Below are 57,671 nucleotides of genomic sequence, written 5' to 3'. Positions count from 1 at the left end.
AAGCAGGCGGTCATGGCCGGCATCGGCGTCGCCTTGCTGTCCCGCCACACCGTGGACCTGGAGTTGGCGCTGGGTATGCTGCGGGAATTGAAGGTGGAAGGGCTGCCCTTGATGCGGTCCTGGTACATCGCACACCGCCGCAGCCTGCCGCTGCTGCCGGTGCATGCGCAGTTGCGCAGCTATCTGCTGGAACGCGGGCAGGCGATCATCGACAGCATCCAAGCCAGCCATCGGGCACTTGCGCCCGGCATCTGAATTTGGACGTCAGGCCTGAACGATCCGCACGCCGGTGGCGGTCAGCCGCTCCGCCCGCGTGGAGTCGAGATCACGGTCGCAGCACAGGACGTCGAAGCCGTCGAGCTTGGCGAAGAAGGCCGGCTTGACCTGATCGAACTTGCTGCTGTCGATCACCAGCGCCTTGGTCACGGCATTGGCGATGGCGGTCTGCTTGATCTCGACCTCGTGGAAGTTGGAACAGCTGATCCCCAGCGACTCGTGCACGCCGCCGGCCGATATGAAAGCGGTGTTGATGCCGATGCCGCGCAGCATCTCCAGCGACTCAGGACTGGAAAAGGACGCCGAGGAGGCGTGATAGAGCCCGCCCAGCATGACCACGCGCACGCCCGGCTTCTTGCAGACGATCTCCGCGATGTTCATGGCGTAGCAGACCACGGTGATCTGGCTGTCGGCCGGGATGCGGCTGGCCAGATGGGTTGTGGTGGTCCCGCAGTCGATGAACACCGTCTCACCCGGCTTCAGCAGGCTCGCCGCCGCCTCGCAGGCCGCCCGCTTCATCTCGATGTGGGCGTCCCGCTCGCGGTCGAGGATGTAGCCCATGCCGCCGACGCTCTCCAGGCCTCCGGCGATGTAGCCGCCGAGATAGGCGAACCGCCCGCCGCACGACGCGATGTCGCGCCGCACCGTCATTTCGGAAACGCCCAGCAACTGGGCCGCATCCTTCAGCCGGAGATAGCCGCCGGCATCCAGCGCGGACTGCAACCGGTTCAGACGCTCGGCCCTTCTCATCGACATGTCCGCATCCCGCACCGTTTCCGCCCATCCTGCGCACGGCCGCACCATACAATCCAGACGGGTTAATCCCAATGGCGCAAACCAATAAGCGGGATCGCCGTGGCCCGGATCACAAAGGCATGCATTGATCTTGACACAGAGCGCGACTGCATGAAACTATCCTTTCAGAAAATGTTAGGATGTTAACATCGCGGCGATCTTCGAAGCGGTGTCGGCATTCCGGCGACAAGGACGAGAGGCCCCAAGCGACAAGGGGCTCCCCGGGAGGACCAAGATGCCCATGCCCAGCGTTCCGACCGAGCCGGCCGGTCTGGCTCCGTTCATCGACCACACCATTTTGCGCCCGGACGCGCAGCCGGCAGATGTCGAGCGGCTTTGCGACGAGGCGCGCGCGCACGCCTTCAAGGCGGTCTGCGTAAACCCCGTCTTCATTCCGCTGGTGAGCGAACGGCTTGCCGGATCGCCGGTGGCGCCCTGCGCCGTGATCTGCTTCCCGTTCGGCGCCGACCCCACGGCGATCAAGGCGGAGGAGGCGGAATGGGTGGTCCGCCACGGCGCCCGCGAGGTCGATATGGTGATCCCCATCGGCCTGCTGAAAGCCGGACGGACGGCCGAGGTTCGCGACGACATCGCCGCAGTCAAGCGGGCCTGCGGCGACGCGCTGCTGAAAGTCATCATCGAGACCTGCCTCCTCACCGACGGGGAGAAGGTTCTGGCCTGCCGCCTGTCGCAGGAGGCCGGGGCCGATTTCGTCAAGACCTCCACCGGCTTCGCCGGCGGCGGCGCCACCGTCGAGGATGTGGCGCTGATGCGCCGGACCGTCGGCGACGGCATGGGCGTCAAGGCGTCTGGCGGTGTGCGGACAACCGAGGATGCCCGACGCATGATCGCGGCCGGTGCCTCGCGCATCGGCGCCAGCGCCAGCGTGACCATCGTCGGCGGCTGACCCCGCAGGCGGCGCGCACGCCGTACAGCGTGCCGGTCGGGCGGGAGTTCCGTCCGCCGCATCCGGCACGGCATCACAAAAAACGGAACGCGGACGGGGTGGCAAACACCCCGGCGCCGACGGTGGGTTGCGGGTTCCCGTCTCCGCCGTGCTGCGCGAATCGCCTCTCATGGGAGTCACGCCAACATGAAGAAGTTGCTGTCTTCGCTCATCGTCGCCGCATCGCTGGTCGCCGGACCGGCAATGGCCGCCGATCCGGTCCCGACCCCGGATGCCGTCAAGACTCTGAAGTCCGACGCCACCAAGAAGAAATACACCATCGCCACCGTGGTGAAGGTCGACGGCATCGCCTGGTTCGACCGCATGCGCGACGGCGTGAAGCAGTTCGCCGCCGACACCGGGCACGACACCTGGATGGTCGGGCCGAGCCAGGCCGACGCCGCGGCGCAGGTCCAGTTGGTGGAGAACCTGATCGCCCAGGGTGTCGACGCCATCGCCATCGTCCCCTTCTCCGTCGAGGCGGTGGAGCCGGTGCTGAAGAAGGCGCGCGACCGCGGCATCGTGGTGATCGCCCACGAGGCGTCGAACATCCAGAACGCCGACTATGTGCTGGAGGCTTTCGACAACTTCGCCTATGGCGCCAAGCTAATGGAAGTGCTGGGCAAGGCGATGGGCGGCGAGGGCAAATATGTCTGCACCGTCGGCAGCCTGACGTCGAAGTCGCAGAACGAGTGGATCGACGGCGCCATCGCCTATCAGAAGGAACATTTCCCGAAGATGCAGATGGCGACCAACCGTCTGGAGACCTATGACGACGCCAACACCGACTACAACAAGCTGAAGGAAGTCCTGACCACCTATCCGGACCTGAAGGGCATCATCGGCGGTCCGATGCCGACCTCGGCCGGCGCCGGCCGTCTGGTGGCGGAGCGCGGGCTTAAGAACAAGCTGTTCTTCTCCGGCACCGGTCTGGTGTCGGTGGCCGGCCAGTATCTGGCCCAGGGCGACATCCAGTACATCCAGTTCTGGGATCCGGCGGTCGCCGGCTATGCCATGAACATGCTGGCGGTGATGGCGCTGGACGGCAAGAAGGACCAGATCAAGGCCGGCCTGAACCTTGGCCTGCCGGGCTACACCAACCTGACCACGCCGCAGGGGGCCAAGGCCAACCTGCTGTACGGCCAGGGCTGGGTCGGTGTCACCAAGGAGAACATGGGTTCCTACGACTTCTGACGACCTGGGGGCTGGCGCCGCCGGCCGGGAACGGCCGCCGGCGCCAGCGTCTTCATCCTTTCCTCGAACCGCCGGGCGGAAGACATGTCGGACGGTTTCATCGAACTCCGGAACATCCGGAAGGTGTTTTCCGGCGTCGTGGCGCTGGACGCCATGTCGCTGGTCATCAGGCCCGGCGAGATCCATTGCCTGGCCGGAGAGAACGGATCGGGCAAGTCCACCGTCATCAAGATCATGTCCGGCGTCTATCAGCCGGACGGTGGCGAGTTCCTGATCGACGGCAAGCCGGTGGCGGCCATGACGCCGATCGAGGCCATCGCCCGCGGCGTCCAGGTCATCTACCAGGACTTCTCCCTGTTCGGGAACCTGACCGTCGCCGAGAATCTGGCGATGAACGTCCATCTGGGCGAAAAGCGGCGCCTGATGAACTGGCGGCGCACCCGTGCCATCGCCCGCGAGGCGGTCGACCGGCTGGGCGTCGAGCTGGACCTGGATGCGGAGGTCGCGTCGCTGCCGACCGCCGGCAAGCAGCTGGTCGCCATCGCCCGCGCGCTGATGTCCGACGCCCGCCTGATCATCATGGACGAGCCGACCACCGCCCTGACCCGCAAGGAGGTCGAGACGCTGTTCCGCATCGTCCGCGACATCCAGGCGCGCGGCATCGCCATCCTGTTCGTCAGCCACAAGATGCGCGAGATGCTGGAGATCAGCGAGCGCATCACCGTCATCCGCAACGGCCGCAAGGTGGCGGAGGGACCGACCGGCGACTTCGACGAGGCGCTGATCACCCGCCACATGACCGGCGGCGACATCCTCAACGAACCCTATGTCTGGACCCCGCCGCCCGGCGCGCCGGTTCCACCGAGGCTGGAGATCCGCGGCCTGAACGTGCCCGGCAAATGCGAGGGGCTGGATCTGGCCATCCGGCCGGGCGAGATCGTCGGGTTGTCGGGCCTGCTGGGGTCCGGCCGCACCGATCTGGCGCTGGCGCTGTTCGGCATGGTCCCGCGTTATGAGGGGGAAATCCTGATCGACGGCGCGCCGGTGCGGCTGCGCACGACCCAGGAGGCCATCGCCGCCGGCATCGCCTATGTGCCGGAGGACCGGCTGACCGAAGGGCTGTTCCTTCCGCAGAGCATCAAGCGCAACATGCTCGCCACCTCCTATGAACGCCTGGCGCCGCGGCTGGTGATCGACCGCGACCGCGCGGAGGAGATGACGCAGGGCATGGTCCGTGCCATGCAGATCGCCACCCCGACCGCCGAGAAGCCGGTGATGCAGCTGTCGGGCGGCAACCAGCAGCGCGTGGTCCTGGCCCGCTGGCTGCTGACCGACGCCCGGGTGCTGATCCTGAACGGCCCGACCGTCGGCGTCGATGTCGGGTCGAAGGCGGAAATCCACGCCAAGATCCGGGAACTGGCGCAGCATCACGGCCTCGCCGTCCTGATGATCTCCGACGACGTGCTGGAACTGGTGCAGAACTGCAACCGCATCGTGCTGATGCACCGCGGGCGCTTCATCGACGATCTGCCCGCCGCCGACGTCACCGAAGAGACGGTCAGCGACCGGCTCAAGACCTTTACCTGAGGGGAGGAACCGATGGCCCTGCTCCGCCGGTCGGAAACGGTCATCGCGGGCATCCTGCTGCTCGCCATGGTCCTCATCGGCACGATCAACCCTGCCTTCTGGCAGCTCGACAACCTGTTCAGCCTGATGCGCAGCAACGTCATCATCGGCATCATGGCGATGGGCGTGCTGCTGGTGCTGATTTCCGGCGGCATCGACGTGTCGTTCCCGGCCTTCGCCGTCGCCGCCATGTATCTGACGATCAAGGGCATGCTGGCGCTGGGATACAACGGCGTCGTCCTGCCTCTGCTGGCGGCCACCATCATGGGGCTGCTGTTCGGCGCGGTGAACGGCTTCTTCGTCTATAAATTCCGCATGATCCCGCTGATCGTGACGCTGGGCACCAGCGCCATGGTGCGCGGCTTCCTGCTGGGCGTCGTCGGCACCAGCATGATCAACATCAACAAGATGCCGACGGCCCTGATCGATTTCGCCCGCACCGACGTGGTCAGCGTCACCAAGGCCGACGGCACCACCTATGGCCTGACGGCGATGGTGCTGATCTATCTGGGGCTGGCGGTCGCCATGCATCTGGTGCTGCGCTACACCATGATCGGCCGCAGCGCCTACGCGCTGGGCGGCGATCCGGAAGCGGCGCGGCGCGCCGGCTTCGACCTGCGCAAGACCATCTTCTTCATCTACTGCGTCGCCGGCGCCCTTGCCGGCTTCGCCGGCCTCCTGCACAGCGGCATGATCTGGCTGGCCAACCCGCGCGACTTCGTCGGGCTGGAACTGGACGTGATCGCCGCGGTGGTGCTGGGCGGGGCGTCGATCTTCGGCGGCCGGGGCAGCGTTCTCGGCACCATGCTCGGCGTCTTCATGCTGGTGATGGTCAAGAACAGCCTGATCATCATGAGAGTGGACACCACCTGGCAGCTCGTCGTCGTGGGTCTGATCGTCATCGTCGCGACCGCCCTGTCGGCTTGGCGCGACCGTCGCCGGACGGCGTGAGGAGGCGGGAGCATGAAGGCACAAATGAACATCCGCAGCCTGGTCAACCGCGACAACAACATCGTCCAGCTGCTGGTGATGACGGTGCTGATCTTCGTCGTGATGACGGCGCTCAGCCCCGACAAGTTCCTGCGCTATTACAACTTCGAATCCCTCACCTACATCTTCCCCGAGCTTGGCCTGCTCTCCATCGCGATGATGATCGCCATGCTTACCGGCGGCATCGACCTGTCGGTGGTGGGGGTCGCCAATTTGTCGGGAATCCTGGCGGGCGTGCTGTTCCACAAGATGGCGGGGGCCGCCGGCATCGCCGACACCGGCATCCTGACCGTTCTGCTGGGCGGGGTCATCGCGCTCGGCACCGGACTGGTGGCGGGGACGGTGAACGGGCTGCTGATCACCCGGCTGGGCATCACGCCGATCCTGGCGACGCTGGGCACGGGGCAGGTCTTCACCGGGCTTGCCATCGTGCTGACCGGCGGGCCGGCCATCGTCGGCTTTCCCGCCGCCTGGGCCTTCCTCGGCAACGGCAAGATCCTGGGGCTGGCGACGCCCTTCGTGCTGTTCGCGGTCATCGCCGCGCTGATCGCCTTCCTGCTGAGCCGCACCGCGCTGGGCATCAACCTGATGCTGATCGGCACCAACCCGAAGGCGGCACTGTTCGCAGGGCTGAAGCGGGAACGGATGGTGCTGTATAGCTACATGCTGACCGGCGTTCTGGCCTCGGTCGCCGGGATCATCCTGTCGGGACGGACCAACGCGGCGAAGTCGGACTATGGCAACTCCTACCTGTTGCAGGCGGTGCTGATCGCCGTGCTGGGCGGCACCAACCCGGCCGGTGGGCGTGGCACGGTGCTGGGCATCACAATCGCGGTGGTGGCGCTGATGCTGCTGTCGAGCGGTTTCCAGATCCTGCGCTTCTCCAACCACCTGATCGACTTCATCTGGGGCGCGTTCCTGCTGCTGGTCATCGCCATCAACGCCTACAAGAACCGCACCCGCTAGCCGGCCTTCCAGGTCAGCTCCCGATAGGGAGGAAATCCCATGAGCGTCCGAACCGCAATCCATTTCCGCAAAAGCTTCTTCGGCGAGGCCGAACGCCCGGTCGCCGAGGCGCACGGCATGACCGCCAGCCTGTTCCGCTATGACAGCGGGATCGAGGCGGTGCGGCTGTCCAATCGGCGCGGGCATCTGGTGGTGCTGCCCTATTACGGCCAGATGGTCTGGGACGCCGTGTTCGACGGCGTCGACCTGACCATGGCGAACATGTTCGACATGCCGCGGCCGGCGACCGAGATCGTCGGCACATACGGTTGCTTCGCCTTCCATTCCGGGCTGCTGCGCAACGGCTGCCCCGGCCCGCAGGACAGCCATCTTCTGCATGGCGAGATGCCCTGCGCCCCGATGGATGCCGCCGGGCTGGAGGTGGGGGAGGATGACGAGGGCCCCTATATGGCGGTCACCGGCCGGCGGGAGTATGTGATGGGCTTTGGTGCGCATTATGTCGCCCGCCCGCGCGTGGTCCTGCGCCCCGGTTCCGCCCTGTTCGACATCCGGATGGAGGTGGAGAACCTGTCGGGCGCGGCGATGGACCTGATGTACATGTGCCACGTCAATTTTGCCTTCGCCGAGGGCGCACGCATCGTCCAGCCGGCACCCTTCACGCCGGAGGCGACGGCGGTGCGCACGGTGGTGCCGGCCCATGTGCCGCGCAGCCCGGCCTATGACGCGCTGCTGGCCGACCTCGCCCGCGATCCGGCGGTGATGGAGGTGCTGGACGAGCCGCATCGCTACGACCCGGAACAGGTCTTCTACATCCGCGGCCTGCGCACCGACGAGGATGGCGGCACCGCGGTGATGATGCGGCGGCGCGAGGGCGACGCCTTCCACATCGCCTACAGCACGCGGGAGTTCCCCAAGACGGTGCGTTGGGTGCTGGCCAACAGCGACCAGAAGGTCTGCGCCTTCGCCCTGCCCTCCACCTGCGAGCCGGAGGGCTATGCTGCGGAGGCGATGAAGGGCAATGTCCAGAAACTGGCGGGCGGCGAGACGCGACGCTTTTCCGTGCGGCTGGGCTATCTGACCGCCGACGAGGCCGAAGCCGAGGAATGCGCCATTCGGGCGCTGTGATTTAGGGCGTTGTGACAAGGAGATACCAGGATGGGCAAGATCGCCGTGGTCGGCAGCAACATGGTCGACCTCATCACCTACACCGCCCGCATGCCCGGCCCCGGCGAGACCATCGAAGCGCCGCGCTTCGAGATGGGCTGCGGCGGCAAGGGCGCCAACCAGGCCATCGCCGCCGCCCGGCTGGGCGCCGAGGTGATGATGGTCACCAAGGTCGGCGACGACATCTTCGCCGACAACACCATCCGCAACTTCGAGGCATCGGGCATCGACACCCGCCATGTCGAGCGGGTGCCCGGCACCTCCAGCGGCGTCGCGCCGATCTTCGTCGAGCCGTCGGGCGAGAACAGCATACTGATCATCAAGGGCGCCAACGCCCTGCTGTCGCCGGCCGACGTCGACCGCGCGGCCGACGATCTGAAGGGCTGCGACCTGATCGTCATGCAGCTGGAAGTCCCGCTGGAGACGATCTACCACACCATCGAGTTCGGCGCCCGGCACGGCATCGAGACCCTGCTGAACCCGGCGCCCGCGCCCGCCGACCTCGACCCGAAGCGGATCGAGCAGGTGACCTTCCTGGTGCCGAACCAGACGGAGCTGGCGACCATCTCCGGGCTGCCGGTGACGTCGGAGGCGGAGGCCGAGACGGCGGCGCGCAGCCTGATCGACCGCGGAATCCGCACGGTGATCGTCACGCTGGGCGCCCGCGGCGCGCTGCTGGTGACCAAAGGCGAGGCGACGCGGCGGATCGAGCCGGTGCGGGTGACACCGGTCGACACCACCGGGGCCGGCGACGCCTTCATCGGCAGCTTCGCGCGGTACTATGTGGAGAACCGCGATTTGGATGCGGCGCTGCACATGGCGGTGCGCTATGCCGCCGATAGCATCACCCGGCCGGGCACCCAGAAATCCTACGCCAGCCGTGAGGCGTTCGAAGCCTTCTGCGCCAGCCTGTAAGGGTCGGAAAGGGGACACGCCATGACACGCGCCGTGATCGGGGTGGATGTGGGGACCGGCAGCGCCCGCGCCGGGATCTTCGACCTTGCCGGGCGCCGGCTGGCCGCCGCCTCCCGCCCGATCCGGATGTGGAAGCCCGATCCGGAATGGGCGGAGCAATCCTCCGACGACATCTGGACCGCCGTCTGCGAAGCGGTTCAAGAGGCGTTGGCGGCATGCGGCGAAAAGCCGGAGGTGATCGGCGTCGGTTTCGACGCCACCTGTTCTCTGGTGGTGCTGGACGCCGCCGGGCGGCCGGTGACGGTCGATCCGGAGGGCGACGATTCCCGCAACGTCATCGTCTGGATGGACCACCGCGCCATCGGGCAGACCGACCGCATCAACGCCGGCGGTCATGAGGTTCTGCGCTATGTCGGCGGACGGCTGTCGCCGGAGATGCAGACGCCCAAGCTGCTGTGGTTGAAGGAAAACCTCCCGGCCAGCTGGAGCCGGGCGGCGCATTTCTTCGACCTGCCGGACTTCCTGACCTGGCGGGCGACCGGGGCGACGCGGCGGTCGTTGTGCTCGCTGGTGTGCAAATGGACCTATCTGGGGCATGAGGGGCGGTGGGACGACGGCTATCTCCGCGCCATCGGGTTGGGCGATCTGGTGGATGAGGGGCACGCCCGCATCGGCACCGATGTCGGCGAGGTCGGCAGCGCCATCGCCGGTGGGCTGACCGCCGAGGCGGCGCGCGAGCTTGGTCTGACGCCGGGCATCGCGGTCGGCACCTCGCTGATCGACGCCCATGCCGGCGGGATCGGGGTGATCGGGGTGCCGCTGGAGGCGTCGGACGGTGTCGATTTCGACCGGCGGCTGGCGCTGATCGGCGGCACGTCGAGCTGCCATATGGTGATGAGCCCCGGTGCGCCGCGCTTCATTCCCGGCGTCTGGGGTCCCTATCATTCGGCCATGCTGCCGGGGCTTTGGCTGAACGAGGGCGGGCAGTCGGCGACCGGGGCGCTGATCGACCATGTGGTCCAGGGCCATCCCCGTTATGCCGACCTCGCCGCCGAGGCCCGGCGGCGCGGCACCACGGTCTATCAGCTGCTGAACGAGGAGCTGGCGGATCTTGCGGAGCGCAGCGGCGGGCCGGTGGCGATGCTGACCCGCGACCTGCATGTGCTGCCCGATTTCCATGGCAACCGCTCGCCGCGGGCGGACGCCAGTCTGCGGGGCGCCATCAGCGGGCTTCGCCTGTCGGACGGGCTGGAGGATCTGGCGCTGCTCTATCTGGCGACGGTGCAGGCGGTGGCCTATGGCACCCGGCACATCGTTGCGGCGATGAACGAGCGGGGCTATGCCATCGACACCATTCTCGCCTGCGGCGGCGGCACCAAGAATCCGGTGTTCCTGGAGGCGCATGCCGACGCCACCGGCTGCACCCTGGTCCTGCCGGAGGAGCCGGAGGCCGTGCTGCTGGGGGCCGCCGTGCTGGGGGCGGTGGCGGCGGGCGCCTTCACGGACATCGCCGCCGGCATGGCCGGGATGGGCCGCGCCGGCCGCAGCCTCCGGCCGGCGGAGGGGCGGCTGCGGGACTATCACGACGCCAAATACGCCGTGTTCCTGCGGATGCACGAGGACCAGATGACTTACAGGGCGCTGATGGAGTGCGCCCGGTAGACCTCACATCACGCACTCGCAGGCGCCTTCCCGTTCCATCACCGGCGCCTTGTGCTCCTCGCACAGGTCGCCCGGCAGCTCCTCGCCCTGGAGCAGGGGGCAGCGTTCGAACAGCTCGGCCAGCCAGTCGACGAAGACCCGCACCTTCGGCGACAGGTGCCGGTTGTGCGGGTAGACGGCGGAGATCGGAATCCGGGGCGGCCGCCAGTCGCGCAGGATCTCGCGCAGGGCACCGCTGCGCAGGTGCGGCAGCACCATGAAACGGGCGGGCTGCAGGATGCCCTGCCCTTCCAGGCCGCAGGTGACATAGGCGTCGGCATCGTTGACGGAGACGACGCCCTTCATGGCGACCTCCTCCACCCTGCCATCGCGCTGGAAGCAGAGGTCCATGTTCCGCCCGGTGCGGTTGCTGAAATAATTCACCGCGATGTGGCGGTCGAGATCCTCGATCGTCTTCGGCTCGCCATGCTCGGCGAGATAGGCCGGGGTGGCGCAGGTGATCTGCTGCATGGCGCCGATGCGCCGCGCCAGCAGGGTGGAATCCGCCAGTTCGCCGATGCGGACCACGCAGTCCACCCCCTCCTGCACCAGATCGATGGGACGGTCGCCCAGACCCAGCATCAGCTCGATGTCGGGATATTTGGCGTGGAATTCGTGGATCGAGGGGATGATGACCAGCCGGCCGATGGAGCCCGGCATGTCCACCCGCAGCCGGCCGCGCGGCGTCTTGCGCGCGCTGGTGAAGGTGGATTCGATCTCGTCGATCTCCGACAGGATGCGGGTCGCGCCCTCCAGATAGGCGGCGCCGTCCATCGTCAGGCTGAGTTTGCGTGTGGTGCGCTGGAGCAGGCGCACGCCCAGCGCCGCCTCCAGATTCTGGACCGTCGTCGTCACCGAGGCGCGCGGCAGCCCCAGCGTTTCCGCCGCCTTGGTGAAGCTGTTCGCTTCGACCACCCGGATGAAGACGCGCATCGCATGCAGCTTGTCCATACGGATCCCGTCCTTTCCAACCACGGCCACTGCCGAGCGCGGCCCCCGTCAAGCGCAGGGAGTGTCCGCCGAAGAACGGCGAATAGCAATCGGCAGAGTCCCCTCTCCCCCCCCGGGGGGGGGGGTGGGGGGGGGGGGGGGGGGGGGGGGGGTTTGGGGGGGGGCAAGGCCCCCCCCCCCCCCCCCCCCCCCCCCCCCCCGGGGGGGGGGGGGGGGGGGGGGGGGGTTCGCGTGGCGGGACCTTCGGGAAAGCCACGCGGTGCATCCCCCTCACCCCGACCCTCTCCCCGGGGGGGAGAGGGAGATGGGCGCGGTTCAAGGGGGCGGCGGGATGGAACGGCGTGGAACGCTTTCCGGCGGATGTTCCATCTACCGGCGCCCGGAGAAGGCGCCGGCACCGCGGCGGGGCACCGGGCCGGGGTTGAGGTTGGGGTATTCCTCGTACTGGTTGAGGGTCCAGGGGAAGACGCCCTTCGGTCCCTCCGCCTCCGGCTGGGCCAGGACGGCGGCGACCATGGCCGGGCTGGGCGGCATGCGCTCGCGAATGGCGCCGGGGATGTCGTCGTCGTCCAGTTCGGGGACGGTGACGGCGGGCGGGTCTTCCGGTTTGGGAGCGGGTTTGGAGGCGGGCGGCTGATCGGGTTTGGAGTCTTGCCGCCTGGCAGCCGGGCTGTCGAGACCGGCGAACAGGCCGAGCCGCTCGGCCAGCCAGCGCACGGTGGCGGGATCGCCGGAGGTGACCAGCCGCTCGATCTGTTCGGCCACCAGAATGCGCAGGGAGGACAGGCGCAGTTCGGCCTCGCGGTTCAGGGCCTGACGCTCCCACCATACCCTGTGACGAAAATCCTTGGATCCGTAATAGGCCCGCCACAGGGTGGTGCGGCTGCAGCCCATGGCGCGGGAGACCTGAAGGAAACTGTTGCCGCGGGCCAGCATGCCGGCGGCCATGATCCACTGCTCTTCATGGAACTGCGATCCGGGGACCAGCGAGCCTTCGGAGGGGGTCGGCGGCTCTTCGGCCCAGCGGGGGAAATGGTCGTTGGTGAAGCTGCGGGGATCGAGAGGCATGGCAGGGCTCCGCAAAATGATGGGACAGTTGCGGAGAGGGTATGGGACTTTAGTCCTTCATTGGAGAGTTTTTGTGAAAAGCCGGAGGCAGCGTCGGGGGACGGGCGCGCCGCCGCCGTCACCGGCACTGCCGGGAAGGCGGCGGCGCAGGATGATCGCCGTCAGTGGAGCGTGGTGGCCGCCGGCTGGGACGCGGTGCGGGCGGTCTCGCGCGCACGGCCGATGCCGAGCAGCTGGTAGAGGCCGATCGCCGCGATGGTCGCGGTGCCGATGCCGCCGATGGAGAAGCCGCCGGTGGAAATGGTGAAGTTGCCGGCGCCGAGCACCAGCGTCACGCCGACGGTGATGAGGTTGCGCGGATCGGAGAAATCGACGCGGTTGTCGACCCACAGCCGCACCATCGCCGCGGCGATCAGGCCGAAGACGACGGTTGCCAGCCCGCCCAGCACCGGCGCCGGGATCGTCCGCAGCAGGGCGCCGAACTTCGGCGAGAAGCCCAGCAGGATGGCGGCGATGGCGGCGACGACGAAGATCAGGGTGGAGAAGACGCGGGTGACCGCCATCACGCCCATGTTCTCGACATAGGTGGTGACGCCGGTGCCGCCGCCGCTGCCCGAGACGATGGTGGCGATGCCGTCACCGATGAAGCCGCGGCCGATGAAGCGGTCGAGGTTGCGCCCGGTCATGGCGCCGATGGCCTTGATGTGGCCGAGATTCTCGGCGACCAGGATGAAGGCGATGGGGGCGACCAGCGCCATGGCGCCGGCATCGAAGGTCGGCGTGCGGAACTCCGGCATGCCGAACCAGGGGGCGGCGGCCAGCTCGGCGAAGCTGACCGGCGGCAGCAGGCCGAAGCCGTTGGCGAGGACCAGATAGAAGACATAGCCGGCGGCGATGCCGGCGAGGATCGAGAGCCGCCGGATGGCGAGCGGCGCATAGACCGCGATGACGGCGGTGGCGACCAGCGTGAACAGGGCGACCAGGGTGTGGGGACCGCTGCCCTCGATGCCCTTGACGGCGACCGGCGACAGGTTGAGGCCGATGGCCGCGCCGACGGCGCCGGTCACCGCCGGCGGCATCAGCCGCTCGATCCAGCCGGTGCTGGTGTAGCTGACCAGCAGGCCGATGAGGACATAGAGCACGCCGGCCGCGATGATGCCACCCAGCGCCGGCCCGATGTTCGGGTTGGGACCCTGGCCGGTGTAGCCGGTGACGGCGATCACCACGGCAATGAAGGAGAAGGAGGACCCGAGATAGCTCGGCACCCGCCCGGCGGTGAGCACGAGGAACAGCAGCGTGCCGATGCCGGAAAACAGCACCGCGAGGTTCGGATCGAACCCCATCAGCAGCGGCCCGAGGATGGTCGAGCCGGACATGGCGACAAGATGCTGGATGCCGAGCGTCAGCGTCGAGCCCCAGGGAAGGCGCTCGTCCGGCTGGACAACGGGGCCGGCCGCGAGCGGCCAACGCGGGAAGTAATCTGCCATGAAGGTTTGGTCCGAAGAGGGGTGGAACGGCGCTGTTGCCGGGGGTGAACGTCGCCCGCTTTTTGGCGTTTGCGGAGGCGTTGCGCCACATTTTTGTGCGGGAACGGTAGGAACGTCAGCAACAAGACCGGACGGGACATTCAACGTCACATTCATGCTTCAAGTGCTGACATCGTGCGCGCTGCGCTCTGAGCTTCGCATTCACTTCCGCCACCTCCTGGCCCGCCCTCTACAAAGGGAATCCGAAGCATACATTAGAGTTTATCTAGCAAGGTGAAGAAAAATAAATTTTGACACATGCGTATTAAAATTATGGACGTAACATTTACGGTTGATTTGAAGTCACTTTATATTTACTACATTGCAGGGGAAAAATTGGGCGATCCATTTCCTATTGTGATAATTTATACGCTCCTATAGACAGAATTAGCAGCAACTCATTGGCAATTTCTATCTATATTCGCCATTTGAATCTAATACAAAATACAACATCCTGTTCAACGACAAAGCTGGTGCAAACTGAGGAGAGCACGATAGATGTTTGCTAAACGATCCTAAGGCAGAACGAAGCCCGCTTAACCAGGGAGGGCAATTATTGGACATGCTCGACTTCCCAGCCGTCGAAATCCTTATTGAAGTGAACGCGCCAAACTGGCGAATTCTGTTGGTCTAGCAACGTAACATTGTAAATATACCGACCGTCTACTACACGGTGGAGACCGACAACCCAGGCCTCATCGAAAAGCAACGGATCAGGAAGTTGGCGAGCAATCCTGTTCGGATACCATTCACCGGCGCCTTGGAAAAGAAAGACAACAAGTATCTTGCCGGCTGCGTAGGCAGTGCCCCCTTTCTCCACCTTTAGCTTGACCGCCTCTAAGATTAGCTCGCCGGCATCCCGACCGATATTCTTTGAAATTGCTGGCACCATAACGTGCTCAGTCGGGATACCGACGCCATCAACGCTGTCGAGAATAATCCCGTCGCCTCCTACGTAATCCGGAGCGGAGGTAAACGTCAGACGTTCCGGTGACGTGACGGAATTGACGGCAATGCATAGCAACAAGTTCGCGAGAATCTCACGCGAGCGCATGTCATTCATGCGCTCGAATCCTTTCCCAGTCTGGAGATGAATCCCATTCAATATGAAGGGTTGTAGCTCCTTAAGAGCTAGAGCGAGGCTCTTAAAACGGGTGACTTTATGTTTCATGGAGAGTCCTGTATAATATTAATATAGAACTGAATTTGTATTATGGCATATGCCATTCTGTTCGTCATCTCGACCCTTGGCGGCTGGCCCGGAAACTGTCTGGAAACGTCCGCTTTCAACGAGTTCCGGACATTTTGATTGCCGGACGGGATGACAGACTGGATGCCCAGTGCCGATGTTCCAGTCTGCTCCACCTTAGTGATGCTTGCCTAACACCTAACGCGCTCTCGTCATTCTGCAGCCACAAGCCAGGAAAAACTTGGCCTTCGGGCCTCCTTCGGCGTGATCGGGTACCAGCAGATAATGGGTGATCTTCTTGAGGTCCGGCGTCGCCTTGTCGGCGTCAGGCACGTGCATTGCGGATGGCGTCCGGCATAACGGTGGCGACGGTGTGGAAGGGCTTCGCGAACTCGACCTCGTAGGCCGCGCCGGACCGGTACACGCCGACGACGGTCCCCATCGACCCGGCCGGCAGCACGCCGTCCTCGGTCTCCACCGGCTTGGACAGCGCCACCCGCGTCAGTTCCTCGATCGGTTCGTGCGTTCCGGTGTCGGTCGAGCGCTTGTGCGGAGTCCATATGAAGCGCCCCATGGGCTCGGACATCACAACCTCCCCTGCCAGTGGCGGCAGTCCCGGATATCATCTCACATCGCCCCCCTGAACAACAACGGCGGGCATCACGGGGTTCGGGGCAATCGCATTTCCTTCCCTCTCCCGCCCCGGGAGAGGGAAGGGGCCCATGCGGAGCATGGGAAGGGTGAGGGGTAGCGCAAGAAACCATGCGGTTCGGGATTCTCGATATCCCCCTCACCCTCCCCGCCTGCGGCGGGTCCCCTCCCTCTCCCGGGACGGGAGTGGGCAATCATCGTCAAATGCGTGAGGGGAACGGCGCGCTTTGCGCGCCGCCAAGGGGCATGCTGCCCCTTGGCAATCCCCTGACGCGGGCGGGACGCCCGCGCTCCCCCCTCACCCAACCCTCTCCCCGGGGGGGAGAGGGCTTTTAGGCGCACTGTTGCGGGGGGCCCTTCGCGTCGGAATGGCGCCAGCACGAATAGCCCCTCCCCCACAAACAGCCACCCCCACCCCTCCCCGATTGTTCGTCCCGGCTGAATTCTGTTCCCAGCCGCAGCGGCTTTATCCCACCCGGACGGTTGCACATTATCCCTCTTGCCGCATTGCAGGAGGGGCGCCAGGGCGCCGGATCGGGATGGAACGTTCACGCACGTCGCTGAAGGTGGAGGGCCGCGAGGTCCCGCTTTGCCTGTATCGGCCGGCGGTTTCCGGACCGCTGCCGGGCGTGCTGTATTTTCACGGCGGCGGCTTCACCTCCGGGTCGGTCGAGGATGTCGAGGTGCCGGCGATGGCACTGGCGGAGAGCATTCCGGCGCTGGTGGTGGCGGTCGGCTATGCGCTGGCCCCCGCCCATCCCTTCCCCGCCGCCATCGAGGATGCCCATGCCGCAGCCCTCTGGCTGGCGGAGCGGGCCGGGCCGCTGGGCGTCGCCGGGCATGATGCCGGCGGGCATGTCGCGGTGTCACTCACCCTGCTCGCCCGCGACCGCGGCGGGCCGGAGTTCGCGGCGCAGGCGCTGCTCGGGCCGATGCTCGATCCGAGTTTGACACGCGTCGCCCATGGTGAAAAGGGCGGCGAGGGCAGCGTGACGGAGTGCGCGCGCTATTACCGCGCCTATCTGCCGGAGGCGGCGCTGCGGCTGCATCCCTATGCGGCGCCGCTGGAATCGCGCCGGCTCGGCCGGCTGCCGCCGATCATGATCGCCACGGCGCAGAACGACGTGCTGCGGCCGGAGGCGGAAAGCTATGCCGCCCGGCTGATCGACGCCGGTGTGCCGACCGAGGTCACGCGCTTTGCCGGCGTCAGCCATGCCGGCCTCGCCCAACACGCGCCGGCGCTGGCCGCCGCCGCCGATTTCTTCCGGCGCCGCCTGACCGGCGCCCATCCCCATACTTCGAGCCACAGGTAAAGCCCCATGTCCCGTAACACGTCACGCAAGACCCTTTCCCTTATCATCGCGGCCGGCGTCTCCGTGGCGGCGCTGACCGGCGCCATCACCCTGCGCAGCCCGGCCGAGGCACAAACAGCCTCCGAAGCTCCCGCCCCGCCGCCGGCCGAGGTGGATGTCGCCACCGTACTGGCCCGGCCGGTGACGGACTGGCAGTCCTATTCCGGCCGGCTGGAGGCGGTGGACCGCGTCGATATCCGGCCGCAGGTTCCCGGCACCGTCGTCGCCGTGCATTTCCGCAACGGCGCGCTGGTGAAGAAGGGCGACGTGCTGTTCACCATCGACCCCCGCCCCTATGAGGCGGAGGTGGCGCGGGCCGAGGCGCAGGTCGCGGCGGCACAGGCGCGGGTGAAGCTGACCGCGGCCGACCTCGACCGCGCGCAGAAGCTGGTGCGCGACGACACCATCTCGCGCAGCACCATGGACCAGAAGGACAATGCCGCCCGCGAGGCGACCGCCAACCTGAAGGCGGCGCAGGCGGCGCTGGAGATCGCGCGCCTCAATCTCGGCTACACGCGGGTGACGGCGCCGGTGTCGGGCCGGGTGTCGCGAGCGGAACAGACGGTCGGCAATGTGGTGGCCGCCGGTGCCGCCGCGGAGCCGCTGACGACTCTGGTTTCGGAATCGCCGATCTACGCCTCCTTCGACGTCGATGAGCAGACCTATCTGCGCCACATCGCGCCGATGCGGGATTCCGGGACGATCCCGGTCCGGCTCGGCCTCGCCAATGAGGAGGATTACTCGCGCGACGGCATGGTGGAGTATGTCGACAACCGGCTGGACAGCGTGTCCGGCACTATCCGCGTGCGCGCCCGCTTCGACAATGCCGACGGCGTGCTGGTGCCGGGGCTCTATGCACGGGTGAAGGTGGGGGGCACCAAGCCCTATGACGCGCTGCTGGTGGATGACCGCGCCATCGGCACCGACCAGGACAAGAAGTTCGTCCTGGTGGTGACGCCGGAGAACAAGGTGGAGTACCGGCCGGTGAAGCTCGGCGCGCTGCAGAACGGGCTGCGCGTGGTGACCGACGGACTGTCGGCCGGCGAGCGCGTGGTCGTCAACGGCACCCAGCACGCCCGGCCGGGCATGGCGGTCACGCCGAAGATGGTCGCCATGGGCGACGGCAAGACCCAGACGGCCCAGCGATGACATGTAGCAGCGTGCCCCCTCCCTAACCCTCCCCCGCTGGCGCGGGAGAGGGAACTGCCGCCGCTCCTTTGCATGAAGTCTGCAAGCGTCCTGCCCCCTCTCCCACCGAAGGTGGGGGAGGGATGGGGAGGGGGCATCCCTCGGAGACACCAGATGAACATCTCGAAATTCTTCATCGACCGGCCGATCTTTGCCGGCGTGCTGTCGGTGGCACTGTTCCTGGCGGGGGCCATCGCGCTGTTCCGCCTGCCGATTTCCGAATATCCGGAGGTGGTGCCGCCGTCCGTCGTGGTGCGCGCGCAGTTCCCCGGCGCCAACCCCAAGGTCATCGCCGAGACCGTCGCCTCCCCGCTGGAGGAGCAGATCAACGGCGTCGAAGGCATGCTCTACATGCAGTCGCAGGCGAACAGCGACGGCAACATGGCGCTGACCGTGACCTTCAGGCTGGGTACCGACCCGGACAAGGCGCAGCAGCTGGTGCAGAACCGCGTGGCCCAGGCGATGCCGCGGCTGCCGGCCGACGTGCAGCGGCTGGGCGTCACCACGGTGAAAAGCTCGCCGACGCTGACCATGGTCGTGCATCTGCTGTCGCCCAACGACCGCTATGACATGACGTACCTGCGCAACTACGCGGTGCTGAACGTCAAGGACCGGCTGACCCGCATCCAGGGCGTCGGCGAGGTGCAGGTGTGGGGCGCCGGCGACTATGCCATGCGGGTGTGGCTCGACCCCGGCAAGGTGGCGCAGCGCGGGCTGACCGCCACCGACGTGGTCAACGCCATCCGCGAGCAGAATGTCCAGGTGGCGGCCGGCGTGATCGGCGCCTCGCCCTCGCTGCCCGACGTGCCGATGCAGCTGTCGATCAACGCGCGCGGCCGGCTGAAGACCGCCGACGAGTTCGGCGACATCGTGCTGAAGACCGGCGGGGACGGCGGCGTCACCCGGCTGCGCGACGTGGCGCGGGTGGAGCTGGCGGCGGCGCAGTATGGCCTGCGCTCCCTGCTCGACAACAAGCCGGCGGTGGCGATGGCCATCACCCAGACGCCGGACGCCAACGCGCTCGCCATCTCCGACGAGGTGCGCAAGGTGATGGCGGAGCTGAAGGGCGACATGCCGGAGGGGGTGGATTACTCCATCGTCTACGACCCGACGCAGTTCGTCCGCTCCTCCATCGAGGCGGTGGTCCATACGCTGCTGGAGGCGGTGGCGCTGGTCGTGTTGGTGGTGATCGTCTTCCTGCAGACCTGGCGGGCGTCGATCATTCCGCTGCTGGCGGTGCCGATCTCCATCGTCGGCACCTTCTCGCTGCTACTGGCCTTCGGCTTCTCGATCAACGCGCTGTCGCTGTTCGGCATGGTGCTGGCCATCGGCATCGTCGTCGACGACGCCATCGTCGTGGTCGAGAATGTGGAGCGCAACATCGCGTCCGGCCTGTCCGCCCGCGACGCCACCATCCGCGCCATGCAGGAGGTCAGCGGGCCGATCATCGCGATTGCGCTGACGCTGGTCGCCGTCTTCGTGCCGCTGGCGGCGATGACCGGCCTCAGCGGCGAGTTCTACAAGCAGTTCGCGATGACCATCGCGATCTCCACCGTGATCTCCGCCTTCAACTCGCTGACGCTGTCGCCAGCGCTGTCGGCGGTGCTGCTGCGCGGCCACGACCAGCCGCAGGACTGGCTGACCCGCGCGATGAACCGGGTGTTCGGCGGCTTCTTCCGGCTGTTCAACCGGGTGTTCCACAAGGCGTCGGACGGTTATGGCCGCGGCGTCGGCGGGGTGGTGCGGCGCAAGGGCGTCATGCTGGCGGTCTATGCGCTGCTGATCGGCGCCACGGTGCTGCTGGGCCGCACGGTGCCGTCGGGCTTTGTGCCGATGCAGGACAAGGAGTATCTGATCAGCTTCGCGCAGCTTCCCAACGGCGCGTCGCTCGACCGGACGGAGGCGGTGATCCGCGAGATGACCGACATCGCGCTGAAACGCCCCGGCGTGCAGAGCGCCGTGGCCTTTCCGGGGCTGTCGGTCAACGGCTTCACCAACAGCTCCAGCGCCGGCATCGTCTTCGTAACGCTGAAGCCCTTCGCCGAACGCAAGGACCCGTCGCTGTCGGCCGGCGCCATCGCCATGGACTTGCAAAAGCGCTATGCCGGTTTGAAGGAAGCCTTCGTCGCCATCTTCCCGCCGCCGCCGGTGATGGGGCTGGGGCAGCTGGGCGGCTTCAAGATGCAGCTGGAGGATCGTGGGAACCTGGGGTACGAGGCGCTGAGCAATGCGGTGAATGCCTTCGTCAAGCGCGCCGCGCAGACGCCGGAGCTGGGGCCGACCTTCTCCGCCTATCAGATCAACGTGCCGCAGCTGGACGTCGATCTTGACCGGGTGAAGGCCAAGCAATTGGGCGTCAACGTCGCCGACGTGTTCGACACCATGCAGATCTATCTGGGCTCGCTCTACGTCAACGACTTCAACGCCTTCGGCCGCGTCTATCAGGTGCGGGTGCAGGCCGACGCGCCGTTCCGCGACACCGCCGACGACATCGGGTTGCTGAAGACCCGCAACGCCGCCGGCACGATGGTGCCGCTGTCCTCGCTGGTCACGGTGCAGCCGGGCTACGGGCCGGAGATGGTGGTGCGCTACAACGGCTTCACCGCCGCCGACGTCAATGGCGGACCGGCGCCGGGCTATTCGTCGGGACAGGCGGAAGCGGCGGCGGAGCGGATCGCGGCGGAGGTGCTGCCGCGCGGCGTCAAGCTGGAATGGACCGACCTGACCTATCAGAAGATCCTGGTCGGCAATGCGGGCCTCTGGGTCTTCCCGATCAGCGTGCTTCTGGTCTTCCTGGTGCTGGCGGCGCAGTACGAGAGCCTGACGCTGCCGCTGGCCATCCTGCTGATCGTGCCGATGAGCGTGCTGTCGGCGCTGTTCGGGGTGTGGCTGACGGGGGGCGACAACAACATCTTCACGCAGATCGGCTTCATGGTGCTGGTCGGGCTGTCGGCGAAGAACGCCATCCTGATCGTCGAGTTCGCCCGCGAACTGGAGCATGAGGGGCGCAGCGTGGTGCAGGCGGCAATCGAGGCGAGCCGGCTGCGGCTGCGGCCGATCCTGATGACCTCCATCGCCTTCATCATGGGCGTGGTGCCGCTGGTCACCTCCACCGGCGCCGGTGCCGAGATGCGGCACGCCATGGGTGTCGCGGTGTTCGCCGGCATGATCGGCGTGACGCTGTTCGGTCTGGTGCTGACCCCGGTGTTCTACGTGCTGCTGCGCAAGCTGGCCGGAGCGGAGCGTCGGGTGGAAGCGCCGGCGCATGGCGGAGTGCAGCCGGCGGAGTGATTGCTGATGCTCCCTCTCCCGCCCCGGGAGAGGGAAGGGGCCCATGGCATCGCCATGGGAAGGGTGAGGGGTGATCCAAAGATCAAGATCCATGTTCGGATAGCCCCTCACCCTCCCCGCCTTCGGCGGGTCCCCTCCCTCTCCCGGGGCGGGAGAGGGTATTTATCGGCTTCCCTCATTCATCCGGCAGCATGTTCTTCGGCAGGTTTTCGCGGAAGATCACTTCCGCCCTTGGTGTTTCCACCCCCTGCATCGCCGGCCGGCCGGCGCGCAGGTTGGTGAAAATGCCGACGCAGGCCGACAGGGTGTTGCGCGGATCCTGGGTGATCACCGCGTCCAGCGCCCCGTCGATCAGCAGGCCGCGCGTCTCGGTGGTCAGGCCGTGGCCGATGAAGACCATCTCGCGTTCCCGCCGCGTCTCCTTCAGCGCGCGGGCCACCCCCTCCGCCCCGCCGCCGATGTTGTAGACCCCGGCAAGGTCGGGATGCAGGCCCAGCAGCATGCGGGTCTGGCGGTAGCTTTTCCCCTCGTCGTCATGGCCCTCGCGCAGGCCGACCACCTCGATGTCGGGGGCGATCTCCTTCAGGACATGGAGGAAGCCCATCTCGCGGTCCTCGTGGGCGCGGTAGCTGAGGCTGCCGGCGATCATCGCCACCTTGGCCGGGCGGTGCCGGAGGAAACGCGCGATCAGATAACCGGCGGTGCGGCCGGCCGCGCGGTTGTCCAGCCCGACATAGCCGGCGCGCCGACAGTTCAGAATGTCGGAGATCAGCGTCACGCTCGGCACGTTGCGGTCGGCCAGCGCGTCCACCGCCTCGCGCACCGCCGGATGCTCCAGCGCCATGAAGGCGACGCCGTCGGCGCGGCGGCCATGCTGGAACAGGCTGCGCGCCAGCAGTTCCGGATTGAAGCTCTTGATGAATTCCACCTGCGCCTTGACGCCGTGCGGGGCGAGCATGGACTCCGCGCGGCGGATCATCTCCCCCAAGCCGGTCAGGAAGCGGTTGTTGCCGGCGGGCAGCAGGAAGGACAGCCGCATCGGCTTCTGCCCGGCCGCAGCATAGAGATCGCTGTCCGGCAGATAGTCGAGTTCGGCCGCCGCCTTCAACACCCGCTGCACGGTGGCGGCGCGCACCCCCGGCCGGTGGTTCAGCACGCGGTCGACCGTGGCGGTGGACACCCCCGCGGCCTGGGCAATGTCGGCCACCCGCGGCAGGCCGCGGGGTCCGGCGGCAATTTCCGGATCGTCCTTCAGTGAAACCATCAAAAACCATCAATTTCGGCGTTTGACACTTGTCGGTGCTGGACATACCGTCCATCCAACAATCATCAATTGACATCAGATCACATCAGAAACGCAAGGCCGGAAACAGCAACGTCGGCCGGTAATCCATGGGAGGTTTGAAATGACCAGTCTGACCCGCCGCACGATGCTGAAGGCCATCGCCACCGCGCCCGCAATCGGCGCGGCCGGTACCGTCATCGGCATGCCGCACATCGCCCGTGCCGCCGAGTATGAGCTGAAATACGGCAACAACCTGCCGCTGACCCACCCGCTGAACATCCGCGCCCAGCAGGCGGCGGAGCGCATCGCCAAGGAGTCCAACGGCAAGGTCGAAATCAAGATCTTCCCGAACAACCAGCTTGGCGGCGACACCGACATGCTGTCCCAGGTGCGCAGCGGCGGCCTGACCTTCTTCACGCCCTCGGCGCTGGTGATCGCCACGCTGGTTCCGGTCGCCGCCATCAACGCGGTCGGCTTCGCCTTTTCCGACTACGATCAGGTGTGGAAGGCGATGGACGGCAAGCTGGGCGCCCATGTCCGCGAGGCGATCTCCAAGGTCGGGCTCTATGCGTTCGACAAGATGTGGGACAACGGCTTCCGCCAGATGACCAGCGGCGACAAGGCCATCGGCTCGGCCGCCGACATGAACGGGCTGAAGATCCGCGTGCCGGTCAGCCCGCTCAGCATCGCCATGTTCAAGGGGTTGGGCGCCTCCCCCACCAGCCTGCAGTTCAGCGAGGTCTATTCGTCGCTGCAGACCCGGATCGTCGATGCGCAGGAGAACCCGCTGCCGATCATCCAGGTCGCCAAGCTGTACGAGGTGCAGAAATACTGCTCGCTGTCGAACCACATCTGGGACGGCTTCTGGTTCATCGCCAACGGCCGCGCCTGGAAGGGCCTGCCGGCGGAGATGCAGACCATCGTCGCCAACGCCATCAACGACGCCGGCATGGCGCAGCGCGGCGACATCAAGGCGCTGAACGCATCGGTTCGCACCGATCTGGAGGCGAAGGGGCTGGCCTTCAACCAGCCCTCGCCCGACAGCTTCCGCGCCAAGCTGCGCGACAGCGGCTTCTACGGTGAATGGAAGGGCCGTTTCGGCGACGAGGCCTGGGGCCTGCTGGAAGAGGCGGTCGGCAAGCTCGCCTGAGCGCCGGCCCACTCAAAAGCTGTGAGTTTTTAGAGGCTGTTATCGGCCGTCATCCCCGCTTTTGCGCATAGGCGCCAACTTACAGGTTTCTGCCCATTCCCCAATGGGCCGGCACCTCTCTCAGCGTCATCCCCGCGAAGGCGGGGATCCAGGCTTACTCATTGGTTTTACTTGGGAAACACTGGATCTCCGCCTTCGCGGGGATGACGGTCGATAAGGGACGGGCTTGGCTTCGGCAGCAATCAAATCCGTAAGTTAGCCTTTGCGCCTTCGCGGGAATGACGCCCGAAAGAGGCAAAACTCACAAACGCTCAGGTATTCTTCCATGAAGGAACATCCCGCCATGTCCCACCTGTCCGAACCGGTTCACGGCTTTGCGGAGGCTCCCGGCAGTCTCGGCACCGGCGGCGGCGCTTCGCTGCTGCGCCGGATCGACCGCGGCCTGTCCGTCGGGGTCGAGACCGTGGCGGGCCTTCTGGTTCTGGTCGAGATCGTCGTCCTGCTGGCCGGCGTCACCGCCCGCTACCTGTTCCACACGCCGCTGGTGTGGTCGGACGAGCTGGCCTCGATCCTGTTCCTGTGGCTGTCGATGCTGGGTGCCGTGGTGGCGCTGCGCCGGGGCGAGCATATGCGGATGACCGGGCTGGTCAGCCGCGTCGGCCCGCAGGCACGCAGCCTGCTGGAATGCATCGCCATCACCGCCCCCATCGCCTTCCTGGCGCTGGTGCTCTACCACGCCGTCGATTACGCGATGGAGGAGCAGTTCATCACCACCCCGGCGATGGAGGTCTCCAACGCATGGCGGGCGGCGGCGCTGCCGGTCGGGCTGGGGCTGATGCTGGTGGCGGCGCTGTTCCGGCTGCTGCGCGTCGCCCGGCCGCTGACCGTGCTGGCGGCGGCGCTGGTGACCGGCGCCATCGTCGCCGGCTTCTGGGTCGCCGGACCGGTGCTGAAGCCGCTGGGGCAGTTGAACCTCGTCATCTTCTTCGTCGGGCTGGTCGCGGCCAACGTCTTCGCCGGCGTGCCCATCGCCTTCTCCTTCGCGCTCGCCACCTTCGCCTATCTGGCGCTGACCACCTCCACCCCGCTGCTGGTGATGGTCGGCCGGCTGGACGAGGGGATGAGCCACCTGATCCTGCTGGCGGTGCCGCTGTTCGTCTTCCTCGGCCTCTTGATCGAGATGACCGGCATGGCCCGCGCCATGATCCAGTTCCTCGCCAGCCTGCTCGGCCATGTGCGCGGCGGCCTGTCCTATGTGCTGATCGGGGCGATGTATCTGGTGTCGGGGATCTCGGGCTCGAAGATCGCCGACATGGCGGCCATCGCCCCGGTTCTGTTCCCGGAGATGAAGAAGCGCGGCGCCCCTCCGGGCGATCTGGTGGCGCTGTTGTCGGCGACCGGTGCGCAGACCGAGACCATCCCGCCCAGCATCGTGCTGATCACCATCGGGTCCGTCACCGGCGTGTCGATCGCGGCACTGTTCACCGGCGGCATGCTGCCGGGCGTGGTTCTGGGCGCCTGCCTGTGCTTCGTCGTCTGGCGGCGCTACCGCCGTGAGGATCTGAGCCATGTCGAGCGCACCCCCGGCCGCGAGATCGCCCGGCTCGCCATGGTGGCGCTGCCAGCCATCCTGCTGCCCTTCGTCATCCGCGCCGCGGTGGTCGAGGGCATCGCGACGGCGACCGAAGTGTCGACCATCGGCATCGCCTATTCCACCGTGGTCGGGCTGCTGATCTACCGCCAGTTCGACTGGCGCCGGCTGAAGCCGATGCTGATCGAAACGGCGTCGCTGACCGGGGCCATCATCTTCATCGTCGGCTGCGCCACCTCGATGGCCTGGGGCCTGACCCAGTCCGGCTTCTCGTCCGATCTGGCGCGCTTCATGGCCGGCATCCCCGGCGGCGCCTATGGCTTCCTCGCCATCTCCATCGTCGCCTTCATCATCCTGGGCAGCGTTCTGGAGGGCATCCCGGCCATCGTGCTGTTCGGCCCGCTGCTGTTCCCCATCGCCCGCGCCGTCGGCGTGCACGAGGTGCATTACGCGATGGTCGTCATCTTCGCCATGGGCATCGGCCTGTTCGCCCCGCCCTTCGGCGTCGGTTACTACGGCGCCTGCGCCATCAGCAAGGTCAATCCCGACGACGGCCTGAAGCACATCTGGGGCTATGTCGGCGCCCTGCTGGTCGGGCTGGTGATCGTCGCCGCCATTCCCTGGATTTCGACCGGGTTCCTGGCTCGTTAAAGCCAACCATTTTCCCTCTTATCCGGAGTTCCTTCAATGAGCCGATTCTTCGGCCAGATCCGTCAGGCTGGCTACGTCGTGCGCGACATCGAGGCCGCCATGGACTATTGGAGCCGCACGCTCGGCATCGGTCCCTGGTTCTACAACGAGCGGGTTCCGATCCGGAACTACAGCTACCGCGGCGAATCCTACGAGGTTCACAATTCGGTGGCGCTGGCCAACTCCGGCCCGCTGCAGATGGAGCTGATCCAGACCCGCAACGACGCGCCGTCGATGTACCGCGACTTTCTGCAGGCGGGGAACACCGGGCTGCAGCATGTCGCCTACTGGACCGAGGATTACGACGCCGACCTCGAACGGCTGCTGGGCCAGGGCTTCAAGCCGGTGATGAGCGGCGAGGTCGGCGAGAAGGGGCGCTTCATCTATTTCGACACGGAATACCATCCGGGCACGGTGATCGAGCTGTCGGAGGTCGCCGGGCCGAAGGGCAAGATGTTCGATTTGATCCGAGAGGCGTCGATGGGGTGGGACGGATCCGATCCGGTGCGGCCGTTTCCGGATTTGAGCAAGCTGTAAGGGGCGATTTGTGGGGGCGTTTTGCCCCCTCCCTAACCCTCCCCCGCTTCGCGGGAGAGGGAACTCCGCTGCGCTCCCGCAAAGCTCCTACCCCCTCTCCCTCGAAGAGGGGGAGGGATGGGGAGGGGGCAACCCGCGCCAGCACTTCACGCCATCACAAGGCCATCCCATGCACCCCGACCGCATCGAAGCCACATACCTGATCGAAACCCCCCTCGCCCCGGCCAAGGTGGCGGAGGTGATGGCGGGGGAGCAGTCCTGCGGCACCTTCACCCGTGTCCATGGCGAGACCGACGACCTGCGCGCCCGCGCCCGCGCCATCGTCGAATCCGTCGAGAAGCTGGACGTCGCCGAGACCCCTGCCCTGCCCAACACCTGGCTGGAACGGCAGCGCAACCCCGGCCCGTGGCAGCGGGCGCGCGTCACCATTTCCTTCCCCACCGCCAACATCGGCGCCAACCTGCCGACGCTGGCGGCGACGGTCGCCGGCAACCTGTATGACCTGGGCGAGGTGACGGGGCTGCGGCTGGAGTCCTTGCGCATCCCGCAGGCCTACCGCGCGCAGTTCGACCTGCCGCGCCACGGCGTCGCCGGCACCCGGCGGCTGACCGGGGTGGCGGACGGGCCGCTGGTCGGCTCGATCATCAAGCCGAATGTCGGGCTATCGGCCGAGGAGACCGGCGAGCTGGTCGGCACGCTGTGCGCCGCCGGGCTGGACTTCATCAAGGACGACGAGATCTGCGCCGATCCTGCCCATGCGCCGCTGGCCCGGCGCATCCCGGCGGTGATGGACCGGGTGCGCCGGCACCAGGACCGCACCGGCAAGCATGTGATGGTGGCCTTCAACATCACCGACGAGACCGACGCCATGCGCCGCCACGCCGATCTGGTGGAGCGCGAGGGTGGGTCCTGCATCATGGTCAGCCTGAACTGGTGCGGCTATTCGGCGGTTCAGACGCTGCGCCGGCACAGCGGGCTGGTGCTGCACGGCCACCGCAACGGCTTCGGCGCCCTGTCGCGCCATCCGCTGCTGGGCATCGGCTTCGACGCCTATCAGGCGCTGTGGCGGCTGGCCGGGGTGGATCACATGCATGTCCACGGCCTGAACGGCAAGTTCGCCCAGCCCGACGAGGAGGTCATCGACGGGGCACGGGCCTGTCTGGCGCCGCTAGGATGCGACCTTCCCCCTCTCCCCCCCGCTCTCGCGCAAACTTCGTTTGCGCTGACGCGACAGGCGGACCAAAGGTCCGCCGAAAGCGGGGAGAGGGTCGGGGTGAGGGGGATGCATGGCGTGGGATCGGGGGAACCGGAAACGTCCACGCCTGCCGACACCTCCACGCAACGCGACCCCCTCACCCTAACCCTCTCCCCGGGGGGGAGAGGGAACGTCAGCGACGCCGTGATGCCGGCCTTCTCCTCCGGGCAATGGGCCGGCACGGTGCCGGTCACCTGGGAAGCGGTGGGGACGGCGGACCTGCTGTTCATGTCCGGCGGCGGCATCATGGCCCATCCCGACGGGCCGGCGGCCGGCGTGCTGAGCATCCGGCAGGCCTGGGACGCCGTGCGGGCCGGGCGCACGCTCGACGAGGCGGCTTTGGAGCAGCCGGAGCTGCGGCGGTCGCTGGACTTCTTCGGCAAGAAGGGCTGAAAGCGATGGCGGCGGGACCGAGGCTCGGCTGGTACGGCGACGACTTCACCGGGGCGACCGACACGCTGGCCGCCCTGGCGAAGGCCGGGCAGCGGGCGCTGCTGTTCCTCGACGTGCCGGATGCCGCCCGGTTGGGAGAAGCCGGGCCGTTCGACGCCGTCGGCATCGCGGGCGCCGCGCGCAGCATGGCGCCGGACGCGATGCGGGCGGAGCTGGAGCCGGTCGGGCGCTTCTTCGCCGGGCTGGGCGTGCCGGTGATGCATTACAAATGCTGTTCCACCTTCGACAGCGCGCCCGGTGTCGGCAGCATCGGCGAGGCGGTGCGGAGTCTGGCCCCGCATTTCCCCAACCGCTTCCGGCCGGTGGTGGGCGGGCAGCCGAACATCGGACGCTATTGCCTGTTCAGCACCCTGTTCGCGGCGGCTGGGACCGGCGGGACGGTCCATCGCATCGACCGTCACCCGACGATGAGCGTCCATCCCGTCACCCCGATGGCGGAGGCCGACCTGCGCCGGCATCTCGCGGCGCAGGGGCTGGAGGAGATGGCGGCGCTGAATTTCCCGGATTACGGGTTGGACGGCGACGCGCTGAACGGGCTGTTGGAACGGCGGCTGGCGGAAGGAGCGCCGGCGGTGCTGCTGGACGTGTCGCGCGGTGAGGATCTGGCGGCCGTCGGGCGGCTGATCTGGGAGCGGGCCGAGCGCGAGGCGTTATTGGCGGTCGGGCCGAGCAGCGTGGCGCAGGCGCTGGTGGCGCATTGGAACGCCGGCTCGGGTGCTCGGACGGAAGAAGCGCCGTTGGCGGCGGCGGACTCGCCGGTGTTCCTGATGGCGGGCAGCCTGTCTCCGGTGACGCGGCGGCAGATCGAGGCGGCGGGGTCCTACACGCGCATCCGGGCCGATGCGGCGGCGCTGTGTGCGGATGCCGGCTATGCGGAGGCGTTGTCGGGGGAGGTGGCGGCTTCGCTGCGCGCCGGGCGCCACACGCTGGTCTGGACCGCGCCGGCGGAAGCCGGGACGGCGGACACCGCCCAGGCCGGGCGGGTGGCGGCGGCGACGGCGGAGTTCGTCGCGGCGGTGCTGCGGAGCGTGCCGTTGCGCCGGGTCGGGATCGCGGGCGGGGATACGTCCAGCCTCGCGGTGCGGGCGCTGGGGTGCTGGGGGTTGTCCTATCGCTGCACGCTGGCGCCGGGGGTCACCGTCAGCCGCACCCATGCCGACGACCCTTCGGTCGATGGGCTGGAGCTGATGCTGAAGGGCGGACAGATGGGCGGCGAGGATTTGTTCGAGCGGTTGCTGGGGTAGGCCCTCTCCCGCCCCATTCTCCCCCTCTCCCCGGGGGGGGAGAGGGGATCGGTCCGGGATTGCGTGCCGCTCAGACCGCGGCAGTCACCACCACTTCGATCTTGATCTCCGGCTTGCCGAGATCGGCGACGCCGATGGTCGCGCGGGACGGCAGGTCGTTGCCGTCCAGCCAGGACAGCCATGCGTCGTTCATCTCGTTCTTCAGGCTCATGTCGGTGATGAACAGCTGGGCGGACAGCAGCTTGGTCTTGTCGCTGCCGGCCATCGCCAGCACCTGGTCGAGCTTGCCGCAGATCTGCGTGACCTGGCCGCCCATGCCGACGCTGACGTCGTCGGCGATGATGCCGCCGAGATAGGCCGTGCCGTTGTTGACGACGACGCGGTGCATGATCTTGGTCTTCTCGATGCGCTTGATCACGGGGAACTGCTCCTTGGTTTTTTGAAAGAACTCACGGGGTGATGGAGAAATCGACGTAGCGGGCGGCGATGCGCGCCAGCGTGCCGTCCTGCACGACGGCGCGGATCGCCTCGTCGAAGGACTGCTTCAGCGCGGTGTCCTCCTTGCGCAGGCCGACGCCGATGCCGGGGCCGAACACCTCGGCGTCGATCACCGGCTGGCCGACCAGCTTGACCGACTTGCCGCCGTCGCCCTTGACCCAGTCGGACGCGGTGGCGCCGGTGGTGATGGCGGCGTCGAGCCGCCCGGCCTTCAGGTCGGCCAGCAGGTTGGAGGCGGTATCATAGGTCTTCAGCGTCGCGTCGCTGCCGAGATGCTTCTCGACATAGCGGGAATGGGTGGTGGAGACCTGGGCGCCGATGGTCTTGCCGCGCAGGCTGGCCGGCGAGCCGTCGATGGTCGACTTGGCCGGCGCCACGAAATAGGCCGGCACCACCATGTAGGGGGTGGAGAAGCCGATGGCCTTCGCCCGTTCCGGCGTGATGTTCATCGTCGCCATGATGGCGTCGTACTTCTTCGCCAACAGGCCCGGAATGATGCCGTCCCATTCCTGCGCCACGACGGTGCAGGGACGCTTCATCCGCTCGCACAGCGCATGCGCGAGGTCGACCTCCAGCCCCGCCACCTTGCCGTCGGGCTGGGTGAAGTTGAAGGGCGGGTAGGCACCCTCGGTGGCGATGCGGATCTCCTGCGCCGCGGCGATGCCGCCGGACGCAAGCAACAGAAGGGCGGCAACGCCCAAGGTGAGGCGCTTCATGGCGGGCTCCGGCAGGTGAGTTGGTTCAGCGCGCGGCGACGACGACGATCTCGACGAGGATCGACGGGTCGGCCAGACGGGCCTCCACCGTCGCGCGGGCCGGCGGGTTGGCCTTGTCGACCCAGGCGTCCCAGGTGGCGTTCATCTCGGGGAAGGTCGCGATGTCGGCGAGATAGACGGTGGCGGTCAGGATGCTGCTCTTCGACGTACCGGCCTCGGCCAGCAGGGCGTCGATCTGGCGCAGCACGTCGCGGGTCTGCGCCTCGACGGTGGTGGAGCCGTCGTCGACGATCTGGCCGGCGAGATAGACGGTGTCCTTGTGGATGACCATGTCGCAGAGCCGCGGGGTCGGGTGGAAGCGCTGGATCGTCACTGTGGGATTCTCCAAAGGTCAGGCGGCGAAGCGGCCGATGCGGAAGGGGGCGATGGGCAGGTCGGTGGACCCGGCTGTGATCAGGTCGGCGGTGATCCGCCCGACAATGGGGCCGAGCTGGAAGCCGTGCGCCGAGAAGCCGAAGGAATGGTAGAGGCCCGGCTCGGTGCCGCTGGGGCCGATCACCGGGATCTGGTCCGACATCCGCGCCTCGATCCCCGCCCAGGAGCGGACGATGGTGGCGCCGCGCATGCACGGGAACAGGTCCCACACCGTGCGGGCGTTCACCGACACCTGGGAGAAGTCCAGCTCCGTCCGGTTCTCGTCGCGCACCGCCCGGCCCAGCAGGCCGCCGCCGATCAGCACGGTGCCGTTGGGGAACTGCTTGAAGGACAGGGTGCGGCCGGTCGCGCCGACCACTGGCTTGATGAAGGGGGCGACGCGGGCGGTGATCATCAGCATGGGTGCGATGACCTCCAAGGGCACCGGCTCCCCCACCTGCGCGGCGATGCGGTCGGCCCAGGCACCGGCGGCATTCACCACCACCGGGGCCTCAAACTTGGCGCCGTCCGCCGTTTCGACGGTCCATAGGCCGTTCTTGCGGGCCAGCCGGGTCACGGCGCCGCCCTCCTGGAAGCGGGCGCCGAGCGCGATGGCCTTGCGACGGAAGGCGAAGGTGGTGCGGAAGGGGATCGCCGCACCGTCGCCGCGCGACACCAGGGCGCCGACGCAATGGCCGGCGATGGACGGCACCAGCGAGCGCAGCTCCTCCTGTCCGATCTCCTCCTCGTGGGTGAAGCCCAGCGCGTTCAGTTCGGCGACGCGGGCGCGCACCGTCTCAAGCTCGGCCTCGGTCTCCGCCACCTTGATCTGGCCGTGGCTTTCGAAGCCGCAATCGTCGTCCACCAGATCGCGGATGCCGTGCCACAGCGCCATCGAGGCGACGGACAGCGGCACTTCGGCGACATGGCGGCCGAGCTGGCGCACGCCGCCCGCATTGACGCCGGAGGCGTGGCGGGCGACATGGTCCTTCTCCAGAACCAGAACGCGGACGCCGCGCATCGACAGGTGCAGCGCGGCGGAGCAGCCGTGCAGGCCGCCGCCGATGACGATGACGTCCGGAGAGAGTGCGGTCATCGGGCGGCTCCGCGTCAGTGCTTGAAGACGGCGTCGATGTCGGCGTCGGTCTTCGGCAATGCTGCCAGTTCGGCCAGCGTGATCGGCTTCACCGGCGGGCGCAGCCGGTAATAGCCGACCTCCGCCGGGGAGACGCCGCGTTCGGCCGCGATGACCTCCGTCACCGTCGGACCGCAGAGCCGGCCCTGGCACGGTCCCATGCCGCAGCGCAGGAAGCTCTTGGCCTGATTGGGGCCGGAACAGCCGAGCCGCACCGCCTCGCGCACCGCGCCGGCGGTGGTCTCCTCGCAACGGCAGACGATGGTGTCGTCGGCCGGCACGCGGAAGGCCTCCGCCGGGGTGTAGAGCGTGTCGAGGAAGGCGCGGCCGGTCAGCGCGCGGTCCAGTGCGGCGCGGAAGGGCGCGGCGGACTGGTCGCGCTGCTCCCGGCCGATGCGGCCCAGCCGGTACAGGGCGTCGAGCGCCGTCAGCCGTCCGGCCTCCTCGGCCGCGCGGGCGCCGCCGATGCCGGCGCCGTCGCCGGCCAGCGACACGCCCTCGACCGAAGTGGCGCCCCACGCGTCGGTGGTCGGGCGCCAGCAGCGCTGCTGCTCGTCCCAGCGCTGGGCGCAGCCGGTGGCATTGGCGAGGTTCAGGTTGGGGATGACGCCCTGGTGCAGCAGGAGCGTGTCGGCGGGCAGCCGGTGTTCGGTGCCGTTGCGGGTGTAGACGACGCTCTTCAGGACACCGTCACCGCCGATGCCGCTTTCGGCGCGCAGGGCCGTGACGTTGCCGATGACGGTCAGCTTGCGCCGCACCTCCAGCATCAGCTTCATGCCCTTGCCGAGATAGGGCGAACGCAGGAAGCCGGGCAGCAGCGGCAGGGCGGCGCGCCAGTTTTCCTTCGGCGTCGTGTCGAGGATGGCGTCGATGCGGGCGCCGGCCTGCAGATACTGCCAGGCCAGCAGCCAGAGCAGCGGGCCGCTGCCCGCCATCACCGTGGCGCCCGACGGCACAAGGCCGGAGGTCTTCAGCAGAACCTGTGCCGCACCGGCGCCCAGCACGCCGGGCAGGGTCCAGCCGGGGATCGGGAAGGGCCGTTCGAGCGCGCCGGTCGCCAGGATGACGTGGCGGACGGTCAGCATCGCCGCCGCGCCGTTGCGCGACAGGCCGATCTGGATGGAACGGGACCCGTCGGCAGCGTCCTCGCGCGGGCGGGCGACGCTCCACACCGTGGTTCCCGGCCAGTGGGCGGCACCGCTGTCGCGCAGCGGCCCCAGCAGCTCGGCGCCGTGCCAATAGTCGGGACCAAGCACCTTGCGGTCGCGCACCGGAGTTTCGGTGACGGCGCGGTAGATCTGGCCGCCCGGCTCCGCCTGCTCGTCGAGCAGGACGACCGACGCGCCCTTGGAGGCGGCCAGTGCCGCAGCGGCGAGGCCGGCCGGACCGGAGCCGACGACGGCGATGTCGAAATCGAACCTGTTCCCCTGGGCGCTCATCGCTCCACCTCGCGCTTGCCGTTCTGGGTTTCCACCGCCATGCCGGGGGCGACCCGCACCTGACAGCCCTGGCGGTTGCCGGTGCCGTCGATGGTGACGAGGCAGTCGAAGCAGACGCCCATCATGCAGTAGGGACCGCGCGCCGCGCCGCTCACGGGTGTGGTGCGGCAGGCGGTGACGCCGTTCGCCAGCAGGGCGGCGGCGACGCTGTCGCCGGCCCGTGCGCTGGCCGGACGGCCGTCGATCGTGAAAGCGACCGTCTGGCCAGCGGACTGGGAAGCGGTCTCGATCTCAGGCAGCCTGCGGAACATGGAACCTCCGGGCGCTGAAGGGCTTGAAGCGGTCGCCGAGGCCGCCGGCCGCGATCAGCGGCGCCAGCGTCAGCGCATGGTTGGCGGCAAGGGTGACGCCGCTGTGGCAGGTGGCGACGAAGGCGCCGGGCGCCGTCTGCGACTCCTCGTAGATCGGGAAGCCGTCCGGGGTCAGCACGCGCAGCGCCGCCCAGCTGCGCACCACGTTCAGCTTGCCCAACAGCGGGAAGAAGCGGATGGCGCGCTCTGCGATCGCCGACGACACGCCGGGCTGCAGCGTGGTGTCGAAGCCGGCCTCCTCGAAGCTGTCGCCGATCATCACCCCGCCCTCGTCGGTCTGGCGGACATAGACGGTGGGATGGTGCAGGAAGGGCGCGGTCTTCTCGGTGACGATGACATGGCCGCGCTGGGGACGGACGGGGGCCGACAGCCCGACCATCGGCGCCAAGCGCGCGCTGTCGTGGCCGGCGGCCAGCACGATCTTGCCGGCGCGGACTTCGCCGCCGGCAGTCGTCATGCGGAAGCCGCCGTCGCGATGCCCGATGCTCTCCACCCGGTGGTTGGGCCGGTAATCGACGCCCAGCAGGCCGATGCCCTTGTGCAGGGTGCGCAGCAGCCGCAGCGAGTTGCAGTGACCGTCCAGCGGGCAATAGGTGCCGCCGACCACGTCGGGGCCGATGAAGGGCAACTCCTTGCGCAGGGTCTCGCGGTCCATCACCTCGTAGGGGTATGGGATCATGTCGGGCTGGTTGTGCAGCCGCATCATGGTGTTGGCGCGGGCCTGCAGATCCTCTTCCGATAGCATCGGCATGAAGCCGCCGGGGCGCCGGTAGGCGACGTCGAGACCGGTCTGCTCGCGCAGCAGGTCGGCGAAGCCGCCCCACTCGTCGGAGGACTGCTTGGTCCAGCCGGCATAGTCCGCCATGCCGAGACCCTTGCCCTGCACCCAGACCAGGGCGAAGTTGCCGCGCGACGGACGGACGGCGATGTCGCCCTCGTCCAGCATCGCAACCTTCTGGCCCGACCGGGCGAGGCCCCAGGCCAGCGCCGATCCGACCAGCCCGCCGCCGATCACGGCGACGTCGTATTCTCCGCCCCGACTGGGCTGCGTCATCGTCTCCACTCCCGCCGCCGGCGCCGCACCATTTTCCGTGCGCACCGGCCGCCGCCGTTATCGTGTGGCGCGCATCGCAGGTCTCGACACCCGTATACGGTGCCTATTACTTGTCGATGCCGTGCATATCCTTGTGGGCACGCCGGATCTGCCGGCGTTACACATGGATGGATTGCGAACTGCAGGGTTTTCTTTGGCGGAGCGCCGCGGGATGCTGCCCGGCGGCGCACCGCCGCTCCTCGATCCTTGCGACAGCATCGGCAGCCAACCTATAACTGTCAAATCAGATCGAAGGGGTGTTTCATGACCGAATGTTATGGTGTGGTGAGGGGCGGTCTCCCTCTCCCCCCCGGGGAGAGGGTCGGGGTGGGGGGGATGCGTGGCGTGGCGCTCCCGAGAATCCTCGCCGTGCGTCCCCCCCCCCCCTAACCCTCTCCCCGGGGGGGAGAGGGGATTGGTCCTGCCTTGCGAACTGGGACGGGCACCATGATCAATCCGCGCCAGATCGAGGCTTTCCGCGCGGTGATGGTGACCGGCGGCATCACCGCGGCGGCGGAATTGCTGAACATTTCCCAGCCCGCGGTCAGCCGGCTGATCGGCGACCTGCAATATGCGCTGAAGCTGACGCTGTTCGAACGGCGGGGCCCTCGCATCGCGCCGACCAGCGAGGCGATCTCGCTGTATCAGGTGGTGGATCGCGCCTTCGTCGGGCTGGAACTGATCGAGCAGACGGCGCGCGACCTGACCGCCCGGCGCAGCGGGGCATTGCGGGTGGCGGCGATGCCAGCGCTGGGCGTGGGGTTCCTGCCGCGCTATGTCGCGCGCTTCCTCGCCGAGCGGCCGCGGGTGGACATTGCGCTGCGCGGCAGCACCTCGCCGATCATCCTGGACTGGGTGGCGACCGGACAATGCGAGTTGGGCTTCGCCCACACCCCCATCGACCACGCGGCGGTGGTGACCGAGAAGATCCACGGGATTCCGGCCGTCGCCATCCTGCCGCCCGGCCACCCGCTGGCCGCCAAGGATGTCCTGGTGCCGAAGGACTTCGAGGGGGAGAGCTTCATTTCCACCACCCCGCCAGCCCTGTTGCGCTCCCGCATCGACACCGCCTTCGCCGACCATGACGTGGCGCGGGTGATGCGGGTGGAAGCCCAGTTGACCATGAACGCCTGCGCCATGGTGGCGGCCGGCTATGGCGTGTCCATCGTCGATCCCTTCACCGCCCAGGATTACGTCCCGCACGGGCTGATCGTCCGCGCCTTCGAACCGCGCATCGGCTTCGACATCGCCATCCTGCGCTCCGCCCAGGTGCCGCTGTCGATGATCGCCGAGGACTTCCTGGCCGGCTTCATGGAGGAGGCGACGCGCTTCCGCGACGATTTTCTCGGCACCGGCGGCACCGGAAACGACCACCAACTCGTTCGCAGCACGGAATTATAACATTAGCGGATGAATGATGGCGGGAATTCGATTTGACGGTTATGTGACCGCGCCATCACCCTTGGCCCAAGTCCTGGCCGCGACCGTCCCGCAGAGCAGCCTGAAAAACATCCGGCAGAAATGCGGACGGCAAGACGAGGGACGGTAAAAGCGGCGATCCGGACCGGCAGTGCGACCGGCCTTGAAGATCAGGCCCGGATGCCCCCCAGGATCATGAACAGGACCGCAAACAGGGAAACAGGCTCTAGAGGAGAATGACGATGCGCTCCGTGATGTGCGGGTTGATGGCGACGGCGGCCCTGTGGTGCGGCATGGCCGCGGTCCAGACGGCCCAGGCCCAAACGGCGGCCCAGGACAAGACGCTCTATGTCGCCGCCTATGGCGGTTCCTTCGAGCAGACCATGCGCAAGGACATCATCCCGGCCTTCGAGAAGGCGACGGGGGTGAAGGTCGAGTATGTCGCCGGCAACTCCACCGACAACCTTGCCAAGCTGCAGGCCCAGAAGGGCAACCAGCAGATCGACGTCGTCATCCTGGACGACGGCCCGATGTATCAGGCGGTGGCGCTGAATTTCTGCGCCGATCTGGCGAAGGCGCCGGTCTACGACCAGCTCTATGATCTGGCGAAGATGCCGTCGGGCAAGGCGATCAACTTCGGCGCGGTCGGCACCGGCATCGTCTACAACAAGGCCTGGTTCGACGAGAACAAGATCCCGGCCCCGACCTCGTGGAAGGACATCGAGGACCCGCGCTTCAAGAAGAAGCTGGTGGTTCCGCCGATCAACAACAGCTATGGCCTGCACGCACTGGTGATGATGGCCCGCCTGGACGGCGGCGGGGAGACCAACATCGAACCGGGGTTCAAGGAGTTCAAGGACAAGATCAACCCGAACGTGCTCGCCTATGAGCCGTCGCCGGGCAAGATGACCGAGCTGTTCCAGAGCAACCAGGCGGTCATCGCCGTGTGGGGATCGGGCCGGGCCAAGGCGCTGGCCGACACCGGCTTCCCCGCCGCCTTCACCTATCCGAAGGAAGGCGGCATCGTGCTGGGATCCGCCGCCTGTCAGGTCGCCGGCAGCAAGAACGCGGCCGAGGCGCAGAAGTTCATCCAGCACATGCTGGGGGTCGAGGCGCAGACCGCGCTGGCGGTCAATGCCGGTTTCGGCCCGGTCAACAAGACGGTGGAACTGCCCGCCGACAAGCAGGTCGGCATCCCCTATGGCCCGGAGCAGGTCGGCAAGCTGCTGGTGGTGGACTGGGACACCATCAACAAGAACCGCGAGGTCTGGAACAAGCGCTGGACCCGCGAGATCGAGCGCTGAGCTAGTCCCCTCTCCCCCCCGGGGAGAGGGTTAGGGTGAGGGGGAGCACGGCGAGGATTCTCGAGAATCCACCCCTGCGCATCCCCCTCACCCCGACCCCCTCCCCGGGGGGAGAGGGGGATATGGGGAAGAGGGAGACGACGGCATGGCTTATCTGGTTCTCGACCAACTGACCAAGCGCTTCGGAAACTGGACGGCGGTCGACAACGTCTCGCTGACGGTGGAGAAGGGCGAACTGATTTCGCTGCTGGGGCCGTCGGGCTGCGGCAAGACCACCACCTTGCAGATGATCGCCGGCTTCCTCGACGCCGACGGCGGGCGGGTGACGCTGGACGGCCAGGACCTGCTGGCGAAGAAGCCGAACGAGCGCGGGCTGGGCATCGTCTTCCAGAGCTATGCCCTGTTCCCGCACATGACCGCGGCGGAGAATGTCGCCTTCGGGCTGGAAATGCGCAAGATCGCACGCGCCGACCGCGAGCGCATGGTGGCCGACGCGCTGAAGCTGGTCGGGCTGGAGCAGTATGGCGACCGCCACCCCCGCCGCATGTCGGGCGGCCAGCAGCAGCGCGTGGCGCTGGCGCGGGCCCTGGTCATCAAGCCGAGCCTGCTGCTGCTGGACGAGCCGCTGTCGAACCTGGACGCCAAGATGCGCGAGGAGATGCAGATCGAGCTGCGCCGCATCCAGCGCACCGTCGGCACCACCATGATCCTCGTCACCCACGACCAGTCGGAAGCGATGGCGCTGTCCGACCGCGTGGTGGTGATGAACAAGGGCCGCATCCAGCAGGTCGCCACCCCGCAGGAGGCCTACGACCGGCCGGCCAACGCCTTCGTCGCCAATTTCCTCGGCCGCACCAACCTGCTGCCGGGGATGGTCGGCAGCGGCGCGGGGGGAAATACGGTCATCACCGTGGCGGACAGCGTATGGCCGGTGACGCAGCCGGTGCCCGTGGGTCCGGGGGCGCTGGCGGTGCGGCCGGAGAAGATCGGTTTCGTCGATGCGGGCGGCCTGAGCGGCACCGTGCTGGCCCGCGTTTTCCAGGGCACGCAATGGCTGTTCGAGATCGAGACCGCCGCCGGGCGCGTGACGGTGATCCGCCAGCATGACGGCTCGCCCCTGCCGGCCGAGCGCGAGCGGGTGATGGTAGGCTGGCGGGCGCAGGACATGGCGGTGATGCCCGCCGATCCGGACTCGGCGACTTCCGTCCGGGAGGCGGCATGAGCATGGCGGCCTCCACCGATACCCAAATGCAGGCGACCGGCGCGCGCCCGGATACGCATGCGCCCCCTCCCCGCCGGCCGCGCCGCTGGCCGCTGGCGCCCTATCTGCTGAGCGCGCCGGGGCTGGCGCTGTTCGCGGTGCTGCTGCTGGTGCCGCTGGTGATGACCTTCCTCTTGTCGCTGAACAGCTTCAGCTTCTATGGCGGCATCCAGAATGTCTGGCAGCTCGGCAACTATGCCGACATCATCGCCGACAGCTATTTCCACGAGGTGTTCCTGCGCACCTTCCGCATCGCCGCGGTGGTGACGCTGCTGTGCGCGGTGTTCGGCGCGCCGGAGGCCTATATCCTGCGCCGGATGAAGTCGCCGTGGCGCGGGCTTTGCCTGCTGATCGTGCTGGGGCCGCTGCTGATCTCGGTGGTGTCGCGCACGCTGGGCTGGGCCTTGCTGTTCGGCTCCACCGGGCTGGTCAACCAGGGGCTGATGGGGCTGGGGCTGATCGCGACGCCGATCGAGTTCATGTACACGGAAACCGGCGTCGTCATCGCGCTGACCCATGTGCTGGTGCCCTTCATGGTGCTGTCGGTGTGGGCCTCGCTGCAGCGGCTCGACCCGCAGGTGGAGAATGCGGCGCTGTCGCTGGGCGCCGGGCCGCTGACGGTGATGCGCCGGGTGGTGCTGCCGCAGATCGTGCCGGGCATCCTGTCGGGGTCGATCATCGTCTTCGCGCTGGCGGCCAGCGCCTTCGCCACCCCGGCGATCATCGGCGGGCGGCGGCTGAAGGTGGCGGCGACACTGGCCTATGACGAGTTCCTGAACACGCTGAACTGGCCGTTGGGCGCCACGGTGGCCGTGCTGCTGCTGATCGCCAACATCGTCATCATCGTCGGCTGCAACCGGCTGGTCGAGCGTCGCTACAAACAGGTGTTCGAATGAACCGCAACGGCCCGATCGCCCTGATCTTCCACGTCCTGTTCCTGGGCTTCCTGCTGGCGCCGATCCTGATCGTCTGCGCGGTGGCCTTCACCTCGCAGGGCTATCTGTCGTTGCCGACCGAGGGGCTGTCGCTGCGCTGGTTCCGCGCCATCGGCGACAATCCGGAATTCATCCGCGCCTTCAAGGACAGCCTGCTGCTGGGGGCGGTGTCCTCCACGCTGGCGATCCTGGTGGCGGTGCCGGCGGCACTGGCCATCGCCCGCCACCAGTTCTTCGGGCGCGAGGCGATCCAGGCGCTGTTCCTGTCGCCGCTGATGGTGCCGCACATCGTTCTCGGCATCGCCTTCCTGCGCTTCTTCACCATGATCGGGCTGGGCGGCACCTTCACCGGGCTGGTGCTGAGCCATGTCATCATCATCCTGCCCTTCGCGCTGCGGCTGATCCTGGCGGCGTCGACCGGAATGGACCGGGCGGTGGAGAACGCGGCGTCGTCGCTGGGCGCATCGTCCTGGACCTGCTTCCGCCGGGTGACCTTGCCGCTGATCCTGCCGGGGGTGGCGAGCGGCTGGGTGCTGGCCTTCATCAACAGCTTTGACGAGGTGACGATGACCGTCTTCATCGCCTCGCCGGAGACCACCACCCTGCCCGTCCGCCTGTTCCTCTACATCCAGGACAACATCGACCCGTTGGTCGCGGCGGTGTCGGCGGTGCTGATCTTCCTGACCGTGGCCGCCATGCTGGTGCTCGACCGCGTCTATGGGCTGGAACGTCTGCTGGTCGGCAAGGGCCGCGACTGAGACTGGCTTTCTCCCCCCTGAGTTTCCTCCCCAGACTGAGCGCCCCGCACGTCCGCGTGCGGGGCGTTTTCTTCTCGGCGAGTGATTCCGTCGTTTCTGAAAGACTTTGTGACAGATGAGGTCGTGGAACCGCGTCTTGTCCGAGCAATGGACGGGATTCTGGAGAGTTACCCCTACACCAATCGTAGGGCCTGACCCCGCCTATGCTGGGTAACCAGTTCCAGATATTGCCCAGTGATCGCAGGAAAGTAACAGGATTTACCCCTTATTCGCCGAATCCCGGAAAAATGCCTCACCAATGCCCCAACCGTCTGTCCATGGTGGCGCCGCATCACAACCGCCTAAGGATACGGACCAATGGCCACGACCTCCGGGAACTCGACCATCACCGTGAACGCGAAGGGGACCCTCGACGCGCATTTCAACCTGCTGGTCGACGGCAAGCAGATCGGTGAGGGCACCACGGGTGCCACGGCCAAGGACTTCGTCTTCAAGACGGACATCGCCGAGAACCAGGGCCACAAGGTCCAGGTCCAATACGACAATGACGGGATCTTCAACGGCACCGACCGCAACCTGATCGTCAACGGGATCACCATCAACGGCAAGTCGGTCCTGCCGACCGCCGACCATGTCACCTACGACAAGGGCGCCCTGGACGGCCATGACGTCGCCGACGGCCAGGCCGGCATGTGGTGGAACGGTACGCTGGTCGTCGATGCCGACAAGAGCTATTTCACCGCGGACGGCGTGACGACACCCACCACGCCGGCCCCCACCACGCCGACGCCCGTCCCGCCGGTCAGCGAGGCGCCCGCCCCCACGCCGAGCGCCCCCACCCCGAGCGTGCCGCAGCCGACCGGCCCCGGTTTCTACGTCGCCACCAACGGCAAGGACAGCTGGTCGGGCAAGCTGGCCGCTCCCAATGCCGACGGCACCGACGGTCCCTTCGCTTCGCTGCAGAAGGCCCAGACGGCCATGCGGTCGAGCGACATTGACACCACCTATGTCCGCGGCGGCGATTACCACCCGAACAGCCCGGTCTGGCTGACCGGCCAGGATTCCGGCGTCACCTTCACCGGCTACGGCAACGAGAAGGCGGTGATCCACGGCGGCTCGCAGGCCTCGGTGTCCTTCGGTCTCAGCGGCGCCCAGCATGTCACCATCGAAGGGCTGACCTTCACCGACGGCGTCACGAACGGACACTATGTCTTCGCCGACAAGGCGGATGGCCTGACCTTCGCCAACAATGAGGTGAAGGGCGGCGGCTACGGCATCACCGTGCAGGACAGCGCCAACAGCAAGGTGGTGGGCAACCAGTTCGAGAGCACCGGCGCCGAGTCGATCTTCGTCAAGGCCGGTTCGAACTCGACGGTCGTATCCGACAACCACATCACGCATCCGAACGCCGCCGACCGCGGCGACGCCGGCATCTGGGTCAACGGCAGCTCCGACGTCCAGGTCACGCACAATCTGGTCGAGGACTCGCCGGAGAAGGCCATCGCCGTCGGCTCGGTCCAGACCGACGGCAGCGACGCCTCCCACCGGGTGACAGTTGCCTTCAACAAGGTGGTCGACGCCAATCTGGAATCGAACGACGGCGGCGGCATCTACCTGATCAACCGCCAGCAGGACCTGACCGGCCATACCGTCGTCAACAACGAGGTGACCGGCACCACCGCGACCAACCCGACGGGTCAGGTGGCGAGCTGGGGCATCTATCTGGATGACTGGACCAGCGGCGCCACGGTGAAGGGCAACCTCGTCCACGGCAACATCGGCGGCGTGTTCCTGCATGGCGGCTGGGATAACAAGGTCACCGAGAATGTGATCGCCGACAACAGCGGCGCCCAGATCGGCCTGCAGCAGCCGGTGGCCTGGAGCGGCTGGAAGGGCCACGCCATGAGCGGCAACGACGTCTCCGGCAACGTGGTCGACGTCAGCGACGGCACCGCCGTCCATATCTACGGCCCGGCCAACGTCGGCAACATCCACGACAACTTCTACAGCCACCTGAACACGTCGCAGGACATGTTCGACGTCTGGCCGCAGGTGATGGCCGGCGGCGGCAAGGGCAACCTGGCGGAATGGCAGGCCGCCGGCTACGACAAGGGCTCGACCATGGTCGATCCGGGCTTCGTCAATCCGGCGGCGCACGACTACAGCCTGTCGTCGGATTCGTCGGTCTATGCCCATGGCTTCGACCACATCCCGACCCACGACATCGGGCTGATTGGCTGATCGGCCTCGACCCGGCCAAACGAGTGTCTTGACTGCGGGCCGCCCGGCGACGGGCGGCCCGTTCGCATTGGAGGACCGCGCGATCGGCGGCTACAACCGTGACCGCAGCTTTGCCTCCAGCGCCGCGAGCTGGCGCGTGAGAGCATATATTTTCTTCAACTACATACAATTATGAGCCAAAAGGTCATATTGTATGGAAATGAGGGTGAGGCGTGTCGCGCTCCGCCGACGATCTGGCTGCCGACGATCTGGCTTGGGTGCCGACAATCGATCGCGGGGCAGGCCGGCTGTACCGCTCCATCACCGCGAGGCATTGCGGCCAGTGTCCGACCTTCTGGCCGGGGCACCCGCCATGTCTTCCATGGTTGCATGAATGGCGACGGCGTATTGCATGCATTTAGGTTGACATTGTAGGCCTATGCGGAGCATACGGTTACGCATTGCATGCATACAATACTTCCGGAAGGACCATGCGATGTCATCCGAACAGGAGTGGCCGCCTCTTCCCCCGCTCGGCACCGGCGTGCGTGGCCGTTGCCCACGTTGCGGCCAGGGGCATATGTTCAGCGGCTTCCTGACGCTGCGCTCCCACTGCGAGGTCTGTGGCCTGGACTATTCCTACGCCGATCCGGCTGACGGCCCCGCCTTCTTCGTCATATGCTTCGCCTGCATTCCCACGGTCATCCTGGCTCTCTGGATCGAGGTGAAGTTTGAGCCCCCTTACTGGGTACACCTCGTCACGACCCTGCCCTTCCTGTTGCTGACCTGTATTCCGCCCTTGCGGCCGTTGAAGGGTTGGCTGGTGGCCAGCCAGTACTTCTACAAGGCCGAGGAAGCCCGATTCAGCTCTTCTGACGATAGATAGCGTCATAGCCTGGAGATTTTCAAAATGTACGACTGGTTCCCTTTGGTCTTCTTCCCGTTCAAGATCATCGTGCTGGGCACGGGCATGTTCTTCGCCATCAAGTGGCATCACGATAAGGCGAAGGCGGAGCGAGCGAAGAAGAATAACGAAACCAGCGGACGGTAAGCGCCCGCCGAACACAGCCTTGAGCCACGGTCGAGACCTCGGATAACGAAGTCTTGTCGCCATCACTTGTTGCCATGAATGGACCGGGTCTTGGCGAGGCCCGATGCGGGCCGGTGCCGCGAGTTCAGGAAGGCAAGAGGCCCCCGGAAAACACCTATCGCGATACCCTGCATTGGCAGGCTGCATCGTCGTCACCACAAACGATCCGTTACCACCATTTTCTGTGTTGACCGCGAGGTTCCGTCAGCCGTACTTTTAACCAGCCGGTTAAAACATCGCGGCCGCCCCGCCGCCCGAGCCCGCCGGCCGGAGGAGACGCATGGAACCCCGCTCTCGCTCGGGCGCAGCATTGCGCCTGCTCAATTCCGACTGGGTCCGCCCCATCCTGCTGATCGTGATCCTGCTGGTTCTGTGGGACCTGGCGGTCCGGCTGTTCGGGGTGCCCGCCTATCTGGTGCCGAAGCCCGGCGACGTCGTGCTGGCGATGATCGACGAGTGGCCGCGCCTGCTGTCCGAATCCGTTCCCACATTCACGGCGACGCTGGGCGGCTTCGCGCTGTCGGTGCTGTTCGGCATTCCCATCGCGATGCTGATCGCCGGATCGCGCACGGTGGAAGCCTATGTCTATCCGCTGCTGGTCTTCTCGCAGTCGATCCCCAAGGTCGCCATCGCGCCGCTGTTCGTGGTGTGGTTCGGCTTCGGTTTGATGCCGAAGGTGATCGCCGCCTTCCTGCTGGGCTTCTTCCCGGTCGTCGTCTCGGCGGTCCAGGGCTTCAAGTCGGTGGACGGCGAGATGATGGATCTGGCCCGATCGATGAAGGCGTCGCGGTTGCAGACCTTTCAGATGGTCAGCCTGCCGCATGCGCTGCCGGCGATCTTCGCCGGGCTGAAGGTGTCCATCACGCTGGCGGTGGTGGGGGCGGTGGTCGGCGAATTCGTCGGCTCCAACTCCGGCATCGGCTTTGTCCTGCAGCGCTCCATCGGCAATTTCGAACTGCCCTTGATGTTCGCGGCGTTGACCGTGCTGGCGCTGATGGGCGTCGTGCTGTTCTGGGTCATCGACGTGGTCGAACGCTTCGCCATCCCCTGGCACGCCAGCCAGCGCAACAAGTTCGGCCCGACTGCGTAAGAGGCAGTGAGTTCTTAGGATCATTTTCGGCCGTCATCCCCGCGGAGGCGGGGATCCAGGCTACCGACCCAAGCGCTTGAAAGGGCTGGATTCCCGCCTTCGCGGGAATGACGGTCGAGAGACGCGAATGACGGTCGAGAGACGCGCTTGATGTGATCCGACGCCGCAATTTTGAAGATGTAGACCCGAAACCCGTTCATCGACAAGAACCCCGGTGCCGGAAACCGCCGGCCGACGGGGCGATCCACCACCCATGGGAGGACACCGGTCGTGATGAAGAAAGCCATCGTCGCGGCGCTCTGCGCCTTTGCCGCCTCCACTTTGCCGGCGCAGGCCGCCGACAAGGTGACGCTGATGCTGAACTGGTACGTCTATGGCGAACACGCGCCCTTCTATTACGGCAAGGACAAGGGGCTGTACGAATCCCAGGGCATCGACCTGGAAATCCAGGAAGGCCGCGGATCGGCGGTGACGACGCAGCTGGTCGCCAGCAAGGCCGTCACCTTCGGCTATGTCGACGTGCCGACGATGATCAAGGCGGCGATGAAGGGTGCGCCGGTGGTGTCGCCGGGCGTGCTGCTGCAGACCAGCCCGATGTCGGCGATGGGCTTCACCGAGAAGAACATCCGCAAGCCGGAAGACATCAAGGGCAAGATCGTCGCCATGACGCCGGGCGACAGCATGTCCCAGATCTGGCCGCTGTTCCTGAAGAAGACCGGCCTGAAGGAGCGTGATTTCGAGGTGGTGTCGGGCGACGCCCAGACCAAGCTGAACGCCGTCATCAACGGTCAGGCCGACCTGCTGCTGGGCTATGTCATGGACCAGAGCATGAAGATCAAGGACGCCACCGGCAAATCGGTGACGCCGATCCGCTTCGCCGATTACGGCGTCAACATGGTCTCCTCCGGCATCATCGCCAACGCCGAAACGCTGAAGGAGAACCCCGACCTCGTCCGCCGCTTCATGGCCGCCACCACCAAGGCGGTGGAGGAGGCGGAGAAGGCGCCGAAGGACGCGGCGGCGGCGATCCTGAAGGCCAACCCGAAGGGCGGCAAGCCCGACACGCTGCAGGAAGGCTTCGAGCTGACCATCCCGCTCTACCGCACCAAGGAGACGGAGAAGATGCGGCCCTTCCAGGTCACCGACGCCAACATGAAGGAGACGGTGGATCTGCTGGTCGAATATGGCGGGCTGGACGCGTCGGCGAAGGAGAACCCCAAGCGCTTCTACACCCGCGAGTTCCTGCCGGCCGACCCGGCCGCCAAGGCGATGAACGCAGCGGCGAAGTAACCGACCGCCCCGGTAAACGATCGCATGCCCGCACGGAGCGACGAGGAGAGCATGGCACAGCCACAGTTGAAACTGGTGGGCGAGGCGGAGACGCAGCGCCTGTCCGGCGAGCCGCTGATCCGCATCGACGGCGTGACCAAGACCTACCGCACCCGCGACGGCGAGGTTCCGTCGCTCCGCCCCATCACCTTCGACGTGCGGCCGGGCGAGTTCCTGGTGGTGGTGGGACCGTCTGGCTGCGGCAAGTCCACCCTGCTGAAGATGCTGGCCGGGCTGCTGCCGGTCACCAGCGGCAGCATCCAGATCGAAGGCGATACGGTGACGGAGCCGCACGACGACACCGGCATCGTCTTCCAGAGCCCGACGTTGCTGGCGTGGCGGTCGGTGCTGCGCAACATCATGCTGCCGGTGGAAATCCGCCGCCTGCCGCGCGACCGCTATCAGGAACGCGCCCACAAGCTGGTTGAGATGACCGGGCTGAAGGGGTTCGAACACAAATATCCGTGGCAGCTGTCGGGCGGCATGCAGCAGCGCGCCGCGCTATGCCGGGCGCTGGTGCACGATCCGAAGATCCTGCTGATGGACGAGCCGTTCGGCGCGCTCGACGCCATGACGCGGGAACGGATGAATGTCGAGCTGCAACGCATCCAGCATGAGACCGGCAAGACGGTGATCCTGATCACCCACTCCATCCCCGAAGCGGTGTTCCTGGCCGACCGGGTGATGGTGATGTCGGAGCGGCCCGGCACCATCGCCGCCACCTACGAGGTGCCGCTGGAGCGCCCACGGACGCTGGACGTCATGGGCGACCCGGTCTTCATCCAGCTGACCCAGACCATCCGCAAGCATTTCGCGGCGCAGGGGCATTTGGATTAAGCGCCGGCTCCAGGTGCCCCCTCCCTAACCCTCCCCCGCTACGCGGGAGAGGGAACTGCCGCCTCATTGCAAACTCTCCCCTCTCCCGCGAAGCGGGGGAGGGAGGGACCCGCGGCGAAGCCGTGGGAGGGAGGGGGCATGCCACATCTCCAGCTGAAAGACTCTACAATATGCCCGCCCCCCGTCTCCGCATCCGTGCAATCGAGCTGTACGAGCGGCCCGTCCGTTTCGTGAAGCCGTTCCGCTTCGGCGCGGTGACGGTGGAGGCCGCCCCGCAGGCTTTCGTCCGCGCCCTGGTCGACGTGGAGGGACAGGGCGAAGCCTGGGGTGCCACGGCCGAGATGATGATGCCGAAATGGTTCGACAAGCGCCCGAACCGCAGCCCGGCCGATACGGTGGACGGTTTGCGCCGCTCGCTGGTCGAGGCGCGGGAGGCTTATCTGGCGGACAGCCGGCTCGACACCGCCTTTGGGCATCATGCCGCCTTCGCGTCGACGATGGAGCCGAAACTCGCCGCCGCCTTCGGGCCGGCGCAGATCGATAAGGCGGTGCTGGACGGGCTGCTGCGGGTGCTGGGGTTGAACGCGTTTCAGGGGCTGGGCGCCAATGTCGCCGGGCTGGATGCGCGGCTGACGCCGGACCTTCGCGGGTTCGATCTGGACGGGTTCCTGGCGGGGCTTGCGCCGCTCGGCGAGGTGGAGCTGCGGCACACGGTCGGCCTGCTCGATAAGCCGGAAAACTTGCGCGCCCTGCTGAAGCACGCGCCGCTGCGCTGGTTCAAGGTCAAGCTGGGCGGCGACGTTTCCGCCGATATCGCGCGGCTGACCGAACTGGCCGCCGTGCTGGAACGGAGTGCACCCGGCTTCCGCGCCACGCTGGACGGCAACGAGCAATATCGCGATGCGGCCCAGGTGGCGGAACTGCTCGACCGCATCGACGCCTCCCCTGCCCTCGCTGGCTTCCGCAGGGCGCTCGCCTATCTGGAGCAGCCGATCGCGCGGGAGGCGGCGCTCGCCCAGCCGCTGGGCGCGGTGGCGGAGCGGGTGCCGGTCATCATCGACGAGTCCGACGACGGGTACGACGCCTTTCCGCAGGCCCGCGCCATGGGCTATCGCGGCGTGTCGTCGAAATCCTGCAAGGGTCTCTACAAGGCGATGCTCAACCGCGCCCGCTGCGCGGCATGGGGGCCGCCGCACTTCATTTCCGCCGAGGATCTGACCTGTCAGGCCGGGCTGTCGGTGCAGCAGGACACGGCGTTGGTCGCCTTCCTCGGCATCCCGCATGCCGAACGCAACGGCCATCAGTATGGCGGGGGCTTCGGCAGCGAGGCCGAGGGGGCGGCCTTCCTCGAAGCCCATCCCGGTTTCTACGCCCGCGACGCCGACGGGACGGTGCGGCTTGCCGGCGGCAGCGGACGGCTGGCGACGGCGCCGCTGTCCGGCCCCGGCTTCGCTCATATCGCCGACCCTGACTGGTCCGGCCTGTCACCCCTTTCAAACCCGACATCAGCGCTATCCGAAGGAGTCCACCCATGAGCACCAAGCGCCTTGGCCTCATCATGCACGGCGTCACCGGGCGGATGGGCATGAACCAGCACCTGATCCGCTCGATCCTGGCGATCCGCGCCCAGGGCGGCGTCACCCTATCCGACGGCTCGCGCGTCATGCCCGACCCGATCATCGTCGGCCGCAATGCCGAGAAGATGCAGGAGCTGGCCCGCCGCCACGGCATCGAGCGCTGGAGCGATAATCTGGACGCGGCGCTTGAGAACCCCGACGACGTGATCTTCTTCGACGCCGGCACCACCCAGATGCGCCCCACCCTGCTGGAGAAGGCGATCCGCGCCGGCAAGCATGTCTATTGCGAGAAGCCGATCGCCACCAACCTGGACGAGGCGCTGCGCGTCGTCCGGCTGGCCGCCGAGGCCGGGGTGAAGAACGGCACGGTGCAGGACAAGCTGTTCCTGCCGGGCCTGGAGAAGCTGCGCATGCTGCGCGACAGCGGCTTCTTCGGCCGCATGCTGTCGGTGCGCGGCGAGTTCGGTTACTGGGTGTTCGAGGGCGATTGGCAGCCGGCGCAGCGTCCGTCCTGGAACTACCGGGACGAGGATGGCGGCGGCATCATCCTCGACATGATCTGCCACTGGCGTTACGTGCTCGACAACCTGTTCGGTCAGGTCAAGAGCATCTCCTGCCTGGGCGCCACCCACATCCCGGAACGCTGGGACGAAAAAGGCAAGCCCTACAAGGCCACGGCCGACGACGCCGCCTATGCGATGTTCGAGCTGGAAGGCGGGGTGATCGCCACCATCAACTCGTCCTGGTGCACGCGGGTCTATCGCGACGATCTGGTGACCTTCCAGGTGGACGGCACCAACGGCTCTGCGGTCGCCGGCCTGACCGACTGCGTGATCCAGCCGCGCCAGGGCACGCCGCGTCCGGTGTGGAACCCCGATCAGAAGCAGACCATCGACTTCTACGACACCTGGCAGCCGGTGCCGGACAATGCCGTGTTCGACAACGGCTTCAAGGTGCAGTGGGAGTCCTTCATCCGCCATGTCGTGGAGGATGCACCGTACAGGCACGGCCTGATCGAAGGCGCCAAGGGCGTCCAGCTGGTGGAATGCGCGCTGCAGAGCTGGCGCGAGCGCCGCTGGGTCGATGTGCCGGCGATCGGAGGGTGAGGCTGCGGCTTCGAATGCCCCCTCCCTAACCCTCCCCCACCTGCGGTGGGAGAGGGGACTGCCGCCGCCCTTTGCATAACTCCCGCAAAGCTCCTGCCCCCTCTCCCGCGAAGCTCTCGCACAAAGCTTTGCTTTGTGCTGACGCGACAGGCGGACCATAGGTCCGCTGAGAGCGGGGGAGGGATGGGGAGGGGGCACGCGGCGACGACGACCTACCCAGGAATCCATCCCATGCCGACCATCCGCCTCCCCCGCCCCGACCGCAGCATCGAGAGCTACACGCTCGCCCCGCCGCGCGGCTTTCCCGCCCGCACCGACCGGCCGCTGACCCGCGTCGCCTTCGCCGCCGCCCATATGGTCGCCGATCCGCTGGCCGAGGGCGATCCGTGGCTGGCGCCGGCCATCGACTGGGACCGCACCATCGCCTTCCGCGAGCATCTGTGGGACCTCGGTCTCGGCGTCGCCGAGGCGATGGACACGGCGCAGCGCGGCATGGGGCTGGACTGGCCGACATCGCTGGAGCTGATCCGGCGGTCGCAGTCGGCGGCCAAGGCGCGGGGCGGGGTGATCGCCTGCGGCGCCGGCACCGACCATCTGCCGCCGGAGAACGCCCGCGGCATCGACGACGTGATCCGCGCCTATGAGGAGCAGATCGAGGCCATCGAGGATCTCGACGGCCGCATCATCCTGATGGCGTCGCGCGCGCTGGCCCGCGTCGCCAAGGGGCCGGAGGATTACGTCCGCGTCTATGGCCGCATCCTGTCGCAGGTGAAACAGCCGGTGATCCTGCATTGGCTGGGCGACATGTTCGATCCGGCGCTGGCGGGATATTGGGGGACGAGCGACGTCGATGCGGCGATGGACACCGCGCTGTCGATCATCGGCGACTTCGCGGCCAGGGTGGACGGCATCAAGATCTCGCTGCTCGACAAGGACAAGGAGATCGTCATGCGGCGCCGCCTGCCTGAGGGGGTGCGCATGTATACCGGGGACGACTTCAATTATGCGGAGCTGATCGCCGGCGACGGACAGCATCATTCCGACGCGCTGCTGGGCATCTTCGACGCCATCGCGCCGGCGGCCGCGGCGGCGCTGGCCCATCTGGCCGACGGCGACGAGGCGGCGTTCCACGACATCCTCGCCCCCACCGTGCCGCTGTCGCGCCACATCTTCAAGGCGCCGACCCGCTTCTACAAGACCGGCGTGGTGTTCATGGCCTATCTGAACGGCCATCAGGACCATTTCACCATGGTCGGCGGGCAGGAGAGCACGCGGTCCACCCTGCATCTGGCCGAGCTGTTCCGGCTGGCCGACAAGGCCGGGCTGCTGTCCGATCCGGAGCGGGCGGCGCAGCGGATGGCGGCGGTGCTGGCAGTAAGAGGGATTTCGTGATGCGGGACTTCTCCACGGACCATCGCTGGCTGTCGATCAACACGGCGACGGTACGCAAGCAGGGCGATCTGGTCGGGATCCTCGACGCCTGCGCCCGCCGCGGCATCCGCGCCGTCTCGCCCTGGCGCGATCAGGTGGCGGCGGTCGGGCTCGACGCCACGTTGCGGGCGGTGCGGGCGGGGGAACTGGCGCTGTCCGGCTATTGCCGCGGCGGCATGTTCCCGGCCGACCCGTCGAAGGCGGCGGAGGTCCGCGACGACAACCGCCGCGCGGTGGACGAGGCGGCGGCGCTGGGGGCGGCCTGCCTCGTGCTGGTGGTCGGCGGGCTGCCGCAATACTCCCGGCCCGGTTCGCCGGTCAGCAAGGATATCGCGCTGGCCCGCTCGCAGGTGGAGGACGGCATCGCCGAATTGCTGGACTATGCCCGCAAGGCGGGGATGCCGCTGGCGATCGAGCCGCTGCACCCGATGTATGCCGCCGACCGCGCCTGCGTGAACACGATGGCCCAGGCGCTGGACATCTGCGACCGGCTGGACCCGGTGCGGACGGGGGCGTTGGGGGTGGCGGTCGACGTCTATCATGTCTGGTGGGATCCGGATCTGGAGACGCAGATCCGGCGTGCCGGCCGGGAGAGGCTGCTGGCCTTCCATGTCTGCGACTGGCTGGTGCCGACCACCGACCTGCTGCTCGACCGCGGCATGATGGGCGACGGCGTCATCGACATCCCGCGCATCCGCGGCTGGGTCGAGGATTGCGGCTTCGCCGGCTATTCGGAGGTGGAAATCTTCTCGCAGAACACCTGGTGGGAGAAGCCGATGGGCGAGGTGCTGGACACCTGCATCGAAAGACACCGCAGCGTGGTTTGAAATCGCCCCGGTTTGAATTTTCGGGCAGGGGCTTCTACCATGGGGGGCAGACCGCCCCCCTACCCGCACCGCAGGAGCCGGCTTCCCGCATGGACAGCCTGACCGACACACCCGAACCGGTGCCGCCCGCCCCCGCCGCGAACCGAAACGCCGCGCCCGCCAAGGCGACCCGCGACCCGGAGGGCACACGGGCGCGCATCATGGCCGCGGCAACGGAGGAGTTCGCGCGCTACGGGCTGGGCGGCGCCCGCGTCGACCGCATCGCCGAGCAGGCCGGCACCAACAAGCGCATGCTCTATTACCATGTCGGCAACAAGGAGGAGCTGTATCTGGCGGTCCTGGAGGACGCCTATGCCCATATCCGCGAGACCGAGCGCACGCTGAACCTCGACAAGCTGGCGCCGCCCGACGCCATCGCCCGGCTGATCGGCTTCACCTGGCAGTATTTCATCGACCATCCCGAATTCATGGCCCTGCTGAACATCGAGAACCTGCACCGGGCGGAGTTGCTGAAGACTTCCGGGCAGGTGCAGTCGATGCACTCCCCCTTCGTGCAGATGATCGCCGATGTGCTGGCGCGCGGGGTGGAACAGGGGGTGTTCCGGGCCGGGGTCGATCCGGTGCAGCTCTACATCTCCATCGCCGGGCTGTCGTACTTCTACCTGTCCAACGTCCATACCCTGTCGGTGATCTTCGGCCGCGACCTGCTGGCCGACCCGGCGAAGGAGGAACGGCTGGCCCATATGGTGGAGCTGGTGCTGCAATCCCTGCGGCCGTGACCCAGGGCAATCGCATATGGAATCCAGAATCCCATAAAAGGACTTCCGTCATCCCCGCGAAGGCGGGGATCCAGGAAACCATCGTGCAAAGCGACTGAAACGGCTGGATTCCCGCCTTCGCGGGAATGACGTGCTTCCTTGTGTAGGATCATAATTGCCATATGCGATTACCCTGCGGCCCTGACCCCTGCGGCCCTGACCGGCGTCCTTTCCGGGAACCGGAAGCGCTGCCGACAGTTGGGACATGACGGGGGCGCGGAAGGAAAGAAGACCGAATGGCTTCGCGGATCGAGGATTATGCCCTGCTCGGCGACTGCGAGACGGCGGCGCTGGTGTCGCGCGAGGGGTCGATCGACTGGCTGTGCTGGCCGCGGTTCGATTCCGATGCGTGCTTCGCGGCATTGCTGGGCACGCCGGAGCATGGCCGCTGGCTGATCGCGCCGGCCGACCCGGACGCGCGGGTGACGCGGCGGTATCGCGGCGACACGCTGATCCTGGAGACCGATTTCGAGACGGACGACGGGGCGGTGACCGTCATCGACTTCATGCCGCCGCGGGACCAGGCATCGGACGTCGTCCGCATCGTCGTCGGGCGCCGGGGCCGCGTCGTCATGCGGACCGAACTGGTCATCCGCTTCGGCTATGGCTACGCCGTGCCGTGGGTGACGCGCCTGGAAGACGGCACGCTGCGCGCCATCGCCGGGCCGGACATGCTGCATCTGCGCACGCCGGTCGAGCTGTGCGGTCGGAATCTGACCACCGTCGGCGACTTCACCGTCGAGGAGGGCCAGCGGGTGCCCTTCGTGCTGACCTACGCCCCCTCCTGCGATCCGATGCCCGATCCGGTGGATGCGGAACAGGCGCTTTGCGACACCGAGCGGTTCTGGCGGGACTGGATCGGCCGATGCAATTACGACGGTCCCTGGGCCGAGGCGGTGCGGCGCTCGCTGGTGACCTTGAAGGCGCTGACCTATCTGCCGACCGGCGGCATCGTCGCCGCGGCGACCGCCTCGCTGCCGGAACAGCTGGGCGGCATCCGCAACTGGGACTATCGCTATTGCTGGCTGCGGGATTCGACCTTCACGCTGCAGGCGCTGATGAATGCCGGCTATTACGACGAGGCGAATGCTTGGCGCGGCTGGCTGCTGCGCGCCACCGCCGGCCGGCCGGAGCAGCTGCAGATCATGTATGGCCTGGCGGGCGAGCGCCGGCTGATGGAGTGGGAGGCGGACTGGCTGCCCGGTTATGAAGGCGCCCGGCCGGTGCGCATCGGCAATGCCGCATCGACGCAGCTCCAGCTCGACGTCTATGGCGAGCTGATGGATGCCCTGCATCAGGCGCGGCGCGGCGGGCTCGGCGCCAACGAGGCGGGCTGGCAGCTTCAGCGGTCGCTGCTGGCCCATCTGGAAACGGTGTGGGACCAGCCGGACGAGGGCATCTGGGAAACCCGCGGCGGGCGGCAGCACTTCACCTTCTCCAAGGTGATGGCCTGGGTGGCGGCCGACCGCGCGATCAAGAGCGCCGAGCATTTCGGCATGGACGGGCCGGTCGAGCGCTGGAAGGACCTGCGCCGGCGCATCCATCAGGATGTCTGCGCCAACGGCTATGACCCGGATATGGGGACCTTCGTCCAGTCCTATGGCAGCAAGCTGGTGGACGCCTCGCTGCTGCTTCTGCCGGTGGTGGGATTCCTGCCGGCCCATGATCCGCGCATCGCCGGCACGGTGGCGGCGGTCGAGCGCCAGCTGTTGAAGGACGGTTTCGTCAAGCGTTACGACACCGGCCGGGTCGAGGACGGGCTGCCCCCCGGCGAGGGCAGTTTCCTGGCCTGCAGCTTCTGGCTGGTGGATGCCTTCGTCCTGCAAGGCCGCCGCGACGAGGCGAAGGCGCTGTTCGAACGCCTGCTGGCCCTGCGCAACGACCTGGGCCTGCTGTCGGAGGAGTATGACGCGCAGGCCGGGCGTCTGGTCGGGAATTTCCCGCAGGCCTTCTCCCACATCGCGCTGATCAACTCCGCCCTCAACCTCAGCCGCAACGCCCAGGCGGCCAAGCAGCGTTCCAACGGCGAAAGCGGCGGCTGATCGTCCGCGATCGCCCGGCAAACGGCCCAGCCAAGAGAGGCTCGGAGCCCAGGCCGCACTTCGGAGGTATAGACCATGACCGCCGAGGGAGGCTCAGGTTGGGAGCCGATGCGAAGCCGCGGCCGGAACGCAAAGGGGGACCGTCGGGTCGGAAGCCTTCGCTCCCGACCCGACGGTCCCCCCATGCGTGCGTCTGTGACGACGTGGCCGGTTATTCGGCGGCGGTCTTGGTCTGGGGGACGACGCTCAGCGCCGCCGTACGGTCGCCTTCCTCCTCGACATAAGCACGGCCGTAATAGCTGTCGACCAGCAGTTGCCTGATCTCGGCGACCAGCGGATAGCGCGGGTTGGCGCCGGTGCACTGGTCGTCGAACGCCGCCTCGGCAATCGCATCGACCCGCGCCAGGAACGCCGCCTCCGGCACCCCCGCCGCCTGGATCGAGGCCGGGATCTCCAGCGCCCGCTTCATCTCCTCGACCCAGCCGATCAGCTTCTCCACCCGCTCATGATCGCGGCTGCCGCCGAGGTCCAGATGCCGGGCGATCTGCGCGTAGCGCGCCACGCCCTTGGGACGGTCATACTGGCTGAACGCCGTCTGCTTGGTCGGGATGTCCGCCGCGTTGTAGCGGATCACGTTGGCGATCAGCAGCGCGTTGGCGATGCCGTGCGGGATGTGGAACTCCGCACCCAGCTTGTGCGCCATCGAATGGCAGACCCCGAGGAAGGCGTTGGCGAAGGCGATGCCGGCCAGCGTCGCCGCGTTGTGCACCAGCTCCCGCGCCTTCGGGTCGTGGGCCCCGTTGCGGTAGGCCGAGGGCAGGTTCTCCTTCAGCAGCTTCAACGCCTGCAACGCCTGCCCGTCGCTGTACTCGTTCGCCACCACCGAGACATAGGCCTCCAGCGCGTGGGTCACCGCGTCGATGCCGCCGGCCGCCGTCAGGCCCTTGGGCATGTCCATGACGAGGTTGGCATCGACGATCGCCAGCGTCGGCGTCAGTTCATAGTCGGCGATCGGGTATTTGGTGCCGGTGCGCTCGTCGGTCACCACCGCGAAGGGCGTCACCTCGGACCCCGTGCCCGACGTGGTCGGCACCGCCACCAGCTGCGCCTTCACGCCCAGCTTGGGGAAGGTGTAGATGCGCTTGCGGATGTCCATGAAGCGCAGGGCGAGGTCCTCGAACGCCACCTCCGGCGCCTCGTACATCACCCAGATGATCTTGGCCGCGTCCATCGGCGAGCCGCCGCCCAGCGCCAGGATCACGTCGGGCTGGAAGGCGTTGGCCAGCGCCACGCCCTTGCGCACCACCGCCAGCGTCGGGTCGGCGCTGACCTCGAAGAAGGTCTCGACCTCCAGCCCCAGCGATTTCAGGACGCGGACGCTGTCGTTGACATGGCCGTTCTCGAACAGGAAGCGGTCGGTGACGATCAGGCAGCGCTTCTTGCCGCGCAGTTCCTCAAGCGCGAAGGGCAGGCAGCCGCGGCGGAAATAGATCGACTTGGGCAGCTTGTGCCACAGCATGTTCTCCGCCCTCTTCGCCACCGTCTTCTTGTTGATCAGGTGCTGCGGCCCGACATTCTCGGAGATCGAGTTGCCGCCCCACGAGCCGCAGCCCAGCGTCAGCGACGGGGCGAGGCGGAAGTTGTAGAGGTCGCCGATGCCGCCGTGCGAGGACGGCGTGTTGATCAGGATGCGGGCGGTCTTCATCCTGTCGCCGAAATGGCGGATGCGCCCGGCCTGCTGGTCCTGGTCGGTGTAGAGGGCGGAGGTGTGGCCGATGCCGCCGAGAGCGACCAGGGCGGCGGCCTTGTCGCAGGCTTCCATAAAGTCCTTGGCGCGGCAGAGCGCCAGGGTGGGGGAAAGCTTCTCATGGGCGAAGGGTTCGCTGTCGTCGATGTCGGTGACCTCGGCGATCAGCACCTTGGTGGCGTGCGGGACGGTCAGGCCGGCCATGGCGGCGATGGCGTGG

Annotated in this window: 49 protein-coding genes (1 of these 49 running past the window's edge); 34 read left to right on the top strand and 15 right to left on the bottom strand. The window is 67.2% G+C overall.

Features of this window, described 5'->3' with window-relative positions:
* On the top strand, nt 1-255 hold the 3' end of the coding sequence (locus tag FZ029_RS18065) for a LysR family transcriptional regulator (RefSeq protein WP_247892366.1). 693 nt of this gene lie to the left of the window's left edge; the window shows 255 of its 948 coding nt (coding positions 694-948); its start codon lies beyond the left edge, outside the window; its stop codon occupies nt 253-255.
* A 9-nt stretch (nt 256-264) separates the two neighbouring features.
* On the opposite strand, the gene FZ029_RS18060 is transcribed toward FZ029_RS18065, so the two are convergent.
* Nucleotides 265-1,032 carry a DeoR/GlpR family DNA-binding transcription regulator gene (locus FZ029_RS18060; RefSeq protein ID WP_149270663.1) on the bottom strand — a complete coding sequence of 256 codons (768 nt, stop codon included), beginning with the start codon at nt 1,030-1,032 and terminating at the stop codon, nt 265-267.
* A 274-nt stretch (nt 1,033-1,306) separates the two neighbouring features.
* Here FZ029_RS18060 and deoC point away from each other — a divergent pair, with 274 nt between their 5' ends.
* The 8 genes from deoC to FZ029_RS18020 all read left to right on the top strand — a co-directional run bounded on the left by deoC (nt 1,307) and on the right by FZ029_RS18020 (nt 10,534).
* On the top strand, nt 1,307-1,978 hold the full coding sequence (deoC, locus tag FZ029_RS18055) for a deoxyribose-phosphate aldolase (protein WP_149270661.1): 672 nt from the start codon (nt 1,307-1,309) through the stop codon (nt 1,976-1,978).
* Nucleotides 1,979-2,164: 186 nt separating this feature from the next.
* Entirely contained in the window at nt 2,165-3,211 is a 1,047-nt protein-coding gene (locus tag FZ029_RS18050; RefSeq protein WP_149270659.1) for an autoinducer 2 ABC transporter substrate-binding protein, read from the top strand.
* Between the two features lie 84 nt (nt 3,212-3,295).
* Nucleotides 3,296-4,798 (top strand): sugar ABC transporter ATP-binding protein, encoded by a 1,503-nt coding sequence (locus FZ029_RS18045; protein WP_149270657.1) that lies wholly within the window; start codon nt 3,296-3,298, stop codon nt 4,796-4,798.
* Nucleotides 4,799-4,810: 12 nt separating this feature from the next.
* Nucleotides 4,811-5,788 carry an ABC transporter permease gene (locus FZ029_RS18040; protein ID WP_149270655.1) on the top strand — a complete coding sequence of 326 codons (978 nt, stop codon included), beginning with the start codon at nt 4,811-4,813 and terminating at the stop codon, nt 5,786-5,788.
* A gap of 12 nt (nt 5,789-5,800) precedes the next feature.
* Entirely contained in the window at nt 5,801-6,793 is a 993-nt protein-coding gene (locus FZ029_RS18035) for an ABC transporter permease (RefSeq protein WP_149270653.1), read from the top strand.
* A gap of 39 nt (nt 6,794-6,832) precedes the next feature.
* Complete coding sequence (locus tag FZ029_RS18030; RefSeq protein ID WP_149270651.1) at nt 6,833-7,918, top strand: aldose 1-epimerase family protein; 1,086 nt, start codon at nt 6,833-6,835, stop codon at nt 7,916-7,918.
* A 30-nt stretch (nt 7,919-7,948) separates the two neighbouring features.
* The gene (gene rbsK, locus FZ029_RS18025) at nt 7,949-8,872 is read left to right on the top strand and encodes a ribokinase (protein ID WP_149270649.1); all 924 of its coding nucleotides are present in this window, start codon (nt 7,949-7,951) and stop codon (nt 8,870-8,872) included.
* A gap of 21 nt (nt 8,873-8,893) precedes the next feature.
* Nucleotides 8,894-10,534 (top strand): FGGY-family carbohydrate kinase, encoded by a 1,641-nt coding sequence (locus FZ029_RS18020; RefSeq protein ID WP_149270647.1) that lies wholly within the window; start codon nt 8,894-8,896, stop codon nt 10,532-10,534.
* Nucleotides 10,535-10,537: 3 nt separating this feature from the next.
* Here the strand turns inward: FZ029_RS18020 and FZ029_RS18015 are convergent, their stop codons facing one another.
* The 5 genes from FZ029_RS18015 to FZ029_RS17995 form a co-directional block, all read right to left on the bottom strand.
* Nucleotides 10,538-11,524, bottom strand: coding sequence for a LysR family transcriptional regulator (locus FZ029_RS18015; protein WP_149270645.1), 987 nt, complete (start codon nt 11,522-11,524; stop codon nt 10,538-10,540).
* 369 nt (nt 11,525-11,893) lie between these two features.
* Nucleotides 11,894-12,592, bottom strand: coding sequence for a hypothetical protein (locus FZ029_RS18010; protein ID WP_149270643.1), 699 nt, complete (start codon nt 12,590-12,592; stop codon nt 11,894-11,896).
* Nucleotides 12,593-12,753: 161 nt separating this feature from the next.
* Complete coding sequence (locus FZ029_RS18005; RefSeq protein WP_149270641.1) at nt 12,754-14,079, bottom strand: solute carrier family 23 protein; 1,326 nt, start codon at nt 14,077-14,079, stop codon at nt 12,754-12,756.
* 592 nt (nt 14,080-14,671) lie between these two features.
* On the bottom strand, nt 14,672-15,289 hold the full coding sequence (locus tag FZ029_RS18000; RefSeq protein WP_149270639.1) for a hypothetical protein: 618 nt from the start codon (nt 15,287-15,289) through the stop codon (nt 14,672-14,674).
* 343 nt (nt 15,290-15,632) lie between these two features.
* A complete protein-coding gene (locus tag FZ029_RS17995; protein WP_211104162.1) occupies nt 15,633-15,893 on the bottom strand; it encodes a DUF4926 domain-containing protein in 261 nt (86 codons plus the stop codon).
* A 604-nt stretch (nt 15,894-16,497) separates the two neighbouring features.
* Here FZ029_RS17995 and FZ029_RS17985 point away from each other — a divergent pair.
* The 3 genes from FZ029_RS17985 to FZ029_RS17975 all read left to right on the top strand — a co-directional run bounded on the left by FZ029_RS17985 (nt 16,498) and on the right by FZ029_RS17975 (nt 21,789).
* On the top strand, nt 16,498-17,271 hold the full coding sequence (locus FZ029_RS17985; protein ID WP_149270638.1) for an alpha/beta hydrolase: 774 nt from the start codon (nt 16,498-16,500) through the stop codon (nt 17,269-17,271).
* Nucleotides 17,272-17,277: 6 nt separating this feature from the next.
* On the top strand, nt 17,278-18,459 hold the full coding sequence (locus FZ029_RS17980; RefSeq protein WP_149270636.1) for an efflux RND transporter periplasmic adaptor subunit: 1,182 nt from the start codon (nt 17,278-17,280) through the stop codon (nt 18,457-18,459).
* A 153-nt stretch (nt 18,460-18,612) separates the two neighbouring features.
* Entirely contained in the window at nt 18,613-21,789 is a 3,177-nt protein-coding gene (locus FZ029_RS17975; RefSeq protein ID WP_149270634.1) for a multidrug efflux RND transporter permease subunit, read from the top strand.
* Between the two features lie 175 nt (nt 21,790-21,964).
* On the opposite strand, the gene FZ029_RS17970 is transcribed toward FZ029_RS17975, so the two are convergent.
* A complete protein-coding gene (locus FZ029_RS17970; RefSeq protein WP_149270632.1) occupies nt 21,965-23,053 on the bottom strand; it encodes a LacI family DNA-binding transcriptional regulator in 1,089 nt (362 codons plus the stop codon).
* Nucleotides 23,054-23,195: 142 nt separating this feature from the next.
* On the opposite strand from FZ029_RS17970, the gene FZ029_RS17965 reads away from it, so the two are divergent.
* The 5 genes from FZ029_RS17965 (at nt 23,196) to FZ029_RS17935 (ending at nt 29,994) form a co-directional block, all read left to right on the top strand.
* The gene (locus FZ029_RS17965; RefSeq protein ID WP_149270630.1) at nt 23,196-24,224 is read left to right on the top strand and encodes a TRAP transporter substrate-binding protein; all 1,029 of its coding nucleotides are present in this window, start codon (nt 23,196-23,198) and stop codon (nt 24,222-24,224) included.
* Between the two features lie 325 nt (nt 24,225-24,549).
* Nucleotides 24,550-26,466: a TRAP transporter large permease subunit gene (locus FZ029_RS17960; protein ID WP_247892365.1), complete on the top strand. Its 1,917-nt coding sequence runs from the start codon at nt 24,550-24,552 to the stop codon at nt 26,464-26,466.
* A gap of 36 nt (nt 26,467-26,502) precedes the next feature.
* On the top strand, nt 26,503-27,042 hold the full coding sequence (locus FZ029_RS17955; RefSeq protein ID WP_149270626.1) for a VOC family protein: 540 nt from the start codon (nt 26,503-26,505) through the stop codon (nt 27,040-27,042).
* A gap of 169 nt (nt 27,043-27,211) precedes the next feature.
* Nucleotides 27,212-28,690: a ribulose-bisphosphate carboxylase large subunit family protein gene (locus FZ029_RS17950; RefSeq protein WP_247892364.1), complete on the top strand. Its 1,479-nt coding sequence runs from the start codon at nt 27,212-27,214 to the stop codon at nt 28,688-28,690.
* A 5-nt stretch (nt 28,691-28,695) separates the two neighbouring features.
* Nucleotides 28,696-29,994 carry a four-carbon acid sugar kinase family protein gene (locus FZ029_RS17935; RefSeq protein ID WP_149270624.1) on the top strand — a complete coding sequence of 433 codons (1,299 nt, stop codon included), beginning with the start codon at nt 28,696-28,698 and terminating at the stop codon, nt 29,992-29,994.
* Between the two features lie 70 nt (nt 29,995-30,064).
* Here FZ029_RS17935 and FZ029_RS17930 read toward each other — a convergent pair whose 3' ends face one another.
* The 7 genes from FZ029_RS17930 to FZ029_RS17900 are packed head-to-tail and all read right to left on the bottom strand — an operon-like array spanning nt 30,065 to nt 35,621.
* The gene (locus FZ029_RS17930; protein WP_149270622.1) at nt 30,065-30,412 is read right to left on the bottom strand and encodes a RidA family protein; all 348 of its coding nucleotides are present in this window, start codon (nt 30,410-30,412) and stop codon (nt 30,065-30,067) included.
* A 31-nt stretch (nt 30,413-30,443) separates the two neighbouring features.
* Nucleotides 30,444-31,208, bottom strand: a complete 765-nt coding sequence (locus FZ029_RS17925) for a transporter substrate-binding domain-containing protein (RefSeq protein WP_149270620.1) — start codon at nt 31,206-31,208, stop codon at nt 30,444-30,446.
* 25 nt (nt 31,209-31,233) lie between these two features.
* A complete protein-coding gene (locus tag FZ029_RS17920) occupies nt 31,234-31,581 on the bottom strand; it encodes a RidA family protein (protein ID WP_149270618.1) in 348 nt (115 codons plus the stop codon).
* Nucleotides 31,582-31,599: 18 nt separating this feature from the next.
* The gene (locus FZ029_RS17915) at nt 31,600-32,718 is read right to left on the bottom strand and encodes an FAD-binding oxidoreductase (protein WP_149270616.1); all 1,119 of its coding nucleotides are present in this window, start codon (nt 32,716-32,718) and stop codon (nt 31,600-31,602) included.
* A gap of 14 nt (nt 32,719-32,732) precedes the next feature.
* Nucleotides 32,733-34,196: an NAD(P)/FAD-dependent oxidoreductase gene (locus tag FZ029_RS17910; protein WP_149270614.1), complete on the bottom strand. Its 1,464-nt coding sequence runs from the start codon at nt 34,194-34,196 to the stop codon at nt 32,733-32,735.
* Complete coding sequence (locus FZ029_RS17905) at nt 34,193-34,507, bottom strand: (2Fe-2S)-binding protein (RefSeq protein WP_149270612.1); 315 nt, start codon at nt 34,505-34,507, stop codon at nt 34,193-34,195. Before FZ029_RS17905 ends, FZ029_RS17910 begins: the two co-directional genes overlap by 4 nt.
* On the bottom strand, nt 34,488-35,621 hold the full coding sequence (locus tag FZ029_RS17900) for an FAD-dependent oxidoreductase (protein WP_149270610.1): 1,134 nt from the start codon (nt 35,619-35,621) through the stop codon (nt 34,488-34,490). The genes FZ029_RS17905 and FZ029_RS17900 overlap by 20 nt, the downstream gene beginning before the upstream one ends.
* Before the next feature lie 486 nt (nt 35,622-36,107).
* Here FZ029_RS17900 and FZ029_RS17895 point away from each other — a divergent pair, with 486 nt between their 5' ends.
* The 17 genes from FZ029_RS17895 to FZ029_RS17815 all read left to right on the top strand — a co-directional run bounded on the left by FZ029_RS17895 (nt 36,108) and on the right by FZ029_RS17815 (nt 55,704).
* Nucleotides 36,108-37,061: a LysR substrate-binding domain-containing protein gene (locus FZ029_RS17895; protein ID WP_149270608.1), complete on the top strand. Its 954-nt coding sequence runs from the start codon at nt 36,108-36,110 to the stop codon at nt 37,059-37,061.
* A gap of 254 nt (nt 37,062-37,315) precedes the next feature.
* Nucleotides 37,316-38,383 carry an ABC transporter substrate-binding protein gene (locus FZ029_RS17890; protein WP_247892363.1) on the top strand — a complete coding sequence of 356 codons (1,068 nt, stop codon included), beginning with the start codon at nt 37,316-37,318 and terminating at the stop codon, nt 38,381-38,383.
* A 145-nt stretch (nt 38,384-38,528) separates the two neighbouring features.
* On the top strand, nt 38,529-39,605 hold the full coding sequence (locus FZ029_RS17885) for an ABC transporter ATP-binding protein (RefSeq protein ID WP_149270606.1): 1,077 nt from the start codon (nt 38,529-38,531) through the stop codon (nt 39,603-39,605).
* Nucleotides 39,602-40,540 (top strand): ABC transporter permease, encoded by a 939-nt coding sequence (locus FZ029_RS17880; RefSeq protein WP_149270604.1) that lies wholly within the window; start codon nt 39,602-39,604, stop codon nt 40,538-40,540. Before FZ029_RS17885 ends, FZ029_RS17880 begins: the two co-directional genes overlap by 4 nt.
* Complete coding sequence (locus FZ029_RS17875; RefSeq protein ID WP_149270602.1) at nt 40,537-41,337, top strand: ABC transporter permease; 801 nt, start codon at nt 40,537-40,539, stop codon at nt 41,335-41,337. The genes FZ029_RS17880 and FZ029_RS17875 overlap by 4 nt, the downstream gene beginning before the upstream one ends.
* Before the next feature lie 357 nt (nt 41,338-41,694).
* Nucleotides 41,695-43,578, top strand: coding sequence for a carbohydrate-binding domain-containing protein (locus FZ029_RS17870; protein ID WP_149270600.1), 1,884 nt, complete (start codon nt 41,695-41,697; stop codon nt 43,576-43,578).
* A gap of 475 nt (nt 43,579-44,053) precedes the next feature.
* Nucleotides 44,054-44,443, top strand: a complete 390-nt coding sequence (locus FZ029_RS17865) for a DUF983 domain-containing protein (RefSeq protein WP_188051972.1) — start codon at nt 44,054-44,056, stop codon at nt 44,441-44,443.
* Nucleotides 44,444-44,467: 24 nt separating this feature from the next.
* Nucleotides 44,468-44,608: a hypothetical protein gene (locus tag FZ029_RS33045; RefSeq protein WP_188051971.1), complete on the top strand. Its 141-nt coding sequence runs from the start codon at nt 44,468-44,470 to the stop codon at nt 44,606-44,608.
* A 319-nt stretch (nt 44,609-44,927) separates the two neighbouring features.
* Entirely contained in the window at nt 44,928-45,737 is an 810-nt protein-coding gene (locus tag FZ029_RS17860) for an ABC transporter permease (protein WP_149270596.1), read from the top strand.
* A gap of 273 nt (nt 45,738-46,010) precedes the next feature.
* Nucleotides 46,011-47,027 (top strand): ABC transporter substrate-binding protein, encoded by a 1,017-nt coding sequence (locus FZ029_RS17850; protein ID WP_149270592.1) that lies wholly within the window; start codon nt 46,011-46,013, stop codon nt 47,025-47,027.
* 51 nt (nt 47,028-47,078) lie between these two features.
* Nucleotides 47,079-47,903, top strand: a complete 825-nt coding sequence (locus tag FZ029_RS17845; RefSeq protein ID WP_149270590.1) for an ABC transporter ATP-binding protein — start codon at nt 47,079-47,081, stop codon at nt 47,901-47,903.
* A gap of 170 nt (nt 47,904-48,073) precedes the next feature.
* On the top strand, nt 48,074-49,438 hold the full coding sequence (locus FZ029_RS17840) for a hypothetical protein (protein WP_149270588.1): 1,365 nt from the start codon (nt 48,074-48,076) through the stop codon (nt 49,436-49,438).
* Nucleotides 49,435-50,586, top strand: coding sequence for a Gfo/Idh/MocA family oxidoreductase (locus FZ029_RS17835; RefSeq protein ID WP_149270586.1), 1,152 nt, complete (start codon nt 49,435-49,437; stop codon nt 50,584-50,586). The genes FZ029_RS17840 and FZ029_RS17835 overlap by 4 nt, the downstream gene beginning before the upstream one ends.
* 231 nt (nt 50,587-50,817) lie before the next feature.
* On the top strand, nt 50,818-51,978 hold the full coding sequence (locus FZ029_RS17830; protein WP_149270584.1) for a dihydrodipicolinate synthase family protein: 1,161 nt from the start codon (nt 50,818-50,820) through the stop codon (nt 51,976-51,978).
* Nucleotides 51,978-52,844, top strand: a complete 867-nt coding sequence (locus tag FZ029_RS17825; protein WP_149270582.1) for a sugar phosphate isomerase/epimerase family protein — start codon at nt 51,978-51,980, stop codon at nt 52,842-52,844. Before FZ029_RS17830 ends, FZ029_RS17825 begins: the two co-directional genes overlap by 1 nt.
* 89 nt (nt 52,845-52,933) lie before the next feature.
* Entirely contained in the window at nt 52,934-53,623 is a 690-nt protein-coding gene (locus tag FZ029_RS17820; RefSeq protein ID WP_149270580.1) for a TetR/AcrR family transcriptional regulator, read from the top strand.
* Nucleotides 53,624-53,898: 275 nt separating this feature from the next.
* The gene (locus FZ029_RS17815) at nt 53,899-55,704 is read left to right on the top strand and encodes a glycoside hydrolase family 15 protein (RefSeq protein WP_149270578.1); all 1,806 of its coding nucleotides are present in this window, start codon (nt 53,899-53,901) and stop codon (nt 55,702-55,704) included.
* A gap of 211 nt (nt 55,705-55,915) precedes the next feature.
* On the opposite strand, the gene FZ029_RS17810 is transcribed toward FZ029_RS17815, so the two are convergent.
* Nucleotides 55,916-57,671, bottom strand: a 1,756-nt coding sequence (locus tag FZ029_RS17810; protein WP_149270576.1) for an iron-containing alcohol dehydrogenase, incomplete at its 5' end; no start/stop codon positions are given.

This window comes from Azospirillum sp. Sh1, from assembly GCF_008365135.1.
In the GTDB taxonomy this organism is placed as follows: Bacteria; Pseudomonadota; Alphaproteobacteria; order Azospirillales; family Azospirillaceae; genus Azospirillum; species Azospirillum oryzae.
Note: the sequence above shows the minus strand (reverse complement) of the source record. Positions and strands in the feature narration are given on the sequence as shown.

Excerpts from the sequence above, each read along its gene's own strand:
- FZ029_RS17970 (WP_149270632.1), bottom strand. The coding sequence starts at position 23,053 with ATGGTTTCACTGAAGGACGATCCGGAAATTGCCGCCGGACCCCGCGGC.
- FZ029_RS17985 (WP_149270638.1), top strand. The coding sequence starts at position 16,498 with ATGGAACGTTCACGCACGTCGCTGAAGGTGGAGGGCCGCGAGGTCCCG.
- FZ029_RS17965 (WP_149270630.1), top strand. The coding sequence starts at position 23,196 with ATGACCAGTCTGACCCGCCGCACGATGCTGAAGGCCATCGCCACCGCG.
- FZ029_RS17975 (WP_149270634.1), top strand. The coding sequence starts at position 18,613 with ATGAACATCTCGAAATTCTTCATCGACCGGCCGATCTTTGCCGGCGTG.
- FZ029_RS17835 (WP_149270586.1), top strand. The coding sequence starts at position 49,435 with ATGAGCACCAAGCGCCTTGGCCTCATCATGCACGGCGTCACCGGGCGG.
- deoC (WP_149270661.1), top strand. The coding sequence starts at position 1,307 with ATGCCCATGCCCAGCGTTCCGACCGAGCCGGCCGGTCTGGCTCCGTTC.
- FZ029_RS17870 (WP_149270600.1), top strand. The coding sequence starts at position 41,695 with ATGGCCACGACCTCCGGGAACTCGACCATCACCGTGAACGCGAAGGGG.
- FZ029_RS17905 (WP_149270612.1), bottom strand. The coding sequence starts at position 34,507 with ATGTTCCGCAGGCTGCCTGAGATCGAGACCGCTTCCCAGTCCGCTGGC.
- FZ029_RS17955 (WP_149270626.1), top strand. The coding sequence starts at position 26,503 with ATGAGCCGATTCTTCGGCCAGATCCGTCAGGCTGGCTACGTCGTGCGC.
- FZ029_RS18035 (WP_149270653.1), top strand. The coding sequence starts at position 5,801 with ATGAAGGCACAAATGAACATCCGCAGCCTGGTCAACCGCGACAACAAC.
- FZ029_RS17900 (WP_149270610.1), bottom strand. The coding sequence starts at position 35,621 with ATGACGCAGCCCAGTCGGGGCGGAGAATACGACGTCGCCGTGATCGGC.
- FZ029_RS18005 (WP_149270641.1), bottom strand. The coding sequence starts at position 14,079 with ATGGCAGATTACTTCCCGCGTTGGCCGCTCGCGGCCGGCCCCGTTGTC.
- FZ029_RS17840 (WP_149270588.1), top strand. The coding sequence starts at position 48,074 with ATGCCCGCCCCCCGTCTCCGCATCCGTGCAATCGAGCTGTACGAGCGG.
- FZ029_RS18060 (WP_149270663.1), bottom strand. The coding sequence starts at position 1,032 with ATGTCGATGAGAAGGGCCGAGCGTCTGAACCGGTTGCAGTCCGCGCTG.
- FZ029_RS18000 (WP_149270639.1), bottom strand. The coding sequence starts at position 15,289 with ATGAAACATAAAGTCACCCGTTTTAAGAGCCTCGCTCTAGCTCTTAAG.
- FZ029_RS17865 (WP_188051972.1), top strand. The coding sequence starts at position 44,054 with ATGTCATCCGAACAGGAGTGGCCGCCTCTTCCCCCGCTCGGCACCGGC.
- FZ029_RS17820 (WP_149270580.1), top strand. The coding sequence starts at position 52,934 with ATGGACAGCCTGACCGACACACCCGAACCGGTGCCGCCCGCCCCCGCC.
- FZ029_RS17845 (WP_149270590.1), top strand. The coding sequence starts at position 47,079 with ATGGCACAGCCACAGTTGAAACTGGTGGGCGAGGCGGAGACGCAGCGC.
- FZ029_RS18050 (WP_149270659.1), top strand. The coding sequence starts at position 2,165 with ATGAAGAAGTTGCTGTCTTCGCTCATCGTCGCCGCATCGCTGGTCGCC.
- FZ029_RS18040 (WP_149270655.1), top strand. The coding sequence starts at position 4,811 with ATGGCCCTGCTCCGCCGGTCGGAAACGGTCATCGCGGGCATCCTGCTG.
- FZ029_RS17815 (WP_149270578.1), top strand. The coding sequence starts at position 53,899 with ATGGCTTCGCGGATCGAGGATTATGCCCTGCTCGGCGACTGCGAGACG.
- FZ029_RS17980 (WP_149270636.1), top strand. The coding sequence starts at position 17,278 with ATGTCCCGTAACACGTCACGCAAGACCCTTTCCCTTATCATCGCGGCC.
- FZ029_RS18045 (WP_149270657.1), top strand. The coding sequence starts at position 3,296 with ATGTCGGACGGTTTCATCGAACTCCGGAACATCCGGAAGGTGTTTTCC.
- FZ029_RS17850 (WP_149270592.1), top strand. The coding sequence starts at position 46,011 with ATGAAGAAAGCCATCGTCGCGGCGCTCTGCGCCTTTGCCGCCTCCACT.
- FZ029_RS17960 (WP_247892365.1), top strand. The coding sequence starts at position 24,550 with ATGAAGGAACATCCCGCCATGTCCCACCTGTCCGAACCGGTTCACGGC.
- FZ029_RS17890 (WP_247892363.1), top strand. The coding sequence starts at position 37,316 with ATGACGATGCGCTCCGTGATGTGCGGGTTGATGGCGACGGCGGCCCTG.
- FZ029_RS17825 (WP_149270582.1), top strand. The coding sequence starts at position 51,978 with ATGCGGGACTTCTCCACGGACCATCGCTGGCTGTCGATCAACACGGCG.
- FZ029_RS17935 (WP_149270624.1), top strand. The coding sequence starts at position 28,696 with ATGGCGGCGGGACCGAGGCTCGGCTGGTACGGCGACGACTTCACCGGG.
- FZ029_RS17875 (WP_149270602.1), top strand. The coding sequence starts at position 40,537 with ATGAACCGCAACGGCCCGATCGCCCTGATCTTCCACGTCCTGTTCCTG.
- FZ029_RS17860 (WP_149270596.1), top strand. The coding sequence starts at position 44,928 with ATGGAACCCCGCTCTCGCTCGGGCGCAGCATTGCGCCTGCTCAATTCC.
- FZ029_RS18015 (WP_149270645.1), bottom strand. The coding sequence starts at position 11,524 with ATGGACAAGCTGCATGCGATGCGCGTCTTCATCCGGGTGGTCGAAGCG.
- FZ029_RS17880 (WP_149270604.1), top strand. The coding sequence starts at position 39,602 with ATGAGCATGGCGGCCTCCACCGATACCCAAATGCAGGCGACCGGCGCG.
- FZ029_RS17910 (WP_149270614.1), bottom strand. The coding sequence starts at position 34,196 with ATGAGCGCCCAGGGGAACAGGTTCGATTTCGACATCGCCGTCGTCGGC.
- FZ029_RS17915 (WP_149270616.1), bottom strand. The coding sequence starts at position 32,718 with ATGACCGCACTCTCTCCGGACGTCATCGTCATCGGCGGCGGCCTGCAC.
- FZ029_RS18020 (WP_149270647.1), top strand. The coding sequence starts at position 8,894 with ATGACACGCGCCGTGATCGGGGTGGATGTGGGGACCGGCAGCGCCCGC.
- FZ029_RS18010 (WP_149270643.1), bottom strand. The coding sequence starts at position 12,592 with ATGCCTCTCGATCCCCGCAGCTTCACCAACGACCATTTCCCCCGCTGG.
- FZ029_RS17925 (WP_149270620.1), bottom strand. The coding sequence starts at position 31,208 with ATGAAGCGCCTCACCTTGGGCGTTGCCGCCCTTCTGTTGCTTGCGTCC.
- rbsK (WP_149270649.1), top strand. The coding sequence starts at position 7,949 with ATGGGCAAGATCGCCGTGGTCGGCAGCAACATGGTCGACCTCATCACC.
- FZ029_RS17830 (WP_149270584.1), top strand. The coding sequence starts at position 50,818 with ATGCCGACCATCCGCCTCCCCCGCCCCGACCGCAGCATCGAGAGCTAC.
- FZ029_RS18030 (WP_149270651.1), top strand. The coding sequence starts at position 6,833 with ATGAGCGTCCGAACCGCAATCCATTTCCGCAAAAGCTTCTTCGGCGAG.
- FZ029_RS17885 (WP_149270606.1), top strand. The coding sequence starts at position 38,529 with ATGGCTTATCTGGTTCTCGACCAACTGACCAAGCGCTTCGGAAACTGG.
- FZ029_RS17950 (WP_247892364.1), top strand. The coding sequence starts at position 27,212 with ATGCACCCCGACCGCATCGAAGCCACATACCTGATCGAAACCCCCCTC.
- FZ029_RS17895 (WP_149270608.1), top strand. The coding sequence starts at position 36,108 with ATGATCAATCCGCGCCAGATCGAGGCTTTCCGCGCGGTGATGGTGACC.
- FZ029_RS33045 (WP_188051971.1), top strand. The coding sequence starts at position 44,468 with ATGTACGACTGGTTCCCTTTGGTCTTCTTCCCGTTCAAGATCATCGTG.
- FZ029_RS17995 (WP_211104162.1), bottom strand. The coding sequence starts at position 15,893 with ATGTCCGAGCCCATGGGGCGCTTCATATGGACTCCGCACAAGCGCTCG.